At 70.5% G+C, this 41,475-nt stretch carries 30 protein-coding genes and 2 pseudogenes; 16 read left to right on the forward strand and 16 right to left on the reverse strand.

What is annotated here, in order from left to right:
- From HC022_RS02420 to HC022_RS02440, 5 genes and pseudogenes are all read left to right on the forward strand, one after another.
- On the forward strand, positions 1-1,738 hold a 1,738-nt coding region (locus tag HC022_RS02420), incomplete at its 5' end, for a thioesterase domain-containing protein (protein WP_175583423.1).
- Positions 1,739-1,741: 3 nt separating this feature from the next.
- Positions 1,742-2,758 carry a glycosyltransferase family 2 protein gene (locus HC022_RS02425; protein ID WP_167451191.1) on the forward strand — a complete coding sequence of 339 codons (1,017 nt, stop codon included), beginning with the start codon at positions 1,742-1,744 and terminating at the stop codon, positions 2,756-2,758.
- A gap of 5 nt (positions 2,759-2,763) precedes the next feature.
- A pseudogene (locus HC022_RS02430) lies at positions 2,764-7,430 on the forward strand (MupA/Atu3671 family FMN-dependent luciferase-like monooxygenase).
- Between the two features lie 3 nt (positions 7,431-7,433).
- Complete coding sequence (locus HC022_RS02435; RefSeq protein WP_167451192.1) at positions 7,434-8,099, forward strand: 4'-phosphopantetheinyl transferase superfamily protein; 666 nt, start codon at positions 7,434-7,436, stop codon at positions 8,097-8,099.
- A gap of 179 nt (positions 8,100-8,278) precedes the next feature.
- Positions 8,279-9,604 (forward strand): Wzz/FepE/Etk N-terminal domain-containing protein, encoded by a 1,326-nt coding sequence (locus HC022_RS02440; protein ID WP_167451193.1) that lies wholly within the window; start codon positions 8,279-8,281, stop codon positions 9,602-9,604.
- An 84-nt stretch (positions 9,605-9,688) separates the two neighbouring features.
- Here HC022_RS02440 and HC022_RS02445 read toward each other — a convergent pair whose 3' ends face one another.
- The 6 genes from HC022_RS02445 to HC022_RS02470 all read right to left on the reverse strand — a co-directional run bounded on the left by HC022_RS02445 (position 9,689) and on the right by HC022_RS02470 (position 17,286).
- Complete coding sequence (locus HC022_RS02445) at positions 9,689-10,690, reverse strand: CpsD/CapB family tyrosine-protein kinase (RefSeq protein WP_254884880.1); 1,002 nt, start codon at positions 10,688-10,690, stop codon at positions 9,689-9,691.
- A gap of 218 nt (positions 10,691-10,908) precedes the next feature.
- Positions 10,909-13,005 carry an NAD-dependent epimerase/dehydratase family protein gene (locus HC022_RS02450; RefSeq protein WP_167451194.1) on the reverse strand — a complete coding sequence of 699 codons (2,097 nt, stop codon included), beginning with the start codon at positions 13,003-13,005 and terminating at the stop codon, positions 10,909-10,911.
- Positions 13,006-13,023: 18 nt separating this feature from the next.
- Complete coding sequence (locus HC022_RS02455; protein WP_167451195.1) at positions 13,024-13,980, reverse strand: glycosyltransferase family 2 protein; 957 nt, start codon at positions 13,978-13,980, stop codon at positions 13,024-13,026.
- Complete coding sequence (locus HC022_RS02460) at positions 13,977-15,212, reverse strand: glycosyltransferase family 4 protein (RefSeq protein WP_167451196.1); 1,236 nt, start codon at positions 15,210-15,212, stop codon at positions 13,977-13,979. Before HC022_RS02460 ends, HC022_RS02455 begins: the two co-directional genes overlap by 4 nt.
- Positions 15,209-16,174: an NAD(P)-dependent oxidoreductase gene (locus HC022_RS02465; protein WP_167451197.1), complete on the reverse strand. Its 966-nt coding sequence runs from the start codon at positions 16,172-16,174 to the stop codon at positions 15,209-15,211. Before HC022_RS02465 ends, HC022_RS02460 begins: the two co-directional genes overlap by 4 nt.
- Positions 16,162-17,286 carry a Gfo/Idh/MocA family protein gene (locus HC022_RS02470; protein ID WP_167451198.1) on the reverse strand — a complete coding sequence of 375 codons (1,125 nt, stop codon included), beginning with the start codon at positions 17,284-17,286 and terminating at the stop codon, positions 16,162-16,164. The genes HC022_RS02465 and HC022_RS02470 overlap by 13 nt, the downstream gene beginning before the upstream one ends.
- A 302-nt stretch (positions 17,287-17,588) precedes the next feature.
- Here HC022_RS02470 and HC022_RS02475 point away from each other — a divergent pair, with 302 nt between their 5' ends.
- The gene (locus HC022_RS02475; RefSeq protein WP_167451199.1) at positions 17,589-18,353 is read left to right on the forward strand and encodes a WecB/TagA/CpsF family glycosyltransferase; all 765 of its coding nucleotides are present in this window, start codon (positions 17,589-17,591) and stop codon (positions 18,351-18,353) included.
- A 14-nt stretch (positions 18,354-18,367) separates the two neighbouring features.
- Here HC022_RS02475 and HC022_RS02480 read toward each other — a convergent pair whose 3' ends face one another.
- From HC022_RS02480 to HC022_RS02500, 5 genes are all read right to left on the reverse strand, one after another.
- Entirely contained in the window at positions 18,368-19,135 is a 768-nt protein-coding gene (locus HC022_RS02480) for an SDR family oxidoreductase (protein ID WP_167451200.1), read from the reverse strand.
- Positions 19,132-20,697 carry a GMC family oxidoreductase gene (locus HC022_RS02485; RefSeq protein WP_167451201.1) on the reverse strand — a complete coding sequence of 522 codons (1,566 nt, stop codon included), beginning with the start codon at positions 20,695-20,697 and terminating at the stop codon, positions 19,132-19,134. Before HC022_RS02485 ends, HC022_RS02480 begins: the two co-directional genes overlap by 4 nt.
- Positions 20,694-22,760: an acyltransferase family protein gene (locus tag HC022_RS02490; RefSeq protein WP_175583425.1), complete on the reverse strand. Its 2,067-nt coding sequence runs from the start codon at positions 22,758-22,760 to the stop codon at positions 20,694-20,696. The genes HC022_RS02485 and HC022_RS02490 overlap by 4 nt, the downstream gene beginning before the upstream one ends.
- Before the next feature lie 163 nt (positions 22,761-22,923).
- Positions 22,924-24,222 carry a glycosyltransferase family 4 protein gene (locus HC022_RS02495; RefSeq protein ID WP_167451202.1) on the reverse strand — a complete coding sequence of 433 codons (1,299 nt, stop codon included), beginning with the start codon at positions 24,220-24,222 and terminating at the stop codon, positions 22,924-22,926.
- 13 nt (positions 24,223-24,235) lie between these two features.
- Positions 24,236-25,636, reverse strand: a complete 1,401-nt coding sequence (locus HC022_RS02500; protein ID WP_167451203.1) for a hypothetical protein — start codon at positions 25,634-25,636, stop codon at positions 24,236-24,238.
- A 250-nt stretch (positions 25,637-25,886) separates the two neighbouring features.
- Between HC022_RS02500 and HC022_RS02505 the strand changes: the two genes are divergently transcribed.
- The 6 genes from HC022_RS02505 to HC022_RS02530 all read left to right on the forward strand — a co-directional run bounded on the left by HC022_RS02505 (position 25,887) and on the right by HC022_RS02530 (position 33,294).
- Positions 25,887-27,059 carry a glycosyltransferase family 4 protein gene (locus tag HC022_RS02505; protein WP_167451204.1) on the forward strand — a complete coding sequence of 391 codons (1,173 nt, stop codon included), beginning with the start codon at positions 25,887-25,889 and terminating at the stop codon, positions 27,057-27,059.
- A 118-nt stretch (positions 27,060-27,177) separates the two neighbouring features.
- On the forward strand, positions 27,178-29,988 hold the full coding sequence (locus tag HC022_RS02510) for a molybdopterin oxidoreductase family protein (RefSeq protein WP_167451205.1): 2,811 nt from the start codon (positions 27,178-27,180) through the stop codon (positions 29,986-29,988).
- 108 nt (positions 29,989-30,096) lie between these two features.
- Positions 30,097-30,699: a DUF6882 domain-containing protein gene (locus HC022_RS02515; protein WP_167451206.1), complete on the forward strand. Its 603-nt coding sequence runs from the start codon at positions 30,097-30,099 to the stop codon at positions 30,697-30,699.
- A gap of 19 nt (positions 30,700-30,718) precedes the next feature.
- Entirely contained in the window at positions 30,719-31,468 is a 750-nt protein-coding gene (locus HC022_RS02520) for a 4Fe-4S dicluster domain-containing protein (protein WP_167451207.1), read from the forward strand.
- Positions 31,468-32,337 carry a DmsC/YnfH family molybdoenzyme membrane anchor subunit gene (locus HC022_RS02525; protein WP_167451208.1) on the forward strand — a complete coding sequence of 290 codons (870 nt, stop codon included), beginning with the start codon at positions 31,468-31,470 and terminating at the stop codon, positions 32,335-32,337. The genes HC022_RS02520 and HC022_RS02525 overlap by 1 nt, the downstream gene beginning before the upstream one ends.
- On the forward strand, positions 32,338-33,294 hold the full coding sequence (locus tag HC022_RS02530) for an ester cyclase (protein ID WP_167451209.1): 957 nt from the start codon (positions 32,338-32,340) through the stop codon (positions 33,292-33,294).
- Between the two features lie 7 nt (positions 33,295-33,301).
- On the opposite strand, the gene HC022_RS02535 is transcribed toward HC022_RS02530, so the two are convergent.
- Complete coding sequence (locus tag HC022_RS02535) at positions 33,302-33,919, reverse strand: DUF1523 family protein (RefSeq protein WP_089956078.1); 618 nt, start codon at positions 33,917-33,919, stop codon at positions 33,302-33,304.
- A gap of 9 nt (positions 33,920-33,928) precedes the next feature.
- Positions 33,929-34,195: a hypothetical protein gene (locus tag HC022_RS02540; protein ID WP_167451210.1), complete on the reverse strand. Its 267-nt coding sequence runs from the start codon at positions 34,193-34,195 to the stop codon at positions 33,929-33,931.
- A gap of 168 nt (positions 34,196-34,363) precedes the next feature.
- Between HC022_RS02540 and HC022_RS02545 the strand changes: the two genes are divergently transcribed.
- A complete protein-coding gene (locus tag HC022_RS02545; RefSeq protein WP_167451211.1) occupies positions 34,364-34,924 on the forward strand; it encodes a hypothetical protein in 561 nt (186 codons plus the stop codon).
- 199 nt (positions 34,925-35,123) lie between these two features.
- On the opposite strand, the gene HC022_RS02550 is transcribed toward HC022_RS02545, so the two are convergent.
- Entirely contained in the window at positions 35,124-36,323 is a 1,200-nt protein-coding gene (locus HC022_RS02550) for a M24 family metallopeptidase (protein WP_167451212.1), read from the reverse strand.
- A gap of 313 nt (positions 36,324-36,636) precedes the next feature.
- On the opposite strand from HC022_RS02550, the gene HC022_RS02555 reads away from it, so the two are divergent.
- Positions 36,637-37,449, forward strand: coding sequence for a sulfotransferase (locus HC022_RS02555; RefSeq protein WP_167451213.1), 813 nt, complete (start codon positions 36,637-36,639; stop codon positions 37,447-37,449).
- 21 nt (positions 37,450-37,470) lie between these two features.
- Here the strand turns inward: HC022_RS02555 and HC022_RS02560 are convergent, their stop codons facing one another.
- Together HC022_RS02560 and HC022_RS02565 are read right to left on the reverse strand one after the other, a co-directional pair.
- Entirely contained in the window at positions 37,471-37,830 is a 360-nt protein-coding gene (locus tag HC022_RS02560; RefSeq protein WP_110476879.1) for a hypothetical protein, read from the reverse strand.
- Positions 37,827-39,308 carry an NAD-dependent succinate-semialdehyde dehydrogenase gene (locus HC022_RS02565; RefSeq protein ID WP_008886563.1) on the reverse strand — a complete coding sequence of 494 codons (1,482 nt, stop codon included), beginning with the start codon at positions 39,306-39,308 and terminating at the stop codon, positions 37,827-37,829. The genes HC022_RS02560 and HC022_RS02565 overlap by 4 nt, the downstream gene beginning before the upstream one ends.
- An 81-nt stretch (positions 39,309-39,389) precedes the next feature.
- Here HC022_RS02565 and HC022_RS02570 point away from each other — a divergent pair, with 81 nt between their 5' ends.
- Both HC022_RS02570 and HC022_RS02575 read left to right on the forward strand, forming a co-directional pair.
- Entirely contained in the window at positions 39,390-40,184 is a 795-nt protein-coding gene (locus HC022_RS02570) for an alpha/beta hydrolase (RefSeq protein ID WP_167451214.1), read from the forward strand.
- A 155-nt stretch (positions 40,185-40,339) separates the two neighbouring features.
- Positions 40,340-41,475, forward strand: a pseudogene (locus HC022_RS02575) (alkaline phosphatase); the annotation flags it as partial.

Here is a 41,475-nt window from a genome sequence, read left to right on the forward strand (position 1 = left end):
CGCCGCCAGCGCCCGCGACGACGGCTGCCTGCTGCATCCGGCGCTGCTCGACATCGCGACGGGCTGGGCGATGGAGCTGATCGCGGGCTACCAGCCGACGCATCTCTGGGTGCCGGTGAGCTACGCGCGGGTGCGGGTCCACGCGCCGCTTGGCGGGCGCATCGTGAGCTGGGTGCGCAATGCCGCCGAGAACTGCGCCGAGGCCCAGACCGCGAGCTTCGACATCACGCTCTGTGCCCCCGATGGCGCAGTGCTGGTCGAGATCAGCGGCTTCACCATCCGCAAGCTTTCGGACCCCGCGGTGCTGCAGGCGCCGCCGCGGCTCGGGGCGTCCGAGCTCGAGACCGACGCGCCCGAGGCCGCCGCCCAGCCGCTGTCGCCTGCCGAGGAACGCCTCGCCCACAACCTCTCGCAGGGCATCCGGCCCGCCGAGGGGGTGAGCGCCTTTGCCCGTGCGCTGGCGTTGGACGTGCCGCAGGTGGTGATCTCGTCCATGGATCTCGACCAGCTCACCCGCCAGACCGCCGCCTCGGGCGCCGGTCGCGATGAGGGGCAGAAATTCGAACGCCCGCAGCTCGAGCGGGATTACACCGCGCCCTCGAACGACATCGAACGCACCCTCGCGGGCTTCTGGGAAGACCTGCTGGGCGTGCAGACCGTGGGCATCGACGACAGCTTCTTCAACCTTGGCGGCCACTCGCTGATCGCGGTGCGGCTCTTCGCCATGGTGCGCAAGGCCTGGCGCATCGACTTCCCCATTTCGGTGCTGTTCGAGGCACCGACGATCCGCAAATGCGCTGCGCTCATCGCCGCGCAGACCGGCACCGGGACCGAGCGCCCCAGGGCCCCCGAGAGCCGCGCGCCCGAGCGGCGCTTTACCCATCTCGTCGCCATGCACGACGGCGAGGGCGGGCCGCGCACGTCGTTCTTCCTTGTGGCTGGGATGTTCGGCAACGTGCTGAACCTGCGTCACCTCGCGCATCTTCTGGGCGCCGACCGGCCGTTCTACGGGCTGCAGGCGCGGGGGCTCTACGGCGGTGCCGCGCCGCATGACAGCATCGCCGAGATGGCCCGCGACTACATCGCCGAGATGCGGCAGGTGCAGCCGCACGGCCCCTACATGGTCGGCGGCTTCTCGGGCGGCGGCATCACCGCCTTCGAGATCGCGCAGCAGCTCGAGACGTCGGGCGAAGAGGTGGCCCTCTGCGTGCTGCTCGACACGCCGCTGCCGGTGCGCCGCCCGCTCGAGCCGCGCGACCGGCTGATGATCCAGTGGCAGGAGGCCCGGGCCAAGGGCCCGGTCTACCCGCTGATCTGGGCCCGCAACCGCCTGCGGTGGGAGATCGCCCGCCGCCGCGCCACAGATGAGACCGCGACGCAGCACAGCTTCCACAACGCCGAGATCGAGGCCGCCTTCCTCGCCGCCGTCGCGGCCTACGAGGTGGCGCCCTGGGACGGGCCGCTGGTGCTCTACCGCCCGCCGCTTGTCGGCAAGTGGCAGGTCTCGCAGGGGCGCATGGTCAACTCGGAACGCGCCTACGTGCTGCACGACAACGACTGGGGGCAGTTCGTGCCGCATGTCGAAGTGCACGAGGTGCCGGGAAACCACGACTCGATGGTGCTCGAACCCAACGTGCGGGTGCTGGCGGGACTGATGCGCGAGGCCATCGGCCATGCCGAGGCGCGGATGCGGGGCGCCGAGCTCGTGGCCTTTCCCGACCGCCGGGCGGCGGAGTAGCCCATGCCCAAGCTTCTGGTCATATCGCTGAACTACCGCACTCCCGCGATGACGCTGCGCTCGGTGCAGCACGCGCTGCGCGAGATGCAGGGGCTCGAGGCCGAGCTGATGATCGTCGACAACGACAGCGGCGACGGTTCGTTTGAGGCCATGCAGGCGGCGCTCGCCTCCGAGCCATGGGCCGCCGGCGCGCCGGTGCGGCTGATCCAGTCCGGGCACAACGGCGGCTTCGGCGCGGGCAACAACGTGGGCATCCGCGCGGGCTGGTCCGACGGCAGCCGGCCCGACTACGTCTACCTGCTGAACTCCGACGCCTTCCCCGGCCCGGACAGCCTGCGGGCGCTGCTGCGGCATCTCGAGACCCACCCCGAGGCGGGCCTTGCCGGCAGCTACATCCAAGGCGAGGACGGTGCCCCCCACTACAGCGCGTTCCGCTTTCCCTCGGCGCTCTCCGAGCTCGAGGCCGCCGCCCGCTTCGGCCCCGTGACCCGGCTGCTGAACGCTCATCGCGTCTGGCTCGACCTCCCCGAGCGCGCGCTGCCGGTCGACTGGCTGGCCGGGGCCTCGCTGATGATGCGGCAGTCGGTGCTGGACGAGATCGGGCTCTTCGACGAGACCTACTTCCTCTATTTCGAGGAAACCGACCTCTGCCTGCGCGCCGCGCGTGCCGGATACGAGACCCACTACGTGCGCGACAGCGAGGTGGTGCATATCGGCTCGGTCTCGACGGGCATGAAGACATGGGCGCGGGTGCCGGGGTTCTGGCTCGACAGCCGCTGGCACTATTATTCCAAGAACCATGGCCGCCCTTACGCGGTCGCGGTGACGCTCGCGCATCTCGCGGGCGGCCTGATCTGGCGTCTGCGCCGCGTGCTGCAGCGCAAGCCCAAGGCCGATCCCGACCACTTCCTGCGCGATCTCCTGGTACACGATGTCAGGGCGATGACCCGGCCGCTGCCGGGACAGCGCGGGGCGCAGCCGCGTCCCGGCTGCCGCACGCCCGAGGCCAACCCGGAGTAGACGGCATGGCGCAGTTTTCCACAGTGGTGATCGGCAATGAATCCCTTCTCGTGCAATGCGCCGAGAAGCTGCTCGGCGCGGGGCACGCGATCCGCGCCGTGGTGACGCGCAACCCCGAGATCTCCGCCTGGGCCGAGGGGCGCGGCCTTGCCGTCGTGGCGCCCGGGCACGGGCTGGCGCGCAGGCTCGAGGGGCTGACCTTCGACTGGCTGCTCAGCATCGCCAATCTCGACATGCTGCCCGCCGAGGTGCTGGCCATGCCCGCCAGGGGCGCGGTCAACTTCCACGACGGCCCGCTGCCGCGCCACGCCGGGCTCAACGCCCCGGTCTGGGCGCTGATCGCGGGCGAGCACCGCCACGGCATCACGTGGCACATGATCGAGGGCGGCATCGACGAGGGCCACATCCTCGTGTCGCGCGGCTTCGACATCGCGCCCACCGACACCGCGCTGACCCTGAACACCCGAGCCTACGAGGCTGCCATCGACAGCTTCGGCGACCTGATCGAGCAGCTCGAGCACGGGCTGCGGCGGGGCCGGCAGGACCCGTCGCCGCGCCGCCACCACCCCCCGCCGGACCGCCCCTCGCGGCGAGGGGTGCTCGACCTCCCCCGCCCCGCGCCCGAGCTGGCGCGACTGGTGCGGGCGCTGGATCACGGCGGCTACGCCAACCCGCTCTCGGTGCCGAAGATCCGGGCGCGCGGGCGGCTCTGGCTGGTGGGCGGCGCAGTGGCGGTCGGGGGCGAGGGGGCCCCGGGCGAGGTGCTCGAAGCCAGCGACGTCCACCTGACCGTGGCCTGCGGCAGCGGCGCGCTGCGGCTGGCGCATTTCACCCACCCCTGCGGCGCGCCCGCGCTGGTGGCGCGGGTTGGCCGGGCGGGCGAAGTGCTGCCGCTCGCCGACGCCGAGGAGCGCGCCGGGATCGACGCGAAGATCGCCGCCGTCGCGCGGCACGAGCGGCACTGGCGCAAGCGCCTCGCCGACCTCGCTCCCGCCGAGCTTCAGGGGCTCGGCAAGGGTGGCGGCGAGATGGTGGCCCGGCCGCTGGTGCTGGGCGAGGCGGTGCCCCCCGCCGCGCTGGTCGCGGCCTGGGCTGCGCGACTCGACGGGCACGAGATCTGCGACATCGCCTATGCGGACGAGGCGCTTTCCGCGCTGGCCGAGGGCGGTTTCATCGCGCCCTGGGTGCCGCTGAGGGTGCACGCGGGCGGCAGCATGCAGGCGCTGGCCGAGGACGTCGGGCGCGCGCTTGCCATGGTGCGCAACCGACGCGGCTTTGCCACCGACCTTCCCGCCCGCGACCCGGTCCTGCCCGGCGCGCCCACGGTGCCGCACATCGGCCTCAGCCTCGGTGCCGGCCCGATCGAGGGCACCGCGCTTACCGTCGAACTGTCCGCCGACGGCCCGGTGCTGCACGGCGACACCGGGCACATGCCCCCGGCGCAGGTCGAGCTGCTGGCCGCCCGGCTGGAGCTCATGGCCCGCGAGGCGCAGCCGGGCACGCCGCTTGCTGCGCTGCCGCTGCTGCCCGAGGCCGAGCGCGATCTCGTGCTCAACCACTGGAACGAGACTGCGCAGGAGCACGACCGCAGCCTCACCGTGCAGGCGGCCTTCGAGGCGCAGGTGGCCCGTACCCCCGATGCCGTGGCGCTGGTCTTCGAGGGCCAGAGCCTCACCTACGCCCAGCTCGATGCCCGCGTCAACCAGGTGGCGCATGTGCTGCGCGGCATGGGTGTGGCGCCGGGCACCGTGGTGGGCCTGCACACCCGCCGCTCGGTCGAGCTGATGGTCGGCGCGCTCGGCATCCTCAAGGCGGGCGGCGCCTACCTGCCGCTTGACCCGTCCTACCCGGCGGACCGGCTGAAGCACTACATCTCCGACAGCGGCGCGCCGGTGATCGTCACCCAGTCCGCCCTGCGCGCCGAACTGCCCGAGCACCGCGCCGGGCTTCTGGTCATCGACGCCGACCCGCGGCTTGCACAGGCACCCTCGCGTCCGGTGGGGCCGACCAGCGGGCCCGGGGATCTGGCCTACCTGATCTACACCAGCGGGTCGACCGGCACCCCCAAGGGCGTGATGATCGAGCATCGCAACGTGCTGAACTTCTACCTCGGGATGGACGCCAATGTACCGCACGAGCCGGCGGGAACGTGGCTCGCGGTGACCTCGCTCAGCTTCGACATCTCGGTGCTCGAGCTCTTCTACACCACCGCGCGCGGCTTCACCGTGGTGCTGACCTCTGACGAGGACCGCGGGCTGATCTCCAGGGGGCCGATGCCGCTCTCGGATGCGACGATGCAGTTCTCGGTCTACTACTGGGGCAATGACGACGGCGCCGGGCGGGACAAGTACAGCCTGCTGCTCGACGGCGCGAAATTCGCCGACGAGAACGGCTTCTGCGCGGTGTGGACGCCCGAGCGGCACTTCCACGCCTTCGGCGGGCCCTACCCGAACCCCTCGGTGACCGGTGCCGCCGTGGCCGCCGTCACGAAGAACATCGCCGTGCGCGCGGGCTCGGTCGTGGCGCCGCTGCACCACCCCGCCCGCATCGCCGAGGACTGGGCGGTGATCGACAACCTCACCAACGGCCGCGCCGGGCTCGCCATCGCCAGCGGCTGGCAGCCCGACGATTTCGTGCTGCGCCCCGAGAACACGCCCCCCGACAACAAGCCCGCCATGTTCGAGACCATCGAGCAGGTGCGCCGGTTGTGGCGGGGCGAGGCCGTGGCCTTCCCCCGCAAGGACGGCACGCCGCACGCGCTGGTGACACAGCCGCGCCCGGTTTCGGCCGAGCTGCCGGTCTGGGTCACCACCGCCGGCAATCCCGAGACCTGGACCGAGGCCGGGCGGAGGGGCTGCAACGTGCTTACCCACCTGCTGGGCCAGAGCATCGACGAGGTCGCCGACAAGATCCGCCTCTACCACGAGGCGCTGCGCGGCGCGGGGCACGACCCAAAGGACTTCACCGTTACGCTGATGCTGCACACCTTCCTCGCCGCGACCCGCGACGAGGCGCTCGAGGTGGCGCGCGGGCCGATGAAGGACTACCTGCGCTCGGCTGCCGGACTCATCAAGCAATACGCCTGGGCCTTCCCGGCGTTCAAGCGGCCGCAGGGACTCAACAACCCGTTCGAGCTGGATCTCGACATCCTCGCCCCCGAAGAGCTCGACGCCATCCTCGACTTCGCCTTCGAGCGCTACTTCAACGACAGCGGGCTTTTCGGCACGGTCGAGGACGCGCTGGACCGGACCGAGCAGCTCAAGCGAATCGGCGTGGGCGAGATCGCCTGCCTGATCGACTACGGCATCCCGCGGGCGCAGGTGCTGGACGGGCTGAAGCCGCTGGCGCAGGTGGTGAAATCCGCCAACGTGGCACCGGCGCTGGACCCGGGCGATTTCTCCATCGCGGCGCAGATCCTGCGGCACCGGGTGACCCACCTGCAATGCACGCCGTCGATGGCGCGGATGATCGCCATGAACGACGAGGCGCGGTTCGCGCTGTCGAAGCTGCGGCACCTGTTCCTTGGCGGCGAGCCGCTGCCCGGCGCGCTGGTGCAGGAACTCGGCCGCATCACCGGGGCCAGCGTGACCAACATGTACGGGCCCACAGAGACCGCGATCTGGTCCTCGACGGAACCCGCGGGACCGGGCAACGGGGTGGTCAACATCGGCCTGCCGCTGGCGAACCAGCAGCTCTACGTGCTGGACGACGATCGCGCGCCGGTAGGCGTGGGCCTGCCCGGCGAGCTCTGGATCGGCGGCGAGGGCGTGACCCGCGGCTACTGGGGCCGCGACGCGCTGACCGCCGAGCGCTTCGTGCCGAATCCGTTCCACAGCGGGCGGATGTACCGCACCGGCGACCTCGTGCGGCGGCGCGTGGACGGGCGCATCGACTTCATCGGCCGCGTCGATCACCAGGTGAAGCTGCGCGGCTTCCGCATCGAGCTGGGCGAGATCGAGGCGGCGCTCGAGTCGCAGCCGGGCGTCACCCAGGCGGTGGTGGTCGCGCGCGAGGATCAGCCGGGCGACGTCCGGCTGGTGGGCTACTACAGCTCCGGGCTCGAGCTCGACGAGGCCGCGCTCAGAGCGGCGCTGCGGGCGGATCTGCCGGTTTTCATGGTGCCGTCGCACCTTGTCCGGCTCGAGAGCTTCCCGCTCACGCCGAACAAGAAAGTCGACCGCAAGGCGCTGCCGAAGCCGCAGCGGGTGTCGCGGAGGCCGAGCCTGCCGCCGTGCCGGATCTGGCACCCGTCGTTGCACCGGGTCCGGCACCGATGCACGTTGTCCCGGACGGTGGTCGGCTGCAGGCGCGCATTGCCGAGATCTGGTGCTCGGTGCTGGGCGTGGCGCAGGTTTCGGGGTGTGACAGCTTCTTCGACCTCGGCGGGCACTCGCTGTTGGCGGTGCAGGCGCATCGCGCGATCCGCGACGAACTGGGCGCCACTGGGCTCTCGATCACAGACATCTTCCGCTTCCCGGTGCTCGCGGATCTGACGGCGCGGGTCGCGGCGCTGATGGCAGCCGCCACCCCGGAGCCGGTGACCCAGGAGCCCGCCCGCGCCCCGGTGCAGCCCGCCGCCCGGGTGGCGGCGCCGGTCCCGGTCGAGCGCGCGCAGGCCCGCTCCGACGCCATGGCCCGCCGTCGCGCCATGCGGGCGCGGCGCAGCGCCTGAGCCGTGACGGTCGCGGCTCTCGACAGGGCGCTGGCCGCTCTGGATCTGCCCGCCGGGCTCGGCCGGGCGGTCTCGGGGCCGGTCTACGACCTCGGGGCGCTCTTCCCCGAGGAGCGCGCCGCCGTCGCCCGCGCAGTCCCGTCGCGGCAGGCGGAGGTCGCCGGCGGACGGCAGGCCGCCCGGCACGCGATGGCGGCGCTCGGCCTGCCGCCGTGTGCCGTGCCGATAGGCGCCGACCGCGCCCCGCGCTGGCCCGAGGGCGTGGTGGGCAGCATCACCCATGACGGTGGGCTCTGCCTCGCCATCGTCGGACGGTCGGAGGCGTGGCAGGCCATCGGCATCGACCTTGAGCGCGATGCGGAACTGTCCCCGGAGATCGCCGCCGAAATCGCCACCGAGACCGAGCTTTCGGCCCTCGCCCCACTGTCCCGCGGGCGGGCGGCGGCGCGGGTGTTCAGCGCCAAGGAGGCCGCCTACAAGGCGCAGTACCCGCTGACGGGCTGCCTCTTCGGCTTCGACGCCATGGCCGCCCATCTGCCCGACGGCGGGATGCGCATGTGCGCCGACACCGGGCTCGGGAGAGGCGCCGCGCTGCCCATGCAGCAGCACCTCTTCGCCGGGCGGGTGCTGTCGCTCTGCCTGATGCCACGCCCCGCGGTTCACGGATGAGACACGGACTGTTTCCCATCGCCGTAGCAATTTGCATGGCAAAAAACCGGCAGTTTGGTTAACTTGCGACATGTAAGCGGCGCTTTTCCTGCGGGCCCGGCCGGGTTGCCCGGGCCATGCGGGACCGGGGCGTCGTTTTCCGTTCGCAGGGTGGGGGCCCACGTTGCGGGAGCAGTGACATGAACCAGTTTCAGTCGGTCGGCGAGCTGTGGGCGGCGCTGCGGCGTCGTGCGGCCCTGATCGCCCTGGTGGCCCTGATCGGCTGCGCCATCTCGCTGTGGGTCGCGTTCAACCAGACCAAGGTCTACGAGACCACCGCCGTCGTGCAGATCGAGGAGGGGCAGGTGCCCGACTCGCTCGCCGGCCCCTCGGCTCAGGGGCAGGACGCCTCGCGCCGCGTGCGGCTGATCGAGCAGCGGTTGATGTCGCGGGACAATCTCCTGCGCTTCATGGAAGAGCACCAGCTGTTCACCGCCGACCCCACGATGACGCTCAACGAGCGCGTCTTCCAGATGCGCAAGGCCGTGCAGATCGAAGAGATCCGCGCCGCCGGAAACAGCTACCAGCCGATGCGGGACGCGCCCTCGGGGCTGCTCATCACCGTGACGCTCGACGATCCGCAGAAGGCCGCGGATCTGGCGAACGAGCTGATGGAGACGGTGATCCGGCAGTCGCGCGACCGCAGCGTCGACCGTGCCCGCGACACGCTGGCCTTCTTCGAAGAGGAGGCAGCGCGGGTCGAGGCCTCTATCGAGGCGCAGGAGCTTCGCATCGCGGGCTTCAAGCAGGACAACGCGGCGGCGCTGCCGAACGGGCTCACCGCGCTGCGCGAGCAGCTCACCGCGTTGCAGGACAACGAGCTCGAGCTCGACCGCGAGATCGTCGCGATGGAGGGCAGCCCGACCCGGCAGCGCGAAGAGGTGCAGGCCCGGCAGGTGGCGCTTCTGAAGGAGCAGAAGGTGCTGGTGCAGAACCGCATCGCCCAGATCGAGGAAACCATCCGCAACGCGCCCGAGGTCGAGCGCGCGCTCTCCGGGCTCGAACGCGAGCTGACGCAGCTGCAGGAGCAGTACAACGTCATTACCCGTCGCAAGGCCGATGCCGAGATGGGGCAGATGCTCGAGGACCGCCAGCAGATGGAGCGCTTCGAGGTGCTCGAGACCGCGCTGGTGCCCGAGGTCCCGGCCTCGAGCAGCCGCAAGAAGATGGCCGCGATGGGCGCCGTGGCGAGCCTCATCGCCGGCCTCGTTGCGGGGTTCGTGGCGGAGCTCGCCAACCCGGCGATCCGCAGCGCTGCTCAGATGGAGCGGGCGCTCGGGATCCAGCCGGTGGTCGCGATCCCGCCGATCCGCACCAGCCGCGACCGGCGCGGCAAGGGGCTGCGCCGGTTGGGCCTTTTCGCGCTGCTCGCGGCGGCGCTCTGGGCGGGGCTGCATTTCTCCGGGTCGCTGGTGCCCTGGCAGGGGCTCTTCGGCAAGTGGCTGCCGCGCGCGGCGCAGGGCTGATCCTGCGGCTGTTCGGGATGATCTTGCCCCGGGGGCTGATCCTGAGAGGGCGTGGGGCTGACCTTGCTGCGCCGGCTGCGGGCGTCAGTAGGTGTACTTGTCGAGGCTGGTGCCTTCGGCCTTGTTGAGCACCATGCCGAGCAGCGGGGTGTTCTTGCCGAGCAGGCGTTCGACCTCGCGGACCTCCTTGTCGGTGGTGAGCCCGCCCCCGATCACCAGCAGCACGCCGTCGAACAGCGGGCGGAAGGCCATGACGTCGTCGAAATAGAGTGCCGGCGGCAGGTCGAAGAGCACCACGTCCGGCTGCAGCATGGTCTCGACCTGCCGCAGAGTTTCGGCGGTGCGCGGCGTCTGCAGCAACTCAGAGGCGTAGGGCTCGACCGCGCCGTTGAAGCCGAAGGCGATGTTGTGCCCGGCGTGGATGGCGTTCTCACCCATGCGCACGAGATGGCGCTCGGGCGGCAGCAGGCCGCGCAACATGTCCCCCATGGAGCCCGGATCGCGGAAGCCCATGATCTTGTGCAGGGTCGGGCGGCGCAGGTCGCAATCGAGCAGCAGCGTCCGGCAGTTCTGGTGCCGCGACAGGCTGATCGCGAGGTTGGCAGCGGTGAAGGTCTTGCCGCAATCCTTGGTGGGCGAGGTGATGGCAACACGCTTCCAGCCATGATCGGCGAGCCCCTGCAACAGCTTGGTGCGCAGGATGTCGAAGGCGGCATGCGCCGGGTCCTGCCGCGCGGCGGTGACGATGCGGTTACGCTCGAGGTGGCGGGCATCGACGGAGAATTCCGCGAGGTCGTGCCAGCCACGCTGTTGCAGCGGCGCGGGTGACTGCGCGGCCCGGGTCGCGACGGCAGGCGCCGCCGGTCGCGGGGCGGTCTGGCCACGACGGGCTTCGGCCCGCGCGGCCTCGGCGACGCGCTCGGCCTCTGCACGGCGGGTCGCCTGCGCGGCGGATGTCTTGGTCTCGCGCCGGGCGAGACGTTCGGCGCGGGTTGCGAGCGGTTCGACCGGGGCGATGTCCTCGTCGGGGAGGTCGTCCAGCGGGCGGTTCCGGCGCCGGAACCTGCGGCGTTCGGTCATCGTCATGCCACGCACCCCGCCACGACGCGGCGCGCGCCGGAACGGCTGTCCCGGCGCGCGCCCGGAGCGAAGGAATGCGTCGAGCTGACCATCTGCATCTGCCTGCCATGTGCCCGTGCAACACGGGCCTTCCGTTAACCTTGAGCCGTTAGACCAGACGATTCTGTCAAGAATAAGGTCCGGCCGGGGGGATTGTTGACGAGGACGCGGGGCCCGGACCCCGCTCAGAACCCCATGAGGTTGGCGTGTGTGATCGCCTGCGCCACGAAGGCCGAGCGGTCGGTCTCGGGCGACCAGCCCAGCATCTTCTTGGGCTTGTCGTTGGCGAAGGGCGAGAAATGCGCCCGGCTCTTCCAGTCGGCGCGCGACGGCCGCACCACGCCGCGCTTGCGCAGGGCGTATTTCTTCAGCCCGTATTTCACCGCGTCCGAGAGGTAGAAGGCGGTGAGATTGCCGCTGCTCACCCGGATCCGGGCGCCCAACGCCTCGTGGATGGCGTCGAAATAGCCGCGGGCGGACAGCAGCGGCTCGCCGATCAGGTTGAAGCTCTCTCCGATGGCCGAGGGCCGCGCGGCCATGCGCACCAGCCCGTCGGCCACGTCGTCGATGAGCACGAAGGGCAGGATGTTGTCGCCCGGTCCCCAGATCCGCACCGCGCCGGCGCCATGCCAGCGCCCGATGCCCCAGTGCTGCAGCGGCCCACCGTGGCCCACGACGATGCCCGGCCGGGCGATGGTCAGCGGCAGCCCGCGCTGGTGGTGCAGCTTCATCAGCTGGCGTTCGCATTCGGCCTTGGAGCGGGCGTAGAGGTTGCGGTCGGACATGTCGTCGGGAAAGGGCGTGTCCTCGGTGATGGTCACGCCCGGGTCGGACATGTCGTAGGAGGCGATGGTGCCGGTATAGATCAGCCGCTTCACTCCCGCCTGCTCGCAGGCCATGCCGATGCGGGTGGCGACGCCGACGTCGTTGACCAGCGCCTCGGCCCAGGTCCTGTCGAGCGACTTGGCGAGGTTGAAGACCACGTCGATGCCCGTCATCGCCTCGGTCAGCCCGTCGAGATCGTTGAGCGAGACGCCCACGGTCTCGACCGCGTCGGGCAGGTCGGGGAAGGGGCCGGAGCGTCCGCGCGACAGCACCCGGACGTCGTGCCCGTCAGAGACCAGCCGCCGGGTCAGGGCGCGGCCGATGAAGCCGGTGCCGCCGATGACCATGGCGGTGGGCCGGGGCTTGCGGGTCTGCACGGCGGGCGCCTTCACCGAAAGCGCCGCGGGCGGGATCAGCGCCAGCGCGTCGTCGAGCGCCTGCATCACCGTCACCGCGCTGCTGCCGCTGAACCGCGCGTCCTGCGGGCCGGAGAGCCGGGCGTAGATCGCCGCGTCCATACCCCGGAAACTGAGCGCATAGGGCCCCTTCTGGTTCAGCGACAGCGCCTGCGTCAGCGCGTTGCGACCGCCCTCGCGCAGGTGCTGCCAGCCCAGGTCGAGCTGCTTGCGGAGCGGGTTCACCACGAGGTCCGAGCTGTTCTCGCGCTCGACCACCAGCACGTCGCTGGCGAAATCGAGCCGTGCCCGCCCCGAGGAGCCGCGCAGCGTCACCGAGCGGTCGTCCTGGGTTTCGACCAGCGACACGGTCAGGGTGATCTCGACCCCGCCGGCGCGGGCGAGAATGCGGAAGGCCTGCGGGCGCGGGTCTTCTCCGGGCAGCATCACCGGCCGGGCGGCCTCGGCGAAGCGGATCTCGGGCGCGCCGAAGAGGTCGACGACGAAGGCCATCAGGTGCGGCCCGACCTCGAGCAGCAGGTTGCGCGGTTCCCGCAGGAGCCACAGGTTGAACGGCCCCGAGCGCAGCGGCGAGAGCGGCAGCGCGTAGCTGATCTCGCAGGCCGAGAGGCGCCCGAGCGCGCCGTCCTCGACCAGCCCCTTGAGCCGCTCATAACCCGGCAGCCCGAGGAAGTTGTGCCCGGCGTGAAAGCGGCGACCGGCGGCCTCGGCGGCGGCGAGGATCTCGCGCGTGTCGGCGACGCTTGTCGCCACCGGTTTCTCGACCAGCACATGCAGTCCGGCGCGCAGGCACTGGATGGCAAGCGGCTTGTGCAGATGCGGCGGCGTGAGGATGTGGACGGCGTCGCAGGTGCCGCTGTCGATCAGCGCCCCGACAGAGGTGAAGGGCTGGGCGCCATGGGCCTCGGCCATGCCGCGGGCGGCGGGCTCGGAGACATCGCAGATGGCGGCGACCCGGACACCCGGCGTGGCGGTCAGGGCATCGGCGTGCCAGGTGGCGATGTATCCGGCCCCGATCAGGCCCACGCGGATGTCGGACATGACAAAACCTCTCAAGTTCTACTTGTATTCGATGATGCGCATCTGCGCGTTCCGGCCCCGGCGCCAATGGTAGGTCGCCATGCCGATGAGGTTGGGAATTTTCGACAGCGCCAGCAGCACGCCGTGACGCAGCGCCTCGCCGCGGGGCAGCCCCTCGCGCCGGAGGCCCCGCACGGTGCGCAGGTAGTTCGCCGCGTAGACCGCCAGCCCGAGCGGCGCGAGCGGCCACCACAGCAACCCGCCCGCGATGACCAGCGGCAGGGCGAGGCCGTAGACCAGCACGCGCCTGCGTTCCTTCGTGAAATACTCCCGATGCAGGGCGCCCACCTGCGCGAAGCCGTGGCCGGTGCGCACGGCGCGGGTCCACCACTGGCCGAAGCGGTGCATGTCGGCGTCGTGGCGGGTCATCTCCTGCGGAATGCGCTCGAGCCGCCAGCCGGCCTTGCGCAGCCGGGTGCAGAACTCGTCGTCCTCGGCGGCGATGACGGTGGGATCGAAGCCGCCCACCGCGCGGAAGGCCTCGGCCCGGACCATCATGTCGCCGCCGCAGGCGAGGATCTCGCCCGCCGGGCGGCGCCATTCGAAATCCGCGAGCTGATTGTAGAGGCTGGCGTTGCGGCGGATCTCCGAGCGCCAGCCGGTCACCAGGCCGGTCTCGGGGTTGTCCTCGAGATGCGCCCGCGCCCGGCCGAGGTAGCCCGGCACCAGCGCGCAGTCGCCGTCGATGAACTGGACGAACTGCGGCTCGCTTAACGCCGCGAACCCGGCGTTGCGGGCGCGGGCGGCACTGAAGGGGCAGCCGAGGTCAAGCGCGACGACCGTGGCCCCGGCGCGGCGCGCCTCGGCGCGGCTGTCGTCGGTCGAGCCGCTGTCCACGTAGACTACCTGCCGCGCGGCGCCCCGGATCGAGGCCAGCGCGGCGACCAGCCGGGCGCCTTCGTTGCGGCCGATCAGCACCACGTCGACCGGGGTCATGGCCGGGCCTCCCGCCCTGGCGGTGTGCGGCCTTCGGCATAGGCGGTGAAGAGCGCCGAGAGGCGCGCAGCCTCGCGGTGGATGTTGAACTCGGCCTCGACCGTGGCGCGGCCCGCGGCACCCATGGTGCGACGCCCGTCCGCGCTGGCCAGAAGCGCGTCGATGGCCCCGGTCAGCGCTTCCGCGTCGCCGGGCGGCACCAGCAGGCCGCTGTCGCCGTGCCGGACCAGCTCGGGGATGCCCGCGATCTGGGTGGTGACCACCGGCACGCCCGCCGCCATCGCCTCCATCAGCACCACCGGCACGCCCTCGGCGAAGCTCGGCAGCGCGAAGACATCCGCCTGCGCCAGTGCCTCGGCCACCTCGGACTGGCTGCGGTAGCCAAGGAAGCTCACGCTGTCGCCCAGCGGCTTTGCCTGCGCCACGAGCGCCGCCCGCTCGGGGCCGTCGCCGATCAGCACGAGGCGCAGCGCCGGGTGACGGGCCTTCAGCGCCGCCACCGCCTGAAGCAGGATCGGCACGCCCTTCACCCCGGCGAGCCGTCCAACGAAGAGCAGCGTCTGCCCGTCGTGCGGCGCGGTCCGGTAGCGGTCGGGGTCGATGCCGCAATGGACCACGTGCAGCTTGTCCCAATGCGCAGGCGCGGCGAAACACATGAGCTGCGCGCGGCAGAAATCGCTGATGCAGGCCACGAAGCGGGCCCGCGCGGCCTTCTCGTCGATGCGCCAGAGCCGCGGGTCAAAGAAGATGTCGGGCCCGTGAATGGTGAAGCTGTAGGGGATGCCCGAGAGCGCGCTTGCCAGCATCGCCACCGTGCAAGAGGCCATGGCGATGTGGTTGTGCAGGTGCTCGACGCCCTCGCGGCGCAGCCGGGCGGCCAGCACCGCGGCCTCGGCGAAATAGATCAGGTTGTAGGCCCGGCCCTTCACGCCCCGGGGCGCCGTCCGCCACGCCAGCTGGAGCGCCGAGAGGTAGCGGCCCGGATGGCGCAGCGCCCGCAGATGAGCGCCGAGCAGGGTCAGCGGGTTGCGCGCGGCGGCGAGGAGCTTGAAGGTGCGGGCGTGTTCCTCGCGCTGTTCGGGGCCGACGAGATGCTCGGCGCCGGTGGTGCGGATCGAGCAGGTGAGCACCTCGTGGCCCAGCGCCCGCAGCGCCGCCACCTCGCGCTGGATGAAGGTGTCCGAGGCGCGGGGGTATTCCCCGGTGAGATAGGCGAGCTTCGGCAGGGTCATGCACGGCCCTCCAGCGAGCGGCGCAGCATTTCCTCGAAGGGTGCGTCGTCCTGTCCTCCGAGCCGTGCGCGCAGGGCGGTGTTGGGCCATTGCAGCGGCAGGATGCGGGCACGCAGCACCGGCTCGCGCAGCAGCCCCGGCAGGTGCGCCGAGACCGGGCGCAGCGCGCGTGCGAGCCCCAGCCACGCGGTCCAGGGCAGCGACAGCGCCACCCGCGGCCAGCCCGCAGCGCGCCGGTGCGCCGAGACGAACCGGCCACGCGTCGGCAGGTCGTCGTCCACCACGTTCAGCGCCTCGACGCCCTCGGGGGCGGTGAGAGCGGCAGAGACCAGCGCCTTCGCCACTTGCGTGACATGGGCGAGCGGCAGCGCGCCCTCGGAGGCGAGCGTCAGGTGCAGGGGCATCGCGTCGACGCCGTTGAGCGCGTGCCACGTCCGGCCCGGCCCCCAGGCCGCGCCCGGCCGGATCAGCCAGAGCGGATGCCCCGAGGCGCGGCAGAGCGCCTCCTGCGCCAGTTTGGCATTGGCGTAGGGATCGGGGCCGCGCCCCGGCGGGCAGAGCGCCGCGCCCTCGTCCAGCACCGCGCCGGGGGCGGGGAGGGAGAGGTCGTAGACCGCGATCGAACTTACCAGCACCAGCCGCATCGCGGGGGGCAGCGCCTCGAGCAGGTGCCGGGTGGCGGCGAGCGCGTCGGCGGGGATGGCCCGGGCGTCGGCGCCAGGATGGGCGGCCGCATGGATGACCGCTCCGCAGCCCTGAGCCGCCTTTGCGATGGTGGCGACCGAGGCCGGCTCGGCGAGGTCGCAGGTCAGCACCGTGACGCCCGTGTCACCCGCCCAGTCGCCGCACGTCCGGCGCACCAGAGCGGTGACCTCGAGCCCCCGGGCGCGGGCCTCGGCCACCGTGGCGCGACCGATGAAGCCGCCGGCGCCCGTGATCAGAAGGCGGGTCACATCGCCCATGGCATTGGCTCCATCGGGGCGCAGCGCGTGTTCATGGCCTGCGCCCCCGAATGTTCGCCCGCGTTCTGGATCGCCAGCGTGACCTCGGTCATGTGCAGCGCGAAATCCGCCGAGAGCCGGCAGGGCCGGCCATCGCGCAGCGCCTCGAGCATCTCGGCGGGGCCCAGCATGAAGTTCATCGCAGCCGCCCCCCAGCGCTTCACCCTGGGATGGGTCGGGCCGCGCAGCCTGACGCGCCGGGGGAAAGGGTTCTCCATCAGCCGCCGCCGCAGGGTGAGGCGCTTCGCGAATGTTACCGGCGCTGCGTTGTCCCACGCGGCGTCGCAGCGCAGCACGCCCCTGTCACCGACGATGCGGATGGAATGGTCGTGCGGGGCCACGATCGAGCAGGTCAGCCGCGCCACGACACCGCTTTCGAAGAACAGCGTGGCGACCGAGAGGTCGGGCGCCATCGCGCCGGTACCGGTCTTGTCGGGGATAGTCTCGGCGCTGGCCGCGACCACGGTGCGGACCGAGCCGAACCAGGCGATGAGCCAGGCGAGGTAGTAGCCCGCGTGCTCGAGCGTGCAGCCGACGCGGAACTCGTCCTCGTAGGGCCAGGGCGTGCCGGTCTCGGACAGCCACTTGCGGTGGGCGGCCTGCGGGATGAAGCCGTCGTCGAGCTCGGCATAGACCACCCGGGGCGTGCCGGCGACGCCGTGGCGCAGTGCGTGGCCTAGCGTCTGCGCCGCCTCGCCCAGCACCGAGCAGGGGGCAGAGGCTAGCAGCAGGCCGCGCGCCTCGGCCAGCGCGTACAACGCCTTGGCCTCGTCTAGGTCCATCGCCAGCGGCTTCTCGGAATAGACGTGGAGGCCGGCCTCGAGACAGGCCCTGTTCAGCGCGTAGTGGGCGTCGGGATTGGTGAGGTTGAGCACCAGTGATCCCTCGGGCACCGCGGCGAGAAAGTCCTCGAGCGTGTCGGCGCGGGGCAGCTTCCAATGCGCGCAGAATCGCTCCAGCCGGGCCGGGTCGCGGTCATGGACCACGGCGACCGAGATCCCCTCCATGGACTGCAGGGAGCGAAGGTAGAGATCGGCGACAAACCCGCAACCCAAAAGGGAAACCTGACGCATCACGCGGTCCCTCGCGGGGCGCGCGCAATGGTGGACATCCCGCTTCTGCAGGGCGTTGGAGAGGGGGTCATGACGGTCCTACTCACGATTCCGGAGGGGCTCCGGTGTTTACCTTCCATCAAACAAATTTGACGATATTTCGGCAGAACCCTGATCCTTTGGTGCGGCGTGACAAAGAGGGCCGGTTTTGCCCGCTACACGCTCCTCGGTCGTGGTGCCGCGCATCTTCCGTCTGGTCGCCCAACCTTCGCCTTAGTTCTTGGTTAATCGCGGTTTCGGGGGCGTGGAAGGATGCGCGTTTCATGGATTTCAGGGTGTCCGGTGACCGGGTGTCGGTTAACGTTCCCACCTGGCCGGCCCTGCAGGCCCGCGTGTCCGAGCGCCTCGCCACAGGGCAGGGATTTACGCTCGCGACGCTCAATCTCGACCATATCGTGAAGCTGCGCGGTTCGCCCGCGTTCCGGCGCGTCTATGCCCAGATGGACCTCGTGACCGCGGACGGCAATCCCATCGTCTGGATGTCGCGGCTGGCCGGTCGCCGGGTCGAGCTCATCCCCGGCGCCGACACCATCCTGATGCTGGCGCGGATCGCCGCGCGGCAGGGCGTGACCGTGGCGCTGGTCGGCAGCACCGACGACACGCTCGCCGGTGCCAAGGCCTATCTCGAGGGCGAGGTGCGCGACCTGCACATCGTCGAGACCATCGCGCCGGCCATGGGCTTCGATCCCGCCGGGGCCGATGCCTTGCGGATCTTCGCGCGGCTCGATGCCTCGGGCGCGCGGCTCTGTTTCGTCGCGCTGGGCGCCCCCAAGCAAGAGATCTTCGCCGCCGCCGGTCGTGCGCAGGTGCCAGGGCTCGGCTTCGCCTGCATCGGCGCGGGGCTCGACTTCTTCGCCGGCACCCAGCGACGGGCGCCGGGCTGGGCGCGGCGCTTTGCGCTGGAATGGCTGTGGCGAATGGTCGGCAGCCCGCGCCGGCTGGGGATGCGCTACCTGCGCTGCCTCGTGATCCTGCCGGGACAGATGCTGCGCGCCATGGTGTCGCGCTTCCGCTCGCCGCAGCACTGAACGGCGATTTCAGCTCAACTCAGGCGGCGCGGCCGCCTGCGCCGCAGCAGGAGCATGTCGCGGATGCGTCCCTTGAGGCCGCGCGGCGGCAGCACCTCGGTATCGCATTCGAAGACGGCCCCCGTCAGCGCCGGGTCGAGCCTCAGCGCCAGTTCGACACCCCAGCGCGCCGCCTGTTCCGGCGCCAGCCCGTCGGGGATGCCCATGTCGGTGCGCAGCACCCCCGGCATCCAGTCGCCGATAACGATGCCAGGAAAGCGGTCGCCGAGATCGGCGATCAGCGCGCGGGTGAAGATCCGCGCCGCCCCCTTGGACACGGAATAGGCAGCGGCGGTGGGCAGCGGCGACAGGTCCGCGAAGGTCGAGACGTTGAGGATGCGGCCGTGCCCGGTCTCGCACATGTCGTCGAGCGCGGCGCGGCTGCAGTTCACCACGCCGCCGAGATTGATCGCGACGCTTTCCATGAAGCTCTCGCCGGTCTCGTCGAGGATGTCGCGGTGCGGGTAGACCGCGGCGTTGTTGATGAGCAGCGCGATGCGGCCGTGGCGCTGGCGCAGCGTGGCGAAGGCGTCGCGCACCGCAGCGGCGTCGCTCACGTCGAGCACCAGCGGGAAGACGCGGTCGGGGGCGCGGGCCTGCGTTTCCTCGAGCGCGTCGCGGCGGCGGCCGATGCCCACGACGGTAAAGCCGTGCCGCGCGAGGTCCAGCGCCAGCGCACGGCCCAGCCCCGAGCCGGCGCCGGTCACGATGGCGATGCCGTCCTGCGGGGCGAGCCGGGTCATGCGGGGTCCCTCGTGATGGCGTCCGCCACGCGCAGGGCGTTGGCGGCGATGGTCAGGCTGGGGTTCACGCCCATCGAGCTGGGCATGAAGGAGGCGTCCGCGACCCAGAGGTTGCGCAGCTGGTGCGACCGGCAATCCGGGTCCAGCACCGACTGTGCCGGATCGTGGCCGAAGCGCAAGGTCCCGCTGGGGTGGCCGAAGTTGAGCTCGGGCCCGAGCCCGAGAAACATGCGCCGCTGGCCGCGAAACGCGTGGGCGATGGCGCGGCGGAAGGCCTTGCGCCGGGCCTCCAGCTCGGGGTGGATGTCGTAGCTGACCGCAAGGCGCTCGGGCCGCGCGGGGTCGTGCAGGACGCGGTTGCCGGGGTAGGGCAGGTCTTCCATCAGCCCGACGAAGATCTGCGCGTGGCCGAACAGCCTGGCCGCCACCGCCGCCGGGATCCGGGTGAGCGGGCGCAGCCCCGGCACGCCCGCGAAGCGCGAGCGCGCCAGCATCAGGCCGAGGTAATGCACGATCTCACCGTAGGAGGCGCGGATGCCCATCGCCTGCACCATGCCGAACCGGTTGCCGTCGCGCAGGCAGAGGTCGCGCAGGGCGATGGCCTTGCTCGGGCCGCTGTCGGGCGTGCCGCGGTGCGGCCAGAGCGCGAACATCTCGTTGAGGTGGAACATCAGGTTCCTCCCCACCAGCCCCGAGCCGTTCGCGGCGCCCTCGGGCCAGTGCTCGGAGGCGGAGGCGAGCAGCAGGTTGGGCGACCCGAGCGCACCGCCTGCCAGCACCACGTGACGGGCGGTGAAACGGTGGGTCTCGTCGCCGATCCGGGCCTCGACGCCGGTGACCCGGTCCGCGTCGCCCAAAAGGCGGGTGACCCGGGCGCGGGTGACCAGCGTGGCGTTGCCGGTGGCGAGCGCCGGTTCGACCCCGGCAGAGCGGCCGTCCATCTTGCAGCGGTTGGGGCACTTGGTGCCGAGGCAGTTGAGGCAGCCGCTGATGCGCTCGATCGCGGTGTGGGCGAGGTAGGGGTGCAGCCCGTTGGTGCGGAACGCCGCCATCAGCGCGGTGTCGACGGCCGAGGGCGGCGGCGGGGGCAGCAGCGGACCGGCGGGCTCGGGCGACAGCGGGTCGGGGCTGCCGCGCAGGCGGTAGAGCCCGGCGGCGCGGTCGAACCAGTCGCGCATGGCGTCGTAGCCCACGGGCCAGCCGCCGGTGGGGTGGGGCTGGTCGGGCAGGTCGTCGAGGTCATGCCGCGAGGGCCGCTCGAGCGTCGCCGCGTAGAACACCGACGAGCCGCCAACCCCGGCGCCGAGCGGGGCGTGGAAGCGGCTCTGCTGACCGTCGAGCGTGACCTCCAGCGGCTCGGGCCAGAGCCCGCGGACTAGCCGTGCCTCGGGCAGAGGGGTGTCGGACAGGCCGCTGCGCTCGGCCCGGCGGCCGGCGCCGCCCATCTCGAGGAACAGCACCCGCATCCCGGCCTCGGCCAGAGCCCGGCCGGAGGTGCCGCCGCCGATGCCGGTGCCGATGACGATGGCGTCCCAGTGCGTTTCGCTCGCGGCATGGCTCACGAACCGGCGCCCCCGTCGTGGGCGAAGACCGGGGCAAAGAGATCACGAAGGTCGCGGGCGGCGGTGTTGGTCATGTGATTGTTGTCGAAGTAGTAGCCCTTGCCGTCAACCAGCGCGTGGCAGGCGAGGTCGTCGCAGAGCCGCGGCCACGGGTCGATCAGGGTGACGGCACCGGCCTCGGCCATGGCGCGCCACGGCGCTTCGGAGGCGGCGACGCGCTGGGCGAGTTCGGCGCGCAGGATCTCGGGCCGGGTCACCGGCGCCCGTGCCAGCGGCCAGTCGCGGTGGGCGGCCTCGCGCGCGGCGAGGCGGCTGTCGTACTCGGCCAGCTCGGGCGGCTGGCGCAGCACCACCACCTCGTCGAACCAGTCGAGCAGTTCCGAGACCGTGGTGCCGGCGGCGGCGTTGACGATGTCTTCCTGCAGCTCGTCGATGCGCGTCGGTGTCTGGTGCGGGTGAATGGCGATGGTGTTGGCGGCGTCGAGCCCGATGCCGGTGCCGCTGGCGTAATAGGTCCAGCGCCCGATCAGCAGGATCTTCTCGAGCCCGGGCAGGCTGCCGAAGCTCTGGCGGATCTGCAAGTTGGCGTTGCTGCAGGCCGTGTCCTCGGCCGGGGTGGCGGCGCTCTCGACCTTGTGGATGCCGAAGAGCGGCGGACAGCCGGCGCGCCAGAGGATGAGCCCGGGCGCTGCGGCCTCGTGCGCGGCGAGGTCGAGCCCTTCCCTGAAGGCGCGCACGTGGCTGTCGCCCCAGACCAGCACCCGGGGCGGGCCCTCGGGGCCGATCGGACAGACCTCGAGCCCCTCGAGCGGGCCGTCGTCGGGGGTGTGGCAGCGGCTCCAGTCCTGCAGGAAATCCGCCGAGGCGGCGATGTGGGGGCGCACGTCGGGGCCGAAGCGGTCGGGCATGCCGTCGGTGCGGTAAAGCCAGAACCCCAGCGCCGGCGCCGCCGCCGAGGCGGTCACGGTGCCGCCGAGGATGACGAGCCCGGGCAGCCGCAGCTGCCGCGCCGGGGTCTCGACAAAGCGCCACGACAGCCAGGCGAGCAGCGCCGAGAGCGCCATCCACGCCATCGCCTCGGCAAGGTTGGCGTAGCCGCCGCGCAGGTAGAGCGATAGGGTCAGCACCGGCCAGTGCCAGAGGTAGAGCGAATACGAGATGCGGCCGACGAAGACCGCCCTGCGGCTCGACAGCAGCCGGTTCACGTGGTTGCGGCCGCAACCGTTGGCGAGCAGCAGCACGGTGCCCAGCACCGGTACCAGCGCCAGCGCGCCAGGGAAGGCATGCCCCGCGGGCATGGCGACAACCGAGACCAGCACCAGCGCGAGGCCGAGGTAGCTGAGGAACCCCGAGCCGCGCCAGCGTCGCCCGGTCTCGCACCCCCAGATGGCAAGGAGCACGCCGCTCAGCAGCTCCCACGCGCGGAAGGGGAAGAGGTAGAAGGTCGCGGTCTGCAGGCGTGGCGTCAGCGCGATGCAGGACGCCAGCGAAGCGGCCCAGCAGGCGACCAGCGCGACCAGCAGCACCCGCCGGTTGCGCGCGAAAAGCAGGATGAAGAGCGGCAGGAAGATGTAGAACTGTTCCTCGACCGCCAGCGACCACGTGTGCAGAAGCGGCTTTTCTTCGGACACGGTGTCGAAATAGCCCGCCTGCCGGAAGAACAGCGCGTTCGAGAGATAGACGGTCGAGGCGATGAGCTGCTTGCCGAACTCGCGGAACTCGAAGGGCAGCAGCAGGGCCCAGGCGAAGACCGCGGTGACGAAGGCCATGGTGAAGAAGGCAGGGGCGAGGCGCCGGAAGCGGCGGATGTAGAACTGCGACAGGCGGATGCGCCCGGTGCAATCGTATTCGCGCCAGAGGATGCCGCCGATCAGGAAGCCCGAGATGACGAAGAACACGTCGACGCCGACGAAGCCGCCGCCAAGTCCCGGCACGCCGAAGTGGTAGAACAGCACGCCCAGCACCGCGACGGCGCGGAGCCCGTCGATGTCGCTGCGGTAGGGCAGCGTGCCATGGCCCGCGGCAGGGGCGGATGGGTCGGTCTGGGTGGCCTCGGCCTGCATCATGATCCGCTACCCGGGTTCTCCGGTCTGACTGGTGCGCGCCGATCCCCGTCGCCGCATGTTGCGGGGAGCATATGGCGAACTGGGGCAACACGAAGGCAAGGAGGCGGCGGGGCGGAGGTTATTCGGCAAGTGTTTCGCAATCGTCAACTGCCGCGGGGGCTCAGAAGACCTTTGGTGCCGGGCCTGACGGGTCCTGCCGCAGCCAGTCGTAGACCTCGGCCACCTGCGCGGCCTTGCGTTGCCATGTGAACTTGTCCTGCACCCGTGCCCGCGCCGCCGCCGCCATGGCGGGCAGACCGGAGGGATCGAAGGCAAGTGCCGTGAGCGCCGCGCCCATGTCGCGGACGATGCCCTCGCGCCGGCCGCAGGGCACCTTGAGCCCGGTACCGGGCGCTACCAGCTCTCCGGGTCCGGCGTAGTCGACGACCAGCGGCACCACGCCCAGCGCCATCGCCTCGAGCACCACGCCGCCGCCGAACTCGCGGATCGACGGAAAGGACAGGAGGTGGCAGCGGGCCATGATGTCCTGCACCTCGTGGTGCGCTTTCCAGCCGTGGAAGGTCACCGCCGCGCCTGTGCCGGCGCGCGCGGCCTGCGCCTCGAGATCCGCGCGCATCGGGCCGTCGCCGATCACCTCGAGCCTGAGACGCCCGACGCGCAAAAGCGGGGCGGCGGCGTCGAGCAGCATGTCCGGCCCCTTGTAGGGCACTAGCCGTCCGACGAAGCAGGCGCGCAGCACGCCGGGTTCGGGCGCGGCGACCCGGTTGAACCGCGACGGATCTATGCCGTTCTCGGGCAGGTATATGGTCTTCGGGCGGTGGCGGGCGGGGATCTCGCCCTCGGTGTGGCGCGAGCCCACGAGCACCGCCGCCGCATGGCGCAGCGTCGCGCCGCGCCCGGGCAGCAGTTTGTAGCCCGAGCGCAGGTAGCTCAGCCATTCCTTCTCCCGCCGGCGCTCGGCGTCGAAGCCCTGCGGCCAGGGGACCCCGCCGTTGAGTGGCCCGAGCACGAAGGGCACGCCCGCCTTGGCGCAATGCCCCGCCAGCGAGGACGAGATCGTCGGCGACAGCGGCGTGATCCGGTGCACCACGTCCCAGTCGCCGGCGCGAATGCCGCGGCCGAAGCGCTGCCAGACGAGGCGCTCGAACCACGGGTAGGCGATGGCGTTGATCGCCTGCACCATGGTCCAGCCCTTGCCCTCGCCCATGCGCAGCCGCTCTGCCAGCGCCCAGAGCGGGCGGGCGATGGCCTCGGAATCGATGGCGGTGAAGTCGCGGCCCTCGGTGAGCCCTGCGCGCAGGAAGGCGTCGCGGTTGCGCACCTGCGTGACGATATGCACGTCGGCGACCTCGCGAAGGGCCGAGGCGAGCGACCAGCCGACCAGCGGCACGCTCACCCATTCCGGGTTGGCCGCCTCGGCGATGGCAAGAACGCGGGGGCGCGTCGGAGAGGTCGTCACGGCCACCGGCCCCTTACATGATGGATTGCCAGCCCGGCGTCCTGCCGGGGGCGGGGCCCTGCCGCAGCCGGGCGCTGCGCAGGGTCTCGGCATAGCCGGTGAGCGCCCCCGCCAGCAGCCATGTGAGCGGCGTCAGCGTGGCGTTGGGCAGCATGTCGAAGATGTTGATCGCCAGGAGCAGCGACAGCGGCGCGATGAAGGGCGAGATGGCGTCCTCGCGCGCGGCCATGGCCTCGCGCCAGAGCAGCAGGAGCGGCAGCACCAGCAGGCCGAACTCGGCGAGGAAACCGACCCAGCCGTAGACCCCGATGACGATGATCCAGCGCCCGTCGGTGACCGTCAGGCTGGCACCCGAGACCGGGTCGAGGATCTGGTTCCGGCCCCAGCTGCCCCAGCCGAACACCGGCTTCTGGTAGGCGCGGTCGAGCAGGACGTTCTCGTTGTCGAAGCGGAACTCGAGCGAGTAGGAGCGCTCTTTGTCGAATTGCGACACCGCCGCGAGGATGCGCTCTTCGGGGACAAGGTGGGCGCCCTTCATGACCGGGTAGCCGATGGCCAGCAGGCCGATCAGGATCGCGACCTTGATCTGCATCTGGCGGCTGGAGAAGACCACCATGGGGATCGCGCCCACGGCGAAGATCAGCGCGCCCAGCGACTTCGACAGCACAAGGATGAGGGTCAGATAGAGCGCCGCCGCCACGGTCCTGAAGGTGTGCATCCGGGCGTCGAGCCGCCACAGCGCCAGCGCCGCCACAGCGGAGGTGAAGATGAAGAACGCCACCCAGAGCCCGTGGTAGAGGAACACCACGGGGCGGTAGCCGTTGGCGCGGATCGATTGCCCGAAGAGGTGCTGGTAGTAACCGTAGATCCAGCGGTTGAGCTGCGGCGACAGGCGCATCTCGATCAGCATTGGGACCGAGTAGATCAGCCCGCAGACCATCAGCGCCAGCAGGAAGTAGCGCTGGGCACCGCCGTCGGCGAGGTACTGGCGGGCAAGCAGGAAGGGCAGCACCAGCAGGAACTGCTGCACGACCAGCGCCAGCGCGTCCTTGATGCCAAGCCCCGGCAGGCCGATCTGCCCGAAGAACACCGGGTCGGTGTTGGTCATCGCGGTCATCACCGGCGACAGCACGAAGGTGATCATCAGCAGCTTGCCCACCGGCGATTGCGGCAGGATCAGCCCCTGCGGCCCGTATTTCCACAGCACGAAGGCAAAGGCGGTGAGCGCGGGGATGTTGTGCTTCACCAGCGGCGGCGCGAGCGGCAGGTCAAAGGCGGCGGGCGGCTCGGGCAGGAACAGGTAGCCCAGCATCAGCGAGAGGATCAGGGCCCGATCCACCGGCAGCCGGCGGAACAGCACGATGGTGACCACGGGCCACACGGCCAGCATGAGATAGGCCAGAGGGTTGGGCATACGGATGCTTCGCTCACACAACAACTTGCGACATTCCGATGGCCCCCCATGCCCCGGAATGCGGATTGACCATAGCAGGGGCGGCGCGGCCTGTCGCCCTCGGAACTCGGCGCACGGACGGCGGGGCAGGGCGATGTGGCAAATTTCACCAATCCCCCGCGGTGTCCCAAAGGGCCGCTTTGCGGGTCATGATCTTGCCGCATTGCTTTGCCAGACCCGGGACGGGACCGGAATAGTCGGGATTTGAACGGTGTCGGAGCCGCGACTGAACATCGCGTACCTGTGCGATTTCTCGCCGCTGGATCCGTACATGTATTCGGGCGGCAACAGGCATATGTACGAGGCCCTGTGCAGGCACGCGGGCGAGGTCACGATCCTGCCGCAGGGCTGGGGCGCGGCAGAGCCGTTGCGCCGCGCCGTCGCGCGCCTGCCGGACAGCATGTCCCTGCGCCTGCGCTGGCGCACGCAGTTTGCACTGGCGCCGGTGGTGGCGCGCGCGCTTCGGGCCGAGCTGTCGCGGTCCCGCTACGACGCGCTCTTCTGTGCCTATGCGCTGCATTCTCTCAGCGGGCTCGCGCCGCCCTATCCGATGGTGACGGCGTTTTCCTCGGACGCGACCCAGACCATCTACCGCACCTCCGAGATCGGGCAGGCCCATCCCTCGCGCTTTCCGGGCGGGCGAAGACTCGACGCCTGGGTCGAGGCCCGCGAGCGCCGGGTGCTGCGCGGCACGGACCTGCTGTTCTGGCCCTCGCGCTGGCTTCGCGACGCGGCCGAGGCGCGCTACGGCCTCCGCGTCGGGCAGTCGCTGGTGGTGCCGTGGGGCGCAGGGCTCAGCGCGCCGCCCGCCGATGTCAGGCCGCCGCCCATCGACCGGGACCGCCCGCTCGAGCTCCTGCTGGTGGGGCGCGACTGGCGGGCCAAGGGCGGGCCCATCGCCTACGAGACCATGCGGCTGCTTCGCGCCCGCGGGCTCGACGCGCGGCTGACGGTGATCGGCTGCGAGCCGCCCGACGCGCATCGCGACGATTGCGTCACCGTGCATCCGCAACTCGACAAGACCGTGCCCGCCGATGCGAAGACCTTCGACCGCTGCTTCTCGCGGGCGCATTTCCTCGTGCAGCCCTCGTACGAGAGCTACGGTTTCGCCTTCTGTGAGGCCTCGGCGCACGGGCTGCCGTCGCTTTGTCTCGACGTGGGCGGGGTGCCGGTGCGCGACGGTGCCAACGGCCACGCCCTGCCGCCAGGCAGCGGGCCGCGCGACTTCGCCCAGCTCATCGAGAGCTACGTCGACAGCCCCGGAATCTACGGCTCGCTCGCCCGGGCGGCGCGGGCAGAGTTCGAGGAAGCGCTGAACTGGGACGCCTGGGGGCAGACCGTGGCCCGGCATCTGCGCGCGGGCGTCGCGGCGCTGCGCCGCTGAGCCGCGGGGGATCGGCAACCGCAGCGGTCGGCGCGTTTGGGCCCGTCGTCCACAAGTCGGTGCGAAGGTACTGGTCAGATTGAGTTTGTCGCCCTAGCCTCTGTCTCACGGAGGCCCCATGACAGCTGAGACGCAGATCGAGCTAGCCCCACGGGTATCGGACGAGATCCGCAAGACGACGTGCTACATGTGCGCCTGTCGCTGTGGCATCAACGTACACCTCAAGGGCGGCAAGCTCGTCTACATCGAGGGCAACCGCGACCACCCGGTCAATCGCGGCGTGCTCTGTGCCAAGGGCTCCGCCGGGCTGATGCAGGCGACCTCTCCGGCACGCCTGCGGGCGCCGCTGCGCCGGGTCGGGCCGCGCGGGTCGGGCACCTTCGAGGAGATCAGCTGGGACGAGGCGCTCGCCACCGCGGTGTCTTGGCTGAAGCCCCTGCGCGAGACGGCGCCCGAGAAGCTCGCCTTCTTCACCGGGCGCGACCAGTCGCAAAGCTTCACCGGCTGGTGGGCGCAGCAGTTCGGCACGCCCAATTTCGCGGCGCATGGCGGGTTCTGCTCGGTCAACATGGCGGCGGCGGGGATCTATACGCTCGGCGGCTCGTTCTGGGAGTTCGGCGCGCCCGACTGGGAGCACGCGCGCCTGCTGCTGCTCTTCGGTGTGGCCGAGGACCACGACAGCAACCCGATCAAGCTGGGGCTCGCTCGGCTGAAGGAGCGTGGCGCGAAAATCGTCGGCGTGAACCCGATCCGCTCGGGCTACAACGCCATCGCCGACGAATGGGTGGGGATCACGCCGGGCACCGACGGGCTCTTCATCCTGTCGCTGGTGCACGAGCTTCTGCGGGCGGGGAAGATCGACCTCGAGTTCCTCGCGCGGTTCACCAACGCGCCGGTTCTGCTGGACAGCGATCCCAGGTCTCCGGACTACGGGCTCTTCCTGCGCGACGACGAGGGCCGGCCGCTGGTCATCGACCGGCACAGCGGCAAGGCCGCGCCGTGGGATGCCGAAGGTGTGGAGCCCGACCTGCGCGGTCGCCTGCGCCGCGCCGGGATCACCCACCGCGCGGCGATGTTCGACCTCGCCGAACGCTACCTCGATCCGGCCTATGCGCCCGAGAAGGTGGCCGAGCGCTGCGGCATCGCCCCCGACCAGATCCGGCGGGTGGCGGCCGAGCTCGCCCGTGCCGCCTTTGACGCGCCGGTGGTGCTGGACCGGCCATGGACCGATTTCCGCGGCAAAGAGCACCGCACCAAGCCGGGCCGCCCGGGGGCGGTGCACGCCATGCGCGGCATCTCGGCCCATGCCACCGGCTTCCAGACCTGCCGGGCGCTGCACCTGCTGCAAAGCCTGCTCGGGGCGGTCGAGACCCCCGGCAGCTTCCGCTTCAAGCCGCCCTATCCCAAGCCCGCCGAGGCCCACCCGCGTCCGCATTTCCGCGCCACCCCCGGCCAGCCGCTGGACGGGCCGCACCTCGGCTACCCGCTGGGCCCAGAGGATCTGGCGCTGAAGGACGACGGCAGCCCCGTCCGCATCGACAAGGCCTTTACGTGGGAGACCCCGCTGTCGCCGCACGGGCTGATGCACATGGTGATCTCGAACGCCGCGGCGGGCGATCCCTACCGCATCGACACGCTGTTCCTCTACATGGCCAACATGGCGTGGAACTCGTCGATGAACACGCGCGGCACGATGGAGATGCTGACAGCGCAGGACGAGGACGGCGAATATGTCATCCCGCGCATCATCTATTCCGACGCCTACAGTTCGGAGATGGTGGCCTATGCCGACCTGATCCTGCCAGACACCACCTATCTCGAGCGGCACGACTGCATCTCGCTGCTCGACCGCCCGATCTCGGAGCCCGAGGCCGCGGCGGATGCGATCCGCTGGCCGGTGATCGCGCCCGACCGCGACGTGCGGGCGTTCCAGTCGGTGCTGCTGGACCTGGGCGCGCGGCTCGGGCTGCCCGGCATGACCAACGCCGACGGCAGCGCCACCTATGCCGATTACGCCGACTACATCGTCAACCACGAGCGCAAGCCGGGCATCGGGCCGCTGACGGGCTGGCGCATGGGGCCGCACGGGCTGACCCACGGGAGGGGCGGGCCGAACGCCGCGCAGCTCGACAGCTACATCGCCAACGGCGGCTTCCACGCCGAGCATATCCCGCCCGAGGCCGCCTATTACAAGCCGTGGAACCGCGCCTATCAGGACTGGGCCGTGGCCTTCGGGCTGCTCGACAAGCCGCAGCCCTATCTGATCCAGCTCTGGTCCGAGCCGCTCCGCCGGTTCCAGCTTGCCGCCGAGGGGCAGGGGCCCCGGCAGCCGCCCGAGCATCTGCGCGGCCGCATCCGCAGCACGCTGGACCCGCTGCCGGTCTGGTATGCGCCGATGTCGGACGCCTTCGAGGACCCGGCCGAGTATCCCGTACACGCGATCACCCAGCGGCCCATGGCGATGTATCATTCGTGGGGCGGCCAGAACGCGTGGCTGCGGCAGATCCACGGGGTCAATCCGCTCTACCTGCCGACCTTCTGGTGGGAGCGGCTGGCGTTGTCCGACGGCGACTGGGTCCGCGTCGTCTCGAGCCACGGCGAGATCACCGTGCCCGCCGCGCACATGGCGGCGCTCAACAAGGACACGGTCTGGACATGGAACGCCATCGGCAAGCGCAAGGGGGCGTGGGCGCTGGATGCCGATGCCCCCGAGGCCACAAAGGGGTTCCTGCTGAACCACGTCATCCACGAGCTTCTGCCCGCACGCGGCGACGGGCTGCGCTGGGCCAACGCCGACCCGGTCACCGGGCAGGCGGCCTGGTTCGACCTGCGCGTGCGGCTCGAGAAATCCGCCGCCCCCGACCAGAGCCAGCCGGTCTTCGGCCCGATCGGCTCTGTGGTGGGGCAGGGACCGGGGGAAAGACCATGAGAACGGGATCGTATTCGTCGCAAGCGCTCGATTGTTTCCCGCTTGCCGCCAAACTCCTGCCGGAAAGCGGGCGCAGCCTTGGCCTTGTCACGGCGATGGAGGTTGCGCATGAGACAGTCCGACAAGATCCGCATCGGCCGCGACCCGGAGGGGGGCGGTCGCGAGGAACCGGGCAGCTACCGGGGCGAGGGCATCTGGTCGTGGTGCCGCGAAAGCAACACCGCGCGGGAACTGCCCCGCACGGAGGAGTTCGTCGACACGCTGAAATGGGTGGGCGCGGGCTATCACGCCAGCCTGCCGCGGCTCTATCGCGACTTCGGCCTGTCCGAGAACAGCGGCGCGTGGGAGGTGTTTCCCGACCACGGGCTCTTCAAGGTCACCACCGGCTCGGGGCGGAGCTGGTTCGCCGAGTATGGCCTCGTCGCGTCGTGGAACCACGAGACCCACAGCTGGCTCTGGGCCTGGGCCTTTCCGCGCGACTGGCAGGTGCCGCCGCCGCTGATCACGGCCGCGGGCCGGACCTGCGCCGTGGGCCACGAAATGGGCTGGGCGCCGCTGGTCGAGCCGTCGCTGCTGGTCAACGAACGCGAGGCCTGGGCGCTGACGGCGCTGGCCGCGCATGTCTCGGAGCTGCCGCTGATCTACCGCGCGCGGGTGAACGAGGTGAACACGCACTACTTCGCCATGTCGACGCCGGTCTGGGCCAGCTGACCAAGCGGAGGGGGGCGCGATGACGGCGCTTCCCGACCGCACCGAACGCACGCTGGGGCTGGTCATCGACCTCGACACCTGCGTCGGCTGCCACGCCTGCGTCGTCGCCTGCAAGGGCTGGAACGATCAGGGTTACGGCGCGCCGCTCTCGGATCAGGACCCCTACGGCGCGGCGCCGCAGGGCACCTTCCTAAACCGCGTGCACAGCTACGAGGTCACGCCCGCGACCGGCCCCGCCCAGCACGTGCATTTCCCCAAGTCCTGCCTGCATTGCGAGGACGCGCCCTGCGTCCCGGTCTGCCCCACCGGCGCCAGCTACAAGCGCGTCGAGGACGGCATCGTGCTGGTCAACGAGGACGCCTGCATCGGCTGCGGGCTCTGTGCCTGGGCCTGCCCCTACGGCGCGCGAGAGATGGACCTCGCCGCGGGGGTGATGAAGAAATGCACCCTCTGCGTTGACCGCATCTACAACGAGGCCCTGCCGGAAGAGGACCGCGAGCCCGCCTGCGTGCGCACCTGTCCCGCCAAGGCCCGCCATTTCGGCGACCTCTCCGACCCCGATAGCGCCGTCTCGCAACTGGTGGCCGAGCGCGGCGGCATCGACCTCATGCCCGAGCAGGGCACCCGACCGGTGAACAAGTACCTGCCCCCGCGCGACCGCGACGGCTGGGGCGAGGACAGCGACGTGCTCGCGCCCTTCCTGACGCCGGTGGCAGAGGAGCCGCAGGGCTTCCTTGGCTGGCTCGACAGGGCGCTGGGGAAACTCTGATGCATCCTGCCCGTTCGCTGCTTGCCTTCACCACCTTCTCCGGCATGGGCTTCGGCCTGTTGTTCTGGCTGGGCATCGACCCGACGCCGCCCAAGGGCTGGGTGGCGCTGGCCTTCTTCGCCATCGCCTACGCGCTCTGCCTCGGCGGGCTCGCCGCCTCGAGCCTGCACCTGCGCCGCCGCGAGCGCGCGCTGCGGGCCTTCTCGCAATGGCGCACCAGCTGGCTCTCGCGCGAGGCCTGGGGGGCGCTGGCGGCGTTGACAGTCTCGGGTGCCTACGCGCTGCCGCTGCTGATCGGGGTCGGCGTGCTGCCGCTGGGCTGGCTCGCGGCGCTGCTGTCGCTCGCCACCGTGGGCGCAACGGCGATGATCTACGCGCAGCTCAGGACGGTGCCGCGCTGGCACCACTGGTCGACACCGGCGCTGTTCCTCTTGCTCTCGCTCACCGGGGGCGCGCTGCTTTCGGGGCGGGTGCTGATCTGCAGCCTCCTGCTGGTCGCCTCTGCGGTGCTGCAGGCCTGGGGCTGGTGGGGCGGCGACCGCCGCTTTGTCCGCAGCGGCACCACGCTCGCCAGCGCCACCGGGCTCGGCGACCGCGGCACGCCGCGCGCCCTGTTCCCGCCGCACACCGGCAGCAACTACCTGCTCGACGAGATGGTCTTCGTGGTCGGCCGCCGCCATGCCGCCAAGCTGCGGGTCATCGCGCTGGTTCTGATGTCGGGCCTGCCGCTGGTGTTGCTCTACCTGCCGCCGCCGCATCTCTTCGGGCTGCTGGCCCTTGTCTCGCACGCCGCGGGCGTGCTTGTCTCGCGGTGGTTGTTCTTTGCCGAGGCCGAGCACGTGGTGGGCCTCTACTACGGGAGGCGCTGAGTGTCCTTTCTCGCCGGGTTCGATGCCCGCTGGCAGGATGCCGCGGACTACCTCGAGGCGCTGCGCCGCGATCTGGGCGAGGGCCGGCGGCTCGACCTGCTGCCGGGCTACCTTGCCGACGACGTGACCTCGCAGGACGGCGCCCGCACCCTTCATGGCCCCGAGGCGGTGGGCACCGCCATCGCCGCCCGTCTTGCCGCGCTTCCGGGGCTGAGCCTCACGCGTGAGGAAACGCTCTGGGCCGCCTCGGCGCAGAACGCCTTCGCCGCCGCGCAGCGCTTCCAGTGCGTCGGGCGCCACGACGGGGCGGGGCTCTACGGCCCGCCGACGGGGCGGACCCTGCGCTACCTGACCATGACCGAGAGCCTCTGCGCCTCGGGGCGGCTGCGGGCGGAATGGGTGCTGCGCGACGAGGCGGCCATCCTCGCGCAGATCGGCTGCAGTCTCGAGGACGGTGCGCGCTGGCGCCTGTCGCAGATGCCGGAAGAGGCACCTGAGGCTCCGCATGCGCCGGCCGATCCCGGGCGCGGCAACGACGACGCCTGGGGCCACACGCTGGCCGATCTCGTGACCCGCATCATGGGCGGTGAGCTGTCGCTGATCGCCCGGCACTACGACGATGCGGCCGAGCTGCACCACCCGGGCGCGGTCACCGGCTGCGGTCCCGCCGAGGCCGAGGCCTTCTGGGTTGGGCTGCGCGCTTCCTTCCCCTCGGCCAGCTTCCGCGTCGCGCATCTGCTCGGCGCCGAGGAGCCGCTTTCCCCGCCCCGCGCCGCGATCCGCTGGAGCCTCGCCGGGCGGCACGACGGCCATGGCGCTTTCGGGGCGCCCACCGGCGCCGAGGTCACGGTGCTGGGCATGACGCAGGCCGAGTTCGGCCCGGACGGGCTGCGCCGGGAATGGACGCTCTACGACGCGCCCGGCGTGCTGGCGCAGATCCTGAAGGGGCGCAGCTGAGGCGGCCTCAGCCCTTGCGGCGGAAGAGCCCGCGGATGCGGCCGCCCGCCTCGTCGAGATTGTCGCCCACATCCTCGAGCACCGGGTCGATGCGCGCCTCGCGGAAGCGCCGCCAGCGCACCCAGATCGCCCAGCTTACCGCCACGAGCAGCGTCAGCAGCACGATGTTGAGCCAGGGGATGATGCGCACGTCGGGCCCGTCCACCGGGCGGATGCTCACCACGTTGGGGTAGACCGAGAGAAATTCGTTGCGCCAGCCGTAGTGCTTGATGACCACCCATTGCGGCGCCGCCGCGGTCGAGCGCAGGTCCGCGGCCTCGGCCTGCAGGTTCGAGGTGTCGAACTTGAAGTAGGGCGGCCAGCCCCAGCCGGTGTCCTCGTTGCGGTAGACCATGACCTTGTCGTTGTTCAGCCGGGTCTGGATGAAGAACACGTCGCGGCCGGTGAGGTTGACGTTCTCGCCGGTCGAGGCATTGGCCCAGAACAGCGCGTTCTCGCCGGGATCGATGCGCTTCTCGTAGGTGTCGGTGATCCGCGCAACGTCATGCTGCGGCAGGGTGTAGTGGAGGAATCCCGCGACCAGCACCCAGAAGGCGATGATGACGAACCATTTCACGTAGCGCATGACGGACCCCTAGTTGAAATTGGTGAGGTAGGTGATGAGCGCTATAAGGCATAGCGGCAGGATATACACGCCCAGGATCAGCTTTCTGCGCAGCGACCGGTCGTAGTGTCGCAGCCCGTCGGCGACGAAACGCTCGCGGCTGCCGGGGCCCTGTGCCTCGTCCCATTCCTGCCCGAGCCGCCGCCGCCGCACCCGGCGCGACCACAGCGAGAGCGCGGCGTAGATCACCGTGAGCACGGCGAAGCCGATCAGCAACAGGCGCAGAAGGGCGAGCATGGGGGCTCCTTGTTCGGGGAACGCTCTGGCCTTCCACCTGCACAGGCCCGGGCGCGGAAATCAAGTCGCCGCGGCGGCGCGCGGCTGGTCAGGAAAACCGCACCTTGCGGGATCACGGTCGCGTGTGCTCTCGTCGGGGCGAGCCCATTTCACACGTAGAGGTATCCCATGTACCGCAGCATTGTTCTCGCCCTTCCCGTCCTCGCGTTCGCCGCCGTGCCGCTCCACGCCGACGAGATCTCCGACACCCTGCAATCGGCCATCGAGGCCTACGAATCCGGTGACGTGCAATACGCGCTGGAAGAGCTCGATTACGCCCGCTCCAAGCTGCTCGAGCTGAAGACCGACGCGCTCTCGGGCTTCCTGCCCGAGGCCCCCGAGGGCTGGACCCGCGAGATCGACACCGAATCCAACGCCGCCATGGCGATGATGGGCGGCGGCGTCTCTGCGCAGGCGGATTATACCTCGCCCGAGGGCGAGCATTACGGCCTGCAGATGTTCGCCGACAATCCGATGGTGGCCAGCATGTCGGCGATGATCAACAACGCCGGCGCTATGGGTCTGAAGACCGACCGCATCGGCCGCCAGAAATTCGCGCTGCAGGACAACCAGACCATGGGGCTCATCGCCAACCGCATCCTGATCCAGCTCGAAGGTCCCGACGCGGACGCCCGCAAGATGCTGCTCGAATCCATGGACTTCGAAGCCATGGCAAACTTCGGCAACTGACCCGAAACCGAAGGGCGCGGCCCACCGCCGCGCGCTTCCACACCGCGACAATCCCGGCCCCGGCAAAACCGCCGTCCCTAAAGCCACCCCCGGCACACCCGACCCTCCGCCAGAGCCACCTCCACCCTTCATCTTGCCAGGCAAACTCCGGGGGAGTCCCGCAGGGACGGGGGCAGAGCCCCCTCCCACCTCAACGCCTCTAGACGACGTTGAAAGCCGGGCCGTAGGGATAGCCGGTGATGTTCTCGGCGCCCTCTTCGGTGATCACCAGGATGTCGTGCTCGCGGTAGCCGCCGGCACCGGGGAGGCCTTCGGGGATCGTCAGCATCGGCTCCATCGAGATCACCATGCCGGGCTCGAGCACCGTGTCGATGTCCTCGCGCAGCTCCAGCCCCGCCTCGCGGCCATAGTAGTGCGACAGCACGCCGAAGGAGTGGCCGTAGCCGAAGGTGCGGTACTGCAGCAGCTCGCGCATGGCGAAGAAGGCGTTGATCTCCTGGGTCACCTCCGAGCAGCGCGCGCCTGGCTTCAGGAGCGACATGCCGTATTCATGTGCGGCGACATTCGCCTCCCAGATCTTCAGCGACGCGTCATCGACCTCGGCCACGAAGAGCGTGCGTTCGAGCGCGGTGTAGTAGCCCGAGATCATCGGGAAGCAGTTGAGCGACAGGATGTCGCCGCGCTGCAGCCGGCGCGAGGTCACCGGGTTGTGGGCGCCGTCGGTGTTGAGCCCGGACTGGAACCAGACCCAGGTGTCGCGATACTCGGCGTCGGGGAAGCGCTTCGCGACCTCCAGCTCCATGGCGTCGCGGCCGGCCATGGCGACGTCGATCTCGCGCACGCCCGCGCGGATGGCGTCGCGGATGGCGTAGCCGCCCACGTCGGCCACCTGTGCGCCATGGGTGATGAGCGAGATCTCGGCGGGGGACTTGTGCATGCGCTGGCGCATCGTCGCCGGGGCCACGTCGACCATGACGAGGGGTTTCAGGAAATCCTCGAGCAGGTCGCGCTGCGCCAGCGTCAGGTGGTCGCCCTCGTAGCCGATGGTCCGGCCCTCACCGGTCACCGACAGGATCGCGCGCCAGTAGTTGTTCCGGGCCCAGTCGGTGTAGGTGATGTTGTCGCCGTGGCAGCGTCGCCACGGCTGGCCGGCGTCGATCCCGGCCGAGATCGTGACGCTCTCGGTCTCGGTCACCACCAGCGCGTAGGGGCGGCCGAAGCTGCAGTAGAGGAAGCCCGAGTAATAGGCGATGTTGTGCATCGAGGTCAGGACGCAGGCGGCGACGCCGGCCTCGTCCATGCTGGCGCGCAGCCCGGCGAGGCGCGCATCGTATTCCTGCGCCTCGAACGGCAGGATGCGGTCGCCCTGGTGGAAACGATAGAATTCGGGACGGTCCATGGTCGGCCCTCCTTTGAAGTCGCGGAGGGCCGGACCCGACCCTGCCGCAGTGGCAAAGCAAGGTCCCGGCGTACAGGACAGGTGATGCGGGCGTGCCTGACTCGGCACCGGCGACGCCATCGCCTGCCCGGGCCGATGATGCGACGGGCGCCGCGATTTGGCAAGCGTCCTGCGGGGCGGACTGCGGCGTCGTGAAACGGTCACATCGTGATGGCAGAAGGGCGCGACGCCCGGCCGGGGCGATTGCCCGGCCGCGCGGCATCGCAACGGACATGGCACGCCACGCATGACACCCCCTTCCGGGAGACCCCCCTTGTTGCTGATCGTCGGGCTGGATCACAGCGGCACGACGATCCTCGACCTTGCGCTCGGCGTCTCGCCGCAGGTCCAGGGCATTGGCGAGGCGCTGCGCATGTGCAACCCTGGCGCCGCCGTCGGCAGCATGAGCAGGCTCTGCGAGGGCAGGGCCGCCGAGGTCACATGTTCCTGCGGCGGCACCGGCGCGGAATGTCCGATGTGGTCGCGGGTGACGCCGCGCCCCTTTGCCGAGGTCTCGATCGAGACGAGTTTCCCCGAACTGGTCGCCATGGCACGCGCGCTGCGTCCCGAGACGCGCTTCGTGCTCGACAGCTCGCCCAGCGGCTGGACCCATCTGCACCAGCTTCGGGGCTTCGAGCTCTGGGTCGTGCACCTGACCCGGGACGTGCGCAGCTGGACCCATTCCAAGCGCAGGCGGCGCGGCACCGGGCTGGCGGCGGCGCACTGGATCTGGTTCCGCGACAGCCGGCTGATCGAGCATCAGGTGGCGCGCCACGCCGACCACAGCATCGCGGTGGGCTACGAGGAGCTCGCGCTGCGCCCGCGTGAGACGCTGCAGCGGATCTGCGACTGGGCCGGGGTGGCCTTCGACGCGCGAATGCTGACGCCCGGCGGCCACACGGGAAGCCACGTGCTGGTGGGCAACGCCGTCTCGCGCAGCGGCAGCGGCGCGCGCGAGATCCGCTACGACGGTGGCTGGATGGCGCAGGCAGAGGCGCCGCTCTGGCAGGGGCTGCTGCATGCCGCCTGCGCGCGGCGCAACCGGCGGCTGGTCTATTCCAACGGCATCGTCCGACGCCGCGCCTGAGCGGCTAGTGGGACAGGGCGGTCACGCGGCGCTGCCGAGCCAGAGCTTGTACTGCAGCCGGGCGCCCTCGTTCCGGGCGAGGGCGAGCTTGTGGCGGAACAGCGCGAAGGCGCGCTGCGGGTCCCGGTGATCCTCCCAGTTGTCACCGGGGTCGTCGGCGCCGAGGATCTCCCAGCCGATGTCGCGGGGCGGTTCGTGCAGGATCATGGCGGCGGCCTCCATCAGCCGCACGCCCATGCCCCGCATCAGCGCGAAGCGCGCCAGCGCCTCGGCATGGGGGGCGGGAAGCCAGGGGGTGCCCGCGCCGGTCTGCGCCGAGGCGACCCATGCAAGCAGGGTCGCCTCGGTCGGCATGTCGTCCGGCGCCGGGCGTTGGTTCATACGCTGAGGCAGACGTATTTCATCTCGAGGTAGTCCTCGATGCCGTGGTGCGAGCCCTCGCGGCCGAGGCCGGACTGCTTCACGCCGCCGAAGGGGGCGAGCTCGGTCGAGATGATGCCGGTGTTCACGCCGACGATGCCGTATTCCAGCGCCTCGGCCACCTTGTACACGCGGCTCAGGTCCTTGGCGTAGAAGTACGACGCCAGACCGAAGATGGTGTCGTTGGCAAGCTCGATGACCTCGTTCTCGTCCTCGAACTTGAAGAGCGGTGCGAGCGGGCCGAAGGTCTCGTCGGTCGAGAACAGCATGTCCTTGGTCGCGCCGGTCACGATGGTCGGCTCGATGAAGTTGCCGGCGCCCTGCAGGGTGTCGCCACCGCCGAGGATGACCTCTGCGCCCTTGGACTTGGCGTCGGCGATGTGCTGCTGCACCTTCTCGATGGCCTTGGTGGTGATCAGCGGGCCAAGGTCGGTGCCGTCCTCGAGACCGTCGCCCACCTTCATCTTGCTGACCGCTTCCTTGAGCTTGGCGGCGAAGGCATCATAGACGCCGGCCTGCACGTAGATCCGGTTGGCGCAGACGCAGGTCTGGCCGTTGTTGCGGAACTTGCACATGATCGCGCCCTGCACGGCCGCGTCGAGATCGGCGTCGTCGAAGACGATGAACGGCGCGTTGCCGCCCAGCTCCATCGAGCACTTCATCACCTGGTCGGCGGCCTGCGCCAGCAGGATGCGGCCGACGCCGGTGGAGCCGGTGAAGGTCAGCTTGCGGACCTTCGGGTTCGAGCAGAACTCCTTGCCGGCCTCGGACGCGCTATTCGACGGCAGGATGTTGAGCACGCCCGCCGGGATGCCCGCACGCTCGGCCAGCACCGCGATGGCCAGCGCCGAGAGCGGGGTTTCCGAGGCCGGACGGCCGACGAAGGAACAGCCCGCGGCCAGCGCCGGGGCGGCCTTGCGGGTGATCATGGCGTTGGGGAAGTTCCAGGGCGTGATCGAGGCGGCGACGCCGATGGGCTGCTTCAGCACCATGATGCGCTTGTCGCGCTGGTGGCCGGGGATGGTCTCGCCGTAGACGCGCTTGGCTTCCTCGGCGAAGAACTCGATGAAGGACGCGCCGTAGGAAATCTCACCCATGGCCTCGGCCAGCGGCTTGCCCTGCTCGGCGGTCATGATGGTGGCGAGGTCCTTCTGGTTCGCCATCATCAGGTCGAACCACTTGCGCAGGACGTTCGAGCGCTCCTTGCCGGTCCAGCTGGCCCACTCTTTTTGCGCGGTGTAGGCGCCATCGATGGCACCGGCGATCTGTTCACGGCTGAGGTTGGCGACCTTGGCGATCACATCGCCGCGTGCCGGGTTGGTGACCTCGAATTCACCATCCGCGCCGGTGATCCACTCGCCGTTCACGTAGGCCTTCGTCTGCAGGAGGCTCGGGTCCTCGAGAAGCGACGGGAGATTGGTGGCGGTGTGGTCGAGCATGTCATCCTCCTAGAAATTCGCTGCTGCACAGGGCAGAGCATCTGTCGAGAAGGAAGTCTAGTATAAGCGCGGAGAATTACCATGGACCTCAGCGATGCCTACGCCAACGGGCCGTATATTGCGCAGGCCGAAACCTACCCGCCCCGTTGGAGCGAGGCCGCGCGCGGCTTTCGCGCGGCGCTGGCGGCCGAGGGGCGGCTGCGCGAGGGGATTCGCCACGGTGACGGTGCGCGCGAGGCGCTGGACCTGTTCCTGCCGGAGGGCACGCCCGAGGGGCTGATGGTCTTCGTCCACGGCGGCTACTGGATGGCCTTCAGCCGCTCGGACTGGTCGCATCTGGCCCGCGGCGCGGTCGAACGCGGCTGGGCGGTGGCGCTGCCCTCCTATGATCTCTGCCCCGACATCCGGATCTCGGGCATCACCCGCCAGATCGCGGCGGCGGTGACGGTGGCGGCGGGCGAGGTCGCCGGGCCGATCCGGCTTGCCGGGCATTCGGCGGGCGGTCATCTCGTGGCGCGGATGCCGGCGCCGGGGGTCCTGCCCGGCGAGGTGGCCGCCCGCATTGCCCACGTGATGCCGATCTCTCCGCTGTCGGACCTGCGCCCGCTGATGCAGACCGGGATGAACGCGAAGCTCGGGCTTGACGAGGACGAGGCCCGGGCCGAGAGCCCCGTCGCCATGGCTCCGCCCGCCTGCCCGGTGACGGTCTGGGTCGGCGGCGACGAGCGGCCGGTGTTCCTCGAGCAGGCGCGGTGGCTCTCCGAGGCGTGGGGCTGCGGCCTCGTGATCGACGACGGGCGACACCATTTCGACGTGGTCGACGGGCTGGAGACGCCCGACAGCGAGATGACCCGGACCCTTCTTCACAAGGCCTGAACGCAAGCAGTGAGCGTGCAACACAACCCCCGGGCGGCATGGCACGCCCGGGGAGTTCCGCGGCGGCACCCTTTCGCAAATCCGTAACAAATCCGTCACGCGGGCGTCACGCCCCGGGCCCATGGCGATTTCCGGAACCAGACAGGGGAACCTCCATGACTTTCCGCACGATCTGCCTCACCTCGGTGCTGGCGTTGACGGCATCCGCCGCCGCCGCCGAGATGAACTTCAACCGCATCGCCGCCTTCGCGACCCCCGACAACATGGGTGAGGGCGAGGACAAGGCCCGGGTGAGCTCGGCCGAGATCATCTACGCCACCGAGGACGGAAACACGCTGGTCTACACCGACAGCCCGCTGGGCGTGATCGGCCGCATCGACATCACCGACCCGGCCAACCCCAAGCCGCTGGGCAACACCCCGGTCGATGGCGAGCCGACCTCGGTCTACGTCCACGGCAACACCGTTTTTGCGGGGGTGAACACCTCGGAAAGCTTCACCGAGCCGTCGGGCAAGCTGGTGATGATCGACGCCACCACCGGCGAGATCACCGGCGAGTGCGCCCTCGGCGGCCAGCCGGATTCCACCGCCATGGCCAAGGATGGCAGCTTTGTCACCGTCGCCATCGAGAACGAGCGTGACGAGGACGCAGGCGACGGCCGCGTGCCGCAGATGCCCGCGGGCTACGTGGCGATCCTCGACGTGGTGGACGGCGTCGCCCAGTGCGACAGCCTCGTGAAGGCCGACGTGACCGGCCTCGCCGAGATCGCGCCCGAGGATCCCGAGCCCGAGTTCGTCGACGTGAACGGCGCCGGCGAGATCGTCGTGACGCTGCAGGAAAACAACCACATCGTCGTGCTGAACAAGGCGGGCGAGGTGCTGTCGCACTTCCCGGCCGGATCCGTCGACCTGACCGAGATCGACGCCACCGACGAGCGCGGCGCGCTGATCTTCACCGAAAGCCAGAAAGGCCGCCTGCGCGAGCCCGACGGCGTGCAGTGGATCGACGACGACCACTTCGCCATCGCCAACGAGGGTGACATGGACGGCGGTGCGCGCGGCTTCACCGTCTTCGCCAAGGACGGCACCGAGGTCTTCGAGGCCGGAAACAGCTTCGAGCACGCGGTGATCCGCACCGGCCACTACCCGGACAAGCGCTCGGACGCCAAGGGCGTTGAGCCCGAGGGCATGGAGTTCGCCACATTCGGCGGGACCCCCTACCTGTTCCTGCTGGCCGAGCGCGCCTCGGTGGTCGGCGTCTGCGACATGACCGACCCGGCCAACCCCGTGCT

This window comes from Salipiger sp. HF18 (genome assembly GCF_011806505.1).
GTDB classification, from domain to species: Bacteria; Pseudomonadota; Alphaproteobacteria; order Rhodobacterales; family Rhodobacteraceae; genus Salipiger; species Salipiger thiooxidans.

Coding starts and splice junctions, on each gene's coding strand:
- HC022_RS02560 (WP_110476879.1), bottom strand. CDS start 37,830: ATGAACCAACGCCCGGCGCCGGACGACATGCCGACCGAGGCGACCCTG.
- HC022_RS02565 (WP_008886563.1), bottom strand. CDS start 39,308: ATGCTCGACCACACCGCCACCAATCTCCCGTCGCTTCTCGAGGACCCG.
- HC022_RS02510 (WP_167451205.1), top strand. CDS start 27,178: ATGACAGCTGAGACGCAGATCGAGCTAGCCCCACGGGTATCGGACGAG.
- HC022_RS02470 (WP_167451198.1), bottom strand. CDS start 17,286: ATGCGTCAGGTTTCCCTTTTGGGTTGCGGGTTTGTCGCCGATCTCTAC.
- HC022_RS02515 (WP_167451206.1), top strand. CDS start 30,097: ATGAGACAGTCCGACAAGATCCGCATCGGCCGCGACCCGGAGGGGGGC.
- HC022_RS02440 (WP_167451193.1), top strand. CDS start 8,279: ATGAACCAGTTTCAGTCGGTCGGCGAGCTGTGGGCGGCGCTGCGGCGT.
- HC022_RS02520 (WP_167451207.1), top strand. CDS start 30,719: ATGACGGCGCTTCCCGACCGCACCGAACGCACGCTGGGGCTGGTCATC.
- HC022_RS02425 (WP_167451191.1), top strand. CDS start 1,742: ATGCCCAAGCTTCTGGTCATATCGCTGAACTACCGCACTCCCGCGATG.
- HC022_RS02490 (WP_175583425.1), bottom strand. CDS start 22,760: ATGCAGGCCGAGGCCACCCAGACCGACCCATCCGCCCCTGCCGCGGGC.
- HC022_RS02475 (WP_167451199.1), top strand. CDS start 17,589: ATGGATTTCAGGGTGTCCGGTGACCGGGTGTCGGTTAACGTTCCCACC.
- HC022_RS02450 (WP_167451194.1), bottom strand. CDS start 13,005: ATGTCCGACATCCGCGTGGGCCTGATCGGGGCCGGATACATCGCCACC.
- HC022_RS02460 (WP_167451196.1), bottom strand. CDS start 15,212: ATGACCCTGCCGAAGCTCGCCTATCTCACCGGGGAATACCCCCGCGCC.
- HC022_RS02480 (WP_167451200.1), bottom strand. CDS start 19,135: ATGACCCGGCTCGCCCCGCAGGACGGCATCGCCATCGTGACCGGCGCC.
- HC022_RS02540 (WP_167451210.1), bottom strand. CDS start 34,195: ATGCTCGCCCTTCTGCGCCTGTTGCTGATCGGCTTCGCCGTGCTCACG.
- HC022_RS02465 (WP_167451197.1), bottom strand. CDS start 16,174: ATGGGCGATGTGACCCGCCTTCTGATCACGGGCGCCGGCGGCTTCATC.
- HC022_RS02525 (WP_167451208.1), top strand. CDS start 31,468: ATGCATCCTGCCCGTTCGCTGCTTGCCTTCACCACCTTCTCCGGCATG.
- HC022_RS02545 (WP_167451211.1), top strand. CDS start 34,364: ATGTACCGCAGCATTGTTCTCGCCCTTCCCGTCCTCGCGTTCGCCGCC.
- HC022_RS02445 (WP_254884880.1), bottom strand. CDS start 10,690: ATGACGATGACCGAACGCCGCAGGTTCCGGCGCCGGAACCGCCCGCTG.
- HC022_RS02550 (WP_167451212.1), bottom strand. CDS start 36,323: ATGGACCGTCCCGAATTCTATCGTTTCCACCAGGGCGACCGCATCCTG.
- HC022_RS02570 (WP_167451214.1), top strand. CDS start 39,390: ATGGACCTCAGCGATGCCTACGCCAACGGGCCGTATATTGCGCAGGCC.
- HC022_RS02455 (WP_167451195.1), bottom strand. CDS start 13,980: ATGACCCCGGTCGACGTGGTGCTGATCGGCCGCAACGAAGGCGCCCGG.
- HC022_RS02535 (WP_089956078.1), bottom strand. CDS start 33,919: ATGCGCTACGTGAAATGGTTCGTCATCATCGCCTTCTGGGTGCTGGTC.
- HC022_RS02500 (WP_167451203.1), bottom strand. CDS start 25,636: ATGCCCAACCCTCTGGCCTATCTCATGCTGGCCGTGTGGCCCGTGGTC.